This is a genomic window from Photobacterium sp. DNB22_13_2 (genome assembly GCF_052873915.1).
Map to the genome: position 1 here is coordinate 1 of NZ_JBNNXU010000004.1, position 57,671 is coordinate 57,671.

The following is a 57,671-nucleotide window of genomic DNA, read 5'->3' on the forward strand; positions in this document are numbered from 1 at the left end:
AGGGTCATCTGGTGATACAGATGGTTCACTCTTGTCGTGGTGAACAACGCTTCATACGACTTCAGGTCGCACGGACATAAATGAGCTAGAATGAATACTTAATTTAGTAAATGACGGATTATCTAGGGTATTTAAAAATGGAGGTTTGATAAGAGAGTATCAAGAAAAAATATAATGTTTAGAGCCCTCGGATCTGATGGTTACAAAAACAATGCACCTATTGTAGTTGCGACACCAGCCAGTTCTTTTATTTCTGGCAATATTGCAACTAGCCCATCCCAGTATGACTTAACGGTGGAATTATCACGCTCATCTTTCGACACCTCGTTTTGTAAATTGTCAAATATAATTCCCGCGGCTTTGTCTTTAGAGTTCTCTATATAACCACCTAATATTTTTAGGGCATTTGCAAGTTCTGGATCGTTTTTACTTACTTTATTGAACGAATCTATAATTGTTGAATTGATAATAACAGGAGCTTTATTCCCCTGAATAATTACATCTCCAGTCACGTGTGCTTCATTTATAAGTTTCACAATTTGGTGACTCCTTTTAAGTGCTTCCTTGCTGTTGAAATATATTTCACTCTGTATTTTGCGCTCCTTCACTTGTTCTGCAAGTTTTTCTTTTTCAATTTCTTTCTTTTTGTTGTAATTATTTACATTGTTAATAATTCCCAAAATCACAAATATGATGACTAAAACTACGACAGCCCCCCCAGTCCCAGATTCATCATTACTAGAGTTGAAACCAAGGACGTTAGTTGGTGTCAGTATTAGGAAAATAAAAATGAATGTAACTAATGCTGTTAGTTTTGATAGCTTAACTGATTTTTGATGCTTCTTAGAGTATTCTGTAATAGAAGCTTTATCGTTGAAGGAAGCCATAGATATCTTTCCAAAATTCTTAGTTACTAAAAAATGTCAAGATAGCGGTGCGATTGTTCTCTCGCTTCTATTAGCTGAGGCACGCTACCGCCCTAATGCAATATCTTTTGCACGCATTACTGTACAGTCCATCTTTATAATTTTAAGTTCTATTCAGGCTTATAATGTTATCAATAGGGAGCAAGCATTTGTTTTCCTGTATAATTGCTAGACACGTCACATAACCAACTGTTCATACACGCCGTTTTTCAAGATAGTTGTCATCATGTGCTTGCTTATTAAGCAGCTTCTCTTTCTGAATTGAGGTGAGCTTCATCAACTGACCAACCAGTCTCATCCGATGGCATGTTTGCCCTACGACCTTACCAAGCAAACTGTTCTAGAGAAGCATCTATTTACTGTTAGATAGTGAACTCACATCAACCATACCGTATACCTGGCATACATGTCGTAACGCAACATCTCACTATCAATGTTCAGAAATGTACCGAAGAAATCTGAATCTACCGGAAACCCGAATTCAGATAAAATCTGCCTTTGAAAATAAACACTTAATATTCAGTTCGCTAACTACTTCTTATCAGTCTCATTCACCCGGAAAGGGTTTCATGTGAGACTGGAAAGCACACATTACCATTCTATTACCCTGTACTTTTTCACATTACTGTCATAAACCCGTAATAAGATTAGCGCCAACCTTTTCTGGTGTACTTTGGAGAATTAAATGCTTACCAGAACAACTCTTTGCGCCCTTATTGTTAGCATGACCTTTTCGGTTCAAGCGAAAGAAAGGGTTACTGTCACCGGCTCAACATCCGCCAGCCATATTATTGAGGTACTGGCAGAAACGTATACAAGTGAGCACAACGAAACACAGATCGAAGTACAGGGCGTCGGTTCTTCTGCCGGTATCAGTGCCGTAAAGCAAAATGTTGCAGATTTAGGAATGAGCTCCCGCTACCTGAAGCCCGAGGAGATCAAGCCTGATATATCAACAGTGACCATCGCCCATGATGGTATTGCTCTGGTTGTACATAAAGAAAACCCTATCGTTAACCTTACCAAAGAGCAGGTCGAGAAAATCTACCACGGTGAAATCAACAACTGGAAAGAAGTTGGTGGACCAGATCTCAAAATTGCGGTTGTTAGCCGTGAAAACGCATCAGGGTCTCGTTTTTCTTTTGAAGACTTTATGGGTCTAACCCAGCAAATTAAAGGTCAAACCGTATCGGATATCAACCCTCAAGTACTTATCGTCAATACCAATGGTACCGTTAAGAGTTTAGTTTCTCGCAACAAACACGCACTAGGCTATGTCTCTCTGGGTTCTGTCGACAACTCTATCAAAGCACTCAACTTTGAAGGTGTATCGCCATCTCTAGAAAACCTTGAATCAGGCAAATACAAAATCTCTCGCCCTTTCTTGATGCTATATAAAGAAAAGCAGCTAAACGACGATGCACAGCGATTTGTCGACTATGTGATGTCAACATCGGGCCAAAGCCTTATTGAAGATCGTGGATATGTATCTGTCATCGACTAGCGTACAGTAATCGAATTATATATACGTTTGCAAAAGGCACAGTACAGTCGTACTGTGCCTTTATTATCAAAGACCAAATTACTAGGTATATCGTTAAACAACAGGATATTTATAGGTTGCGCCCCATTCAGTCCAAGACCCATCATATACTGTAAGCCTTTCCCGCCCAGACAGCTCAGCTGCCAATGCCAAAATACAAGCCGTAACACCAGAACCACAGCTTAAGACTAATCTTTGTTCAGAATCACTGACAGCATCAAACCGCTTTTTCAATTGATAAGGTGGTAAGAAATACCCGTCCTTGAGCAATTGACCAAAAGGGAGACTCTTAGCACTAGGCATATGACCACTTCTGACTCCTTCCCTCGGCTCTTTCTGGGTACCATAAAATCTCGCTGCCGCCCTTGCATCCAAAACTTGAACGTCCGGTCTATTAAGGTTTTCTAGCAAGCTATCACCATCAATTACCCACTGTGACTGGTAACGTGCGTTAAAGTCACCAACTGCAGGCATAACAGGCTCGCCTTTCTCAAGACGGTTTCCAGCAACCTCCCATGCAGGCAGTCCACCGTCGAGTACGGCAACATTGTCATGCCCCATTGCACGAAACATCCACCACACTCGTGGTGCCGAAAAAATACCTTGGCTATCATAAACCACAACTTGACTGTGATTTGAGATGCCCAATTTTTCAACCTCATCAACAAAATGCAATGGCTCAGGTAACATATGAGGAAATGAAGCCACTGGATCAGCAATTTTTGTATCAAAGTCAAAATAGCGTGCACCCGGTATACGTTTTTTTATCCATTCGGTTTTCGCATTTCTCTCTGAGCCAGGTAAAAACCAACTCGCATCAAGTACGATCACTTCAGGATGAGACAGGTTTTCTGCTAGCCAAGAAACCGATATTAATGGCGATGTAATTTTGAGCACTGACATTCACTTTCCTTATAAACCGGACATTCACAAAGATTTACGCTTATTCACTAAAAACACTAGCGATAAATCTCTTCCTTTCGATATGATGAAGACATCAATGGATAAGCATGTTGTATAAACAATGCCAGTTAGTTACTGTTTAATAAAAACTAAAATACGCCTAACGCATCCACTATTGAATCTCATCTTGCTTGTTGTACCAAAGGATTAGCAATGAAACAATTTTCACCCGTACTTTTCGCTTGTCTTTCTGCTCTCTCTCCCAATGCCTTCGCATATAACTCGGGGAGTGTTTCGTTTTCTATGGACAATGACGGAATCGTTGGCACAGATCAGAATTATACCAATGGCATATTCCTTGAGTACAACTCACCATATTCAGCAGATCTAGCAGAGACAGCCCCCACACCGATCCGTCAGATCAGTCAATATTTACCGCTGAAAGAAGGAACAAAGCAAGGCTGGGGGTTAACACTCGGGCAACAGATGTGGACACCAGAAGATATCGAGTCCATCGAACCACCAGAAGATGAACGCCCCTATGCAGGCTTACTATTCTTAGAATCCACTGCCTACCAATACACACCGACTTTTGTCGATAAGTTTAGTTTTATGCTGGGTATTGTTGGCCCCAATTCTTTCGCCGAGGAAGGACAAAAGTTCATTCACGATATTGTTGGGTCTGATGAACCTATGGGGTGGGATTACCAGATAGAGAATACGCTTGTTTTCAACCTAGGCTATCAAGGCCACCGCTTACTCACCCGTCAACAGGCTTATTTGATGGACGATTACGACTTAAGTGGTACGGGGCGAATCAATGTAGGTAACTATCAAAGCGAACTTGCTGTTGGTGGTGTTGCTCGTTGGGGTAACAATCTGGCAGATAATTTCGGTACAACCGGCTTCTCTCCAGGCAACTTTGTTGATATAGGTGTGCTGTCATCCAGTTCATCAGGTTACTTTCTGTTTACCGGCATCGAAGGACGATACCGTTTTAACGATATCACTATTGAGGGAAATCGACCGAGTGAAGTACCAAATACCAAAGTCGATCATTGGCAAGCTACCGCTGTTTTCGGAGGCGTGTTCTACCAGCCGAAATGGGGAGTCAGTTTGAGCTTTGCCACCAACACCGCAGAATTCAAAGAGGCTAAGCACCGCACAAACTCAAATGGTTCGCTGGAAGTTTTCTGGCGTCTGTAACGACAAAAGTAATACAGCTTAACAAGCTAATGAAAAAGCACTGTTTCCACAGTGCTTTTTGTTTCTTAAGCGACAGACTGAATCAAAGCGGAGATCCCCTGCTCTGCAAATGTCTGACATTCAGCCATCGCTGTAATATCTTCAGGGCTATACACTGAACCATCGTAAACGACTACCATACTGGTATCACCTGATTTCAAAAACGTTGTTTCCCCAAACTCGGTATAACGAGTGGCACCAATACTGATCACGGCCTGCGTTGGGTAACCTGCATTTTCCAGAAAATCGGCAATATTTTCTGTTGGGCCTACATCTTGCTGATTGTTCATGCGATCAACAATCCAGTTCAACAGCTTTTCATGAAAATAGCTGTAACCCACTACTGGGCTGTCTTCACCGTAGCGCGATACCGTCTCACCACGTTTATGGAAGCTTGCGATTCGGAAGTTATCCAATTTGCCCCCTTCCCGAAGGTGATCAACCGCAATAACCTGAGAAGAGATCCCTTTGGTACTCTCACCCCAGTTTTTCTTTTCACTGATTTTCTCTGCATTCGGCTTACGAATAGAGCAATCATTATATGCAGCGAAACCATGCGGTTTAATAGTAACGACCTTATTGTCTTGATATTCAATATCACAAATCAATGCCACTTCAGGTTCTATTTGCAAATTATCAGCATCGTTTGGGGGAATAATGGTATCTGATGACAATGGGTAAGTGGAAAGGAACCCAGCCTTCTCTGATGGCACATAGAAAGGAAAAATCGCTTTAGGCTGTACCGCTTCTTTAACTTCTACCGCTAAAAAATCTTTGTCTTCACCGGCTTGCTCTAAGTGGCCAGCAAAATTGCCCGCAACACCAAAGCCAATAACGTGCTTGTAAGTCATACTCTGCAACTCTTTGTTATTACTAAATATCAGGTTGCAGTATAACGTGCCACTAAAACAATCTCGATCAGAATATCTCTAGGATTTGCATTAGATCAATATTCAATCCCACCAATAAAAACCCAAGAGCCATCGATCGGATGAATAATTGGTAACCGTTGTCACACAAAGCAATTTTATGACTGGAAATATTACTGTTCACCTTTACCATAGTAGCCATAAAAACAATGTACATTTACTGATAGTAAGCATTGTTGGCCAATATTTTGACCATCTTTTGGTGGCCAACTTTATTATATAGCTTGAAGGAACCATAGAAGGACTTTATGAAAACAAAATATACCCCCATTGCCTTTGCGTTGGCTTGTCTTTCCGCTGCACCTAGTTTTGCTGTTGAATCCAACATTCAGACACGTGTACTTAACGGTGAAGAAGCAAGTAAACTATCATCTGATTTACTTTTACCGTGGCAGGTAGCATTCCTTACTGAACCACAATTAAATGATGGTACGTATATCACTTCCGGTTGTGGGGCTGTTGTTATCAGCGAATTTTGGGCTGTTACTGCTGCTCATTGTATAGAGCCGTTTATGAGTAACACTCTAATTGCAGGTGCAGATATCATTAAAAACAAGGGGGGCACTGCCGACCGTATCGATGACAAATATAAATTTGAGATCACCGACAAGATTGTTCACAGTGGTTTCTATTCCAGCCCGGTATTAGATCATGATATAGCACTACTCAAGGTCAATCGTTCGATGCTTGAAGTCGCTCAACCAATTAAAATAGCCACCCAACAAGAACAAGAAGACGCCAATAACCAATTTGCTAATACTTGGAATCCAACCGGTTACTCTAAGGCTAACCTCATCGCCTCAGGATGGGGTTACACCGAACCTAAATTTGACCAACCGAATGAATTAATGGTTGTTAAATTAGGCGGCATTCCAATAACTGATTGTAATGCTGACTATCCACTAAGTGAAGAATCTCACTTTGTTTGTGCTGACAGTAACACCCCCGAAATAAAGAAAGATGTATGTCGAGGTGATTCAGGTGGCCCGCTAGTTTGGCAAGTACCAAGTAAAACAAATGATAGTGATTTTGGACTTCGCGTTATTGGGGTTACGAGTAGTGGACCATACTGCCACCTAAAAGAAAACGGTGATGCTGCTGCGCAAAAGAACGGTCTTTATACCGAACTTGCACACTATTATGAATGGATTGAAGATCAAACGAAGTTAGACCTAGCATCGCAATCCACACCAGTCTTTAGTGAAGATCCCTTTACTAAAGTAAGTGACCCTGAAAATAAGACCGGAACAAGCCCAAGTGGCTCAGGTGGTGGCGGTGGTAGCTTGCCAATCTCAGGGTTATTCGGACTAACTGTACTCGGTATTCTACGTCGTCGACTACGCTAGTAAACAACCATAAAACGCTAGCCAATTGATTTTAATTTGATTTTTAAAGTAAAAATGATGAATAGAGCCCCCTCACTTCTTAGTGACAGGGGCTTTCTTTTACCAGCCCCATCTTACTCACCAATAAATACTTTCGAGCCCTTAACTATTGAATAAATTGATAGTTACGCTAAAACCATCAGGCAAAGCAATTTTTTGATTGGTTTTATAAAAGAAATCGATTAACATCCACCCAATAAAAACATCGTTCAATTATTTTTAAAACACAATAAAACAAGATGTTATTGCTAGATCATTACTCTACACAGCTGACAGTAAGAACCACACAACCATACAAGGACATTATGAAAACCCAATTTGCCCCAATCGTATTGGCCGTTGCCTGCACCGTTAGTTTTACGACACAAGCAAATGAGCCTAAGATCCAAACACGAGTTTTGAATGGTGAAGATGCTACCACCTTATCCAATAGCTTAATCGCCCCTTGGCAAGCTTCAATGTTAGCAGAGGCTGATAGCAGCGATTACTCAGCAGCAATGTCGGCTTGTGGTGCTGTTATTATCAGCGAATTTTGGGCTGTAACTGCCGCACACTGTGTCGTCAATAATGATCTTAGCCCTATTGCTTTTATTGGTAATACTTTGATTACTGGTACCAATACAATCAAAAATACGACTCAGAACGCAAAAAACATTGACCCAAAATTCAAGTTCGCCATTGTTGAAAAGATTTACCACGAAGGTTACGTGGGTAAAGTTGAGCCGATCTTTAAAGCTGATAATGATATCGCTTTATTGAGGGTTAATCGCTCATTTCTAGAAAATGGCTCAGCTAAACCTATCAAAATCGCAACTCCTGACGAGCAAGTTAATATTAATCAGGACTTTCAAAACACTTGGAATACTGGCGCCTACTCCAAAGCCAATCTTATAGCTTCTGGTTGGGGAAGCACAGAACCTGATTACGAATCTCCTAACAACTTAAGAATTGTCAAACTTGGTGGCATTCCGATCACTCAGTGCAATACAAAGTACGAATTCGACAAAGATGAATCCCACTTCGTCTGTGCTGATAGTAACAGCCCAGACATAAAGAAAGACGTATGTCGTGGTGACTCTGGTGGCCCATTAGTTTGGCAGAACCCAAGTTATTCTAGCGACTCTGATTTAGGTCTTCGTGTCATCGGTGTCACCAGTAATGGTCCTGGTTGTGAGTACAAGCAAGCAGGTCACACTGCAGCTCAATCGAATGGCTTATACACTGAACTTTCAAGCTATTACAACTGGATCGAAGCAAAGACGGGGTTGACTTTAAGTGAAGTTAAAACGTCAACGTTCAATGTCGATCCATTTGAAAGAGTTAAAGAAAACAAACCTGACAGTAAAGGTGGTAACGGCGGAACCAACAAAGGCGGTTCAGGTGGCGGTGGTAGCTTGCCAATCTCAGGGTTGATCAGTTTGGCAGCACTTGCCCTTCTCCGCCGTAAAACTTGCTAATCGGTTATTGACCAGACAGCTTAAATTGTCATAGTTGAACCATAAAAAAAGCTCCCATTGATGGGAGCTTTTAGTTTACGTTTCACTCAGTCTTCAACGAAAGTTATTCGTCATCCAATGGAATCAACTTAGTTGAACCACCGTGGAATTTCTCACGACGACGTTGTACCAATCCGAAGAAACCAGGGATCAGGAAGGTACCTGCCAACAACACACATAGCAGACCACCGGTTAGGGAGATACCCAATGAGTTCTGACTGATATGACCAGCACCGTTGGCAAAGATAAGAGGTAGAATACCCAAGATAAACGACCAAGAAGTCATGTTTACCGCACGGAAACGTAGCTTACCACCACGAACCGCCGCTTGTTCGATATCCAACTCATTATCTTCACGCTCAATCTTAGCAAATTCTACAATCAAGATGGCGTTCTTAGCCGCCAGTGCAATCAAGAGAACCAAACCGATCTGAGCGTACAGGTTCAACGGTGTCCCCGTCATAGCCAGTGCCAAGAATGAGCCTAGTGTTGCCACTGGAACAACCAGGATAATGGCCAGCGGAATACTCCAGCTCTCGTACTGTGCCACCATAAATAGGTAGATAAATACAAGTGCTAGGGCAAAAGCGTAAATAGCTTGGTTACCGGCTTTAACTTCTTGGTAAGCCATACCTGTCCACTCATACTGATAGCCTTGAGGTAGGACTTCAGCTGCTACACGCTCCATGGCGGCGATTGCATCACCACTTGAGTAACCCGGAGCTGGACTACCTTGGATAACCGCTGAACGATACATGTTGTAGCGCCACGCAACATCAGGTTCAAACACCTGCTCTACCGATGTAATCGTACTTAATGGGATCATTTGGCCTGACGATGAACGCACGTGGAATCGTTGAAGTGCGTCCAGACCATCACGGTAGTCACTATCAGCCTGCACGGTTACACGGAAGTTCTTACCGTATAGCGTGAAGTCATTCACATACATTGAACCAAGGTTACCCTGTAGCGTCTGGAAGATCTCCGTCAGCGGGATACCCAGTTGCTTCGCTTTCACTCGGTCAACATCAATGTAGTAGTGAGGCACATTGGCTCGGAATGTACTGAAAGTAAACTGGATTTCAGGCTGCTGATTCGCTGCCTGAATCATTTCACCCATGACATTTGCCAAATCGGTTCGGCTTCGGCCTAAGGTATCTTCAAGTACAAATTCAAAGCCATCTGCAGCCCCCATACCCGGTACTGCTGGGGCACCCATTGCAAAGACAATTGCTTCTGGTAGCTCCATTGCAGCGCGGCCGTTAACACGGTTCGAGATTGCAAAAGAGGAATGGTCACCCTCCATTGCATTACGCTCATCCCACTCTTTCAATTTAATGAATAGAGATGCACCGTTTGACGCCGCTGCACCCGTAAGGAACGCATAGCCGTTTGCAACAGTAATACCCTCGATACCAGGTTCTTCAGCAAGGATAGCCTGTAACTTTTCTGTTGTTTCTTCTGTACGAGATAAAGAAGCGGAGTCTGGCAGCTGAACGTTAACCAGCAAGATACCCTTATCTTCAGTCGGTACAAATGCTGTAGAGGTCGTTTTCGAAAGGAAAGTTACAGCGCCTACAGCCAAAACAAAGAAAGTAACAAGTAGCGCTGTTTTTCGAACCATGAAGCCAGCGATAGAACCGTACTTCAGCGTTACCTTATCAAGGCCACGGTTAAAGATTTCGAACCAGCGAGCTGTATTACCACCACCTTGTTTAAGCACTAGCGAACACAGAGCTGGTGAAAGTGTCAATGCGTTGATCGACGAGATCACTACCGAGATACAGATAGTCAGGGCAAACTGACGATACATAATACCGGTAATGCCCGGAAGCATGGCTACTGGAACGAATACCGCAAGCAATACCAAGGTTGATGTGACAATCGGACCGGTTACTTCCTTCATCGCTATAAGCGTTGCTTTAGCAGGAGTGAGGCTAGGATCCCGTTTCATGTTGGTATCGACCTGCTCGATAACCAGAATCGCATCATCCACCACAATACCGATTGCCAAAATCAGGCCGAATAAGGTTACCGTATTAATGGTAAACCCAGCAGCCAACATGATGGCGAAGGTACCGATAAGTGATACAGGAATAGCAACAACGGGGATCAACGTTGAGCGCACGCTGCCAAGGAACATATAAGTTACGGCAATTACCAGCAAGATCGCTTGGATAAGGGTAACAACTACGCCTTTAATCGACTCAGCAACAAACAAAGTTGTATCGTAACTGGTCTCGTATTCCATGCCCTCTGGGAAATCTTTACTCAGGTTTTCCAGTAGATCCATTACTGCCTTACCACTTTCCAATGCGTTAGCATCAGACTGAAGGTTTAGCGCAACGATAGAAGCAGGTTGCTCACGGAACATACCGTTACCGCTGTAGAACTTTTTACCAAGTTCGACGCGCGCAACATCCTTTAGGTACACCATAGAACCGTCATTGTTAGCTCGAAGTACTACATCCTCGAACTCTTCTACGGTTTGTAATCGACCTTTAGTAACCAGGTTAAATTGAACTTCCTGCGGGTTATTGTATGGCGCGGCACCAACTTGGCCAGCTGCTACCTGAACGTTCTGCTCAGAAAGAGCCGCATTGACATCAGAGGTAGTCAGATTCAGATTGGCCATTTTCTCGGGGTTTAGCCAAACACGCATAGCGTATTCACCACCACCGATTACGTTAACCTCACTGATACCCGTCACACGCGCCAGCTGATCTTTAACATTAAGGTTAATGTAGTTGATCAGGAATTGGTCGTCATATCGGCCTTCTGGTGAATAGAAGTTAAGGACCATCAACAAATCAGGAGAGCGCTTCTTAACCGTTACACCTACCATACGCACTTCGGCTGGTAGTTTTGACTCAATCTGAGACACACGGTTTTGAACGTTAACCTGAGCCATATCAGGATCGGTACCGATATCAAAAGTGACGTTCAGGCTGTACGAACCATCATTCGCACTTTTTGAAGACATGTAAATCATGTTTTCAACGCCGTTCACTGACGCTTCAATCGGGTCAGCAATCGCCTCTTCTACCGTTTCCGCACTTGCACCAGAATAGAAAGCCGTCACACCAACAGATGGTGGACTGATTTTAGGATATTCCGCCACAGGCAGGTTCAGGACCGCAATAGCCCCCGCCAGTGTTAGAATAATTGAAATGACCAGCGCAAACTTAGGGCGCTGGATAAAAAAGCGACTCAGCATGATTACTCTTGCGCCCCTGTTTCTTCAAGTCGTACTGTTACACCGTTACGTACACGCTGAAGACCTTTAGTCATAACAACATCTTCGCTATCAATGCCTTCGGCGATGATGATGCCATGTTCGGTCTGAGGCCCTAGAACCACATTGCGACGTTCGGCGACATTTTCTTCCGCCAGTACCATAACAAAGTCACCTTCCAAGTCACTTTGAACAGCACGACGAGGGATCACGATACGTTTTACAGGCTCTTTTTCACGCAGGAAAACTTGAACATGTTGACCAGGGAGCAAAGATTGCTCTGGGTTAGCAAAACTTGCACGCATAGCAATCGTACCAGTATTTAGATCTATTCGGTTGCCAATAAAATCAACCGTACCTAGCTCACTATACTCCTTGCCATTTGTTAAAGTTAGAACGACTTCAACATCACCCTGGCCTTCACCTGCACCGTCAAGGCTATCAATACCAAGGTTCAAACGCTCACGCTCGCTCACATTAAAAGAAGCTTGCATAGGGTCTAGGCTAACCAGCGTAGTCAGCACGCCAGAACTTGGTGAGACAAGATCACCGATACTGGCCTTACTATCACTGATACGGCCAGTAAATGGTGCGGTAATTTTTGTAAATGACAAATCAACTTGTGCTGATTTCAACTGAGCACCGGCCGCTTTAAGCTGCGCTTCAGCGCTCAGTTTTTCTGCTGTTAAGCGGTCATATTCAGATTGGCTAATACTGCCTTTCGGCAACAAGTTTTGACCACGTTTCCAGTCCAAGTCAGCACGTTTTAACGTAGCTTCAGCTTGAGCAATAGAGGCAGATGCACTTGCAACACGTGCTTCATAGGCCGCTGGTTCAATTTCAAAAAGTACCTGCCCTTTTTCAACAACCTCACCTTCATTGAAAGAACGCGCTTTAAGGTAGCCTGAAACTTGAGCTGTGATGGCCACATCTTCAATCGCTTCAGTTCTTCCTACAAACTGTTTCCCCTGTTGATAATCAATCACAGTTACTGGTTCTACTACAACTAGAGGAGCCATTCCCCCAGCAGGACCAGACAACTTATCGCCACAACCGACAAGCAGGCTTGAGCTTATCAGTGTCGCAATCATAAGTTTTTTATTCATATTGCCGACCATCTTAAATTTATGTAAAAAGTACGCTTAAAGTTTGTTATATTCAGTCACTATAGCTATTACTAGGCGAACAATCATTCCGCTTATATTTTAGTGACTTGAAGGTTATTTAAGGCTTCAAAAAAAACTATCATTATAGTTTGCATAAACTAGCATTATGCCTTTAATCCAAGCTGAACAGTCATAAGTAATGAAACATTTTCACCAAGCAAGTGTTTCAAATTGTTTCAAAGCTTGTAATTCTGTGTTTTCATAGTAACTAGAAAAAGATATAACTACAAGTCAGATACTTAGCAGCAACATATATACCTAAAAAGAATATCTAATATGGACTATTTCCCGATTTTTCTCTCTGTAAAACAGAAAAAAGTAACAGTAGTAGGCGGAGGTGAAGTCGCTTGCAGAAAAGTAGACCTACTGCGCAAAGCTGGCGCATCCATTCAGATTGTTTCCCCTAAGCTACACAATTACTTAGCAACGCTAGTGAACAGCGGACATATTAATTGGAAAGGCAAATGTTACGAAAAATGTGATCTCGAAGGCAGTTATCAAGTTTGGGCCACCACTAACAACCCATCACTGAATCATCAGGTACACCAAGATGCAACAGACCTTGGTATCTGGATTAATGTCGTCGATGATAAAGACTACTGTGACTTCATCACCCCATCCATAGTCGATAGAAGCCCGATTCAAGTTGCCGTTTCCAGCGGTGGAGCTTCCCCTGTTCTAGTCAGGTACCTACGGGAGAAGCTGGAAACCCAACTGCCACAAAATTTGTCTTTGCTAGCAAGTTATGCGGGTGAACAACGAGAGCGGATTAAGGAACATTTTGCGACTGTCGATGAAAGACGTAAATTCTGGGAGAGATTTTTCCGTCATCCTGAGGTTGAACAAGCGCAATCAAAAGATTGCCTAGAGCAAGTATTTGTACAATCAATTAATCAAACAGACACAATACAGGCTGCTCTATACCTGATAGAAACGGGAACTGACACCGAACTTCTCACCTTAAAAGCATTGCGTTTAATGCAGCAGGCGGAGTTTGTTTTCTATCCTAGTAAAACCGGCGCTGATGATGACTTTGTCGATTTATGTCGAAGGGACGCTGATCGTGAACCCTATGAAGACGGTAACCTAACGTCACAAGTACAAAGCAAGCTCAATGAAGGACTGCGTGTCTGTATCCTGGCCCCAAAAGATAAAGCCGCTGAAGTGTTGAAGCCCCTTGAGCAGCCTTTCTCTGGGCTCTATATTCCTTGTATTTAACACATACAAAAAAGCCGCAAATAATTGCGGCTTTTCTTCGATTCTATATCACTGTTTTACTCTGCAGGTGCAAGGGTTCCTGCGGATTTTGCCAACTTCTGTTGTAACCACAAACCCGAAGCTTTCATTGAATAACCAAAAATAATACCTAGAATCAGCGATGGAACGACAAGCTGCCAATCTCCACCAGCTGCAAATGTGGCACACGAGCCAATAAACGTACCCGGAATAAAGCTAAGCCATGCTTGTTTTGCTTGAAAGCACATAAAGAAAGCAACGACGGCCGTAATAACATAACCGATGATCTCAATGCCCACCTCGGAAGAAAGATGGATGATCACCATTGCCCAAAACACACCACTCATTGTAGTTGCCAAGCTAAGTAGCAAGCCCTTTACACCATCTTTCGGGGAAGCGAAATATGCGGTACAACCGAGAAAGCCAGCCCAGCTTAACAAGCCGAGGGATACAGCAACCCAGCCCCAAATACCCGATAAGATTCCGGTTGTAATAGCAATTGCGACCAAAGTTGACATCTTTCACTTTCCTAATTGGACAATTAAGGAAACAGTTTAAGTGACAACCCCTTGCATTAAAGTGCTCAATATCACACTTTAAGTGCAACAAAATATCGTTGCACAAAGCATATGCTCAACACTAATTATTTACCATTAAATATCAGCGACTTAAAAACACCTTATTCTAATTAAACACTTTAATGAAAACCATTACACAACAAAGTGTTTCCCTGGGTAAACAATATAGATCTACTTCCCTTGTCAAATAGCCTCACCTGATTGCCAACATTTGGTTAAATCTCTCTATAATTAAGCGTGTTCATTATGGTATTTCTGTAATATAAGGCATAATTATCTGGTTGTTATTATTAGATAAATTCCGTAAGGAGAATTCATGGGCCCTCTGATGCTTGATGTGGCTGGCTATGAGCTAGATGCAGAAGATCGCGAGATCATCCAACACCCAACAGTTGGCGGAATAATTTTTTTCGCACGAAACTATCATGATCGTGAGCAATTGCGCGCGCTGACCAAGGATATTCGCAATACCGCGAAGCGCCCTCTTCTTATTGCCGTTGATCAAGAAGGTGGACGTGTACAACGTTTCCGAGATGAATTCACATTGCTGCCACCTGCCCGAGCCTTTGCTGAATGCAACGAGGGCAAAGCCTTGGCTTATGATGGCGGTTGGCTAATGGCAGCTGAATTACTAGCGATGGATATCGACCTAAGCCTCGCTCCTGTATTAGATCTTGGATTTGACTGTAAAGCGATTGGTGATAGAGCTTTCTCTGATGATCCCCAACAGGTGATCCGCTATGCTTCTGAATTTATCAAGGGCATGAAATTGGCAGGAATGGCGGCAACAGGAAAACATTTTCCTGGCCATGGCGGAGTTATCGCTGACTCACACCTCGAAACCCCTATCGATTCACGAGATACGATAAAACAACATGACATGACGGTATTCCAGTCTTTAATCGATACCAACCTACTCGATGCCATGATGCCAGCCCATGTCGTCTTTGATCACTATCATTCATCACCTGCGAGCGGCTCTAGCTATTGGTTAAAACAAGTTCTACGTGAAGATATGGGCTTCAAAGGCGTTGTTTTTTCAGATGATCTAAATATGAAAGGTGCCGATGTCCTTGGCAGCTATAGTGAACGAGCAATTGCGGCGCAACAAGCGGGCTGCGATATGGTAATGCTCTGCAACAATCGTCAAGGTGCAATCGAAGCTCTAGAAGGCCTTCCTCAAACGCAAGTACCGTTATTAGAATCCCTTTGCAAAAAGCCTACGGGTGAATATCGTGACTTGATTAAGACATCAAAATGGCAAGAAACGGAAAAGCGCATTACTCGTCTACGTAATGAGTGGCTGGAAAAACAAGCTTAATTAACGGTTTATTCAAAACAAAAATCGCCCATAATATTCTCTCAAAAAGAGGCGCTGAATATTAAAAGGGCGATTTTCATGTTCGTTGCCAATCACTAAAATAGTAATAGTGCTGGTACCACTGAATAACTAGCAGATCACTCTAAAAAAGTAGTAATTACAAAGAGTCACGAGAGTAATCAACGTCTTTGGTACATTTCTTCTTTTCTTTACAGATAATGTAGAAAGCACCAATGATGAAGGCGATAACCAGTAATGTTTCCATAATCGCATAAACCTATGATTTATCTAAATGTATGGGTACAGTAAGCATCGAAATGCTGCCTGAAAGTCTAAAGATTACCACTAACACTAGAAGCAATTTTTAGACTGTGGACAAGATACCCCAACAGAACAAAAAATGCACTAAAAAGTTTGCATAATATTCGTGCTAGTTGCATTGAAAGCCATACTTAATTGACCAATACTGACAACATAGTTGATGTAAAAACAGAAACTTAGGTTACTTCAAAATGATACCATTCGTATTCTGTTCATAATTCACTACCATTTGCACGGATTCGTGAATATTTTGCGGGGAATAACTAAAAATAACCAGACTATTTTTAACTATAATTATTCCCACTTCAGATTAGATATAGTTATAGCCAAGTAACTTGGTTAAATAACTATGATCATAATTTGAAATATTAATTTTGGAAGAAAAAAAAGGGCAAATCATGCCCTTTCCTAGCTAAATATTCTGAGTTGTGTCTATCAGAGCCATCTTGCCTGCCCCGTAAAGCTAACAGATAACCATGTATCACCGAGTTCATCTGATAGTGCTTCCCACAAAATCAACCTGATTTGATCTTGCCGCTTGGTCGTCCAATACGTATCGTCTTTAACGAGGATGTTCACTTCGAGATCATACTGCCGACCCGTTTTGGCAAAGTGATGTGTGTAATCATCAAAATGATATTGCTTTGATAGCTTGGCAATAACACGATCTACATTGTCTTGTACATCATCCTGAGGAGCAAGCAGTAGCACCTCTCTTAAGTTACGACGTAATACCGTGATTGGCAGTACCACTGCTGCAAGTGATAAAGCTGATACCAAGATAGGATCGACATACCGATTCCACTGTGAGTACCCATAATGATCAAGAATCATCACCGCAATAAAGCCCACCAGAATCGACGCACTTAAAATCCCATCGATAAGCCACTCCTGAGAGTCTACTTTGACCAACTCAGATTGCTCGGCTTTAGCAATATAAGTTTCAGTAAAATATATAGAAAAGCAGCAAATGGTCGAAAGAACAGCATAGATAATTGCATGCTCTAAGACTATCTCATGACCGCCGTTGACAATGGTTTGCACACCACCAATAAAAGCAAAAATACAAGTGAGTAAGATGAGCAAGCCATTGACGACGTTGATTAACGGCTCAATATGCGCATAGCCAAATTGGAAATACTTATCATCAGGCTTAGAAACGAGGTAAGCGGTATACAGACTTAAACCTGTCATACCCATGCTGAGTAATGAGAACATACCGTCGAGAAGGATGGCATTGGATCCAACATACAACCCATAGCCAATACCTAGCGAAGACAATACTACAGTACCCGCTAGGGATAACTTCAGTGCTAAACGCTCCTTACTAATTTTACGGCTAGTCGCCATAAAATCCTCCTTATACAGTTAGTTATATTGCGTTGATTGAAATCACAAACAAACGGTTTCCAAAATATTCCGTTTGTTTGCCTGTTTTGAATTAACTTTGTATGACTATACCTTTACCACAGTTACGCTTTTGTGATCAAATTGATAATGACTCTGACAACCACTTTAAAAGTTCATTCTTTCGTAAGGCGGTGTTTAAAACAGCTTGCTGCCGCCCCTTCTTAAAGGCGATAGTGGTCGGTACCCCACGCAAACGGTACTTTGATGATAATGCCATGTTTTTACTTAAATTAACAAAGACCACGCGAAGCTTACCTGCACGCTCTTTAGCAACTTTGGTAACGATAGGCTTGAAGGTTTTACATGGAGTACAGTTGTCGTTCCAAAATACAACAATCACGGGAAGTGGGGAAAAAATTATTTTTTCCAACGACTTACTATCCGCATCTACCGGTTGACCATCTAAAATATGTTTACTGCAGTGAGGACACTTCACCGTATTCGATAGCGATTGTGGCATTAGACTCGCGTTTTGACGGCAATGAGGACATTGAATAGAAAAGGCTGCCATTTTACATTCTTCTTAACCTATAAAACGGCGGATACTAGCAAAGATTAAAGCCAGATACATCCAGCGAGCAAGGCAATGAGTTAGCAAATATCTTTTGATTCTTGCCTAAGGGGACTGCTGCAACTCTAGCCGTTCTATATCACTATAAAAGTTGATAATTTTTGCTCGGCTCACACTGTACTCGAAATCTGTTCCATCGCAAAAGTCATTTTTACTCTGTAGTTCAGGGGTTTTAATTTTGATAAATTCGCAAGTTGCATGCTGTTCACAAGCAAGATTACGTTCAGTTTGTAACTGATCCCAGTATGTGACGAAATGATTCAGTGCATAATCAAGCTGCTCGTAGTTTTCGTTACTCAATGATTCACGAAGTACACCCAGCTCTTTCTGTCGGGCAGACATGAAGACCTTGAAGGCATCATTGAGTGAGCTGCCTTCGTTAACATAACACTCGTCTTCGATATATTGCGTCTTTTTCTGGGCTATATCGCTGACATTGGCCTGTGATGAACAGGCTGACACTACTACCATCGCGGCCAAGCTGCTATACCATTTCATAATACGCCCTTGCAAATGACGGATACCTAACATTCACACACAATGACGGAATGTACATAGTGTGCAGCGGGTTCTACATTCTCCAACACTGCTAAGTATGTGCGATAGCCTACACAATGTGAGAGTAACGAGTCTGGGTCTTAACACTAAAACAACGGTCTCGATTTCGCCTTACTGACAATTCAATCAAGTGTACCGATAAGTTTACTCCGTCCCGAAACCCGACCAACAGCGAATGTTAACAATTTGATTACACTTAATACTATCGAACGCTGCCCAACAAACTAACGATACTTTCCATCATTCTCTCACTGGCACGTTCTTCAATTTGCTGTCCGCCTCTTTTGAGGCAGCACCAGAAGGAGCTAACGATGAATGTTCTGGCTATGCCGATGCATCGTTTCATCGATCATCGCGGTAAGTTGGTTAATCCGCTTCCTGAATGGGCTGATCTTACAACCCTGAAAGGCTTCTATTGCGACATGGTATTAACCCGTGTGTACGACAACAAAGCTGTCGCTCTTCAACGAACAGGGAAACTGGGTACCTACCCTTCTCACCTTGGATCAGAGGCAATTGGTATTGCTATTGGACGGGCTTTGCAAAAGTCTGATGTCTTCATCCCCTACTACCGTGACCTTCCTGCCTTGTGGGCCCGTGGTATAGGTATGGAAAAGAATCTTCAATATTGGGGAGGTGATGAACGTGGTAGCGACTTCTCACCTGACGATCACCATTGTCGAGACCTTCCGTTTTGCGTTCCTATTGCCACTCAATGTACCCATGCTGTCGGTGTAGCTGCTGCACTCAAAATTCAAGGTAATCACCAAGTCGCACTCGTAACTTGTGGCGATGGTGCAACCTCAAAAGGAGACTTCCTAGAATCACTTAACTGTGCTGGAGCTTGGAACATCCCACTGGTATTTGTCATCAATAACAATCAATGGGCAATATCTGTCCCGCGCTCCATTCAGTGCGGTGCTGAACTGCTTTCTGACAAAGCCAAAGGGGCAGGAATTGATGGCGTCACTGTTGATGGCAATGATGTTGTCGCTATGTTTGATATTGTCTTACAGTCATTAAATCACGCCCGCAAAGGCAAAGGGGCAACGCTGATTGAAGCTGTGAGCTACCGGCTTAGCGATCACACAACTGCCGATGATGCTTCTCGATATCGCAGTGAAGATGAGCTACAACAAGCTTGGCAATATGAGCCCATAAAACGCCTAAAAGCTTTCCTAATCGATCAAGGAGCTTGGTCTGAACAAGATGAGACGAATTGGCAAACCCATTGCAAAGAAGTGATAGAGAAAGTCGTTGATAAATACCAGAACATAACACCACAAGCCCCTGAATCTGCATTCGATTATCTCTATGAGCAGCTCAATGAGGACTTGCTAAGCCAGCGAGATCAGATCATCAATAAGGCAATGCGCATGCAAGGAGGTCATCATGGCTGAGTCTACCCTCCTAGACGCTGTTAACATGGCACTACATTACGAGATGGCCCATGACCCTGATGTGGTGGTTTTAGGTGAAGATGTCGGTGATAACGGTGGCGTATTTCGGGCAACCGTGGGGTTAAAAGAAAAATATGGCTGTAAACGTGTTATTGATTCTCCATTGGCTGAAGCACTTATCGGTGGGATCACTGTGGGTATGGCCACACAAGGTCTACGTCCAGTCGCTGAGTTTCAGTTTCAGGGCTTTGTCTTTCCTGCCATGGAGCATCTGATTTGTCATGCAGCTAGAATTCGTAACCGCACACGCGGCCGATTAACCTGCCCTGCTGTTTTCCGTGCTCCGTTCGGTGGCGGGATCCATGCACCAGAACATCACTCAGAAAGTGTAGAAGCACTATTTGCCCATATCCCGGGCATTAGTGTTGTGATCCCTTCCTCCCCTCAACGTGCTTATGGCCTGCTACTGGCAGCGATAAGAAGTAATGACCCCGTCATGTTTTTTGAACCAAAGCGAATTTACCGTACGGTTAAATCGACGGTTGTCGATAATGGTGAAGCCCTCCCCCTCAATACTTGTTTTACCCTAAGAAAGGGGCGAGATCTCACCTTAGTCACATGGGGTGCATGCGTTGTCGAGTCACTGCAAGCCGCGCACAAACTGTCTAAAATGGGAATCGAGGCTGAAGTTATCGACTTGGCCACCATCAAGCCTATTGATATGGCTTCTATCATCAAGTCTCTTGAAAAAACAGGGCGACTACTTGTTGTGCATGAAGCTTGCAAGACGTGCGGTGTCGGTGCAGAAATTATTGCCCGAGTCTCTGAGCACGCTATGTGCTTGCTAAAAGCCCCACCGAAAAGAGTAACAGGGTCAGATACCATTATGCCCTATTACCGAAATGAAGATTATTTCATGATCCAGGAAGCTGACATAACTGATGCCGCGAAAACACTGGTGGAGGGGTGGAAATGAAGACATTTAACTTGCCCGACTTAGGTGAAGGATTAGCCGAATCAGAAATTGTTCAATGGCATATCAATATTGGGGATTACGTAGAAGTAGACCAAGTTGTTTTAACGGTAGAAACAGCAAAAGCCACGGTAGAAGTCCCCGCACCGTATAGCGGGAAAATCATTAACCGTTATGGAGAAGCCGGTGATGTCATCGGCATTGGCAGTTTATTACTGGAGATAGAGGAATCCTCCGCATCAACAACGAAAACAGAAAAAATCCCTTCACAGCAAACGAATGCCGCCACCGTTGTAGGTACAGTCGCCCAGGAAAGCCATGATGTTAATGTCGATGAATTCTGGGTTGGAAGCTCTCAACAAAATAGCTCAGACCAGCCACTTAGTGCCATGCCATCGGCACGTCTACTTGCGCAAAAGCTGGGAGTAGACCTGAGTGTAGTTGAAGGCAGCGGTCCAGACGGCGTCATCCTAGATCGTGATGTCTACAATGCCTGCGACAAACAATTACCAGGAACCGAAGTTCTAAAAGGCGCTCGCCGAAGTATGGTGAGTGCAATGTCAGAATCTCACCATACTATTGCAGCTGTTACGATAACCGAAGAAGCCAGCTTAGCTGCATGGTTACCTGAACAGGACATCACCTGCCGACTTGTTCAAGCAATCGTTGAAGCATGCCAACAGGAACCGGCTCTCAATGCTTGGTTCGATGCGGAAACCATGACTCGTTGTCTACATCACACTGTGAATATTGGTATTGCTGTTGATAGCAAACACGGTCTATACGTGCCTGTTTTACGTCATGCCGATGAATTCAGCGCTAAAGGGATACGGCAATGGGTAGACAAAACGGTTGCCGGTATTCGTGATAGGAAAATTGGCCGAGAACAACTCCAACACGCGACGATCACTTTATCCAATTTCGGTGCTATTGCCGGAATATTTGCCACACCCGTTGTGACCCCACCACAGGTTGCCATTGTGGGTGCGGGACGCATCATTGAAAAGGTCGTTATTGAGCAAGGAGAAGTGAAATCAATAAAAACCCTTCCACTCTCGATGACATTTGATCATCGGGCATGCACCGGTGGTGAAGCCGCCAGGTTCATGAAAGTGTTAGTGAGGCATCTTCAACGTCCTGAACTGTAAATTGGTTCTACTTTAAGCATGCAACAGATATAAAAATGCCAGTCAGTTGACTGGCATTTTTTATTAACATTCAACAACACTATTAGTCTTCAGAAGAAGGGCTAACAGGCTTTTTCTTCTTAGGGATAAAGACACTGTCACCAACAGCCACATTGTCATAGAAACGCTTATCAACCTTCTTCTTGGCCTTAGGCTTAGCTTGCTTCTTCGCTGCAGGCTTATCAGAAGTCGGCTTCTTCTTAACAAATTTCTTCTTCGGTGCCGGTTTCAAGCCTTTGAACTTACCTTCAAGACCTTCATAAGTCGTAAAGCTAATAGTCTGTTGAAGGAAAGCTTCTACATTTTTGAAGCTCTTCCAGTCTTTAGGACCAACAAGGGAAATCGCATCGCCTTTGTTACCGGCACGGCCAGTACGACCAATACGGTGAACGTACTCTTCAGCATGTTTTGGCATATCAAAGTTAATCACGTGCGAGACTTTTTCGATATCCAAACCACGTGATGCAACATCGGTTGTAACAAGAATCTTGTGACAGTCACGCTCGAACTGACTCATGATCGCATTACGTTGGGTCTGATTCATATCACCACTCAACGCAACGGCTTTCAATTTACGCTCGTTCAACTCTTTGGTTAGACGGTCGGTGTCCGCACGCGTTGCCGTGAAGATAATTAGCTGGTTATAGTTTTCAGTTTCCAGCACCTTATCTAGCAAAGCTTGCTTGTGATCAAGATGGTCACAAAGGAAGAAACGCTGAGTAATATCAGTGTGCTCTTCTGCTGAGTGGCCGATCGAGAGGCGTTTTGGTGCATTAAGCATGTCAGCAGCAATACCGACAACATCAGTATGGTCTAGCGTTGCTGAGAACATTAGTGTCTGACGACGACGGTGGTTAGCCGCTTCATGAATACGACGCAATTGAGGTTCAAAACCCAAATCAAGCATACGGTCTGCTTCATCAAGGATAAGCATTTCAAGGCCATCAAGGTGCGTACTGCGGTGCTCAAGGTGGTCAGCTAAACGTCCTGGCGTTGCAATCACAAACATTGGATCATTTTTCAATGCTTTTACTTGATCATTAAAGTTTTCGCCACCAACAATCAATGTACCATCATAAGGCGTGCCCGCATTTAACGTACGAAGCTGAGCGAAAACCTGTTTCGCCAGTTCACGCGTTGGTGTTAATACCAAAACGCGTGGGTCACGGCGAGTAAATGGCTTGCTACGATACATGCGCTGCATAGCTGGCAACAAAAAGGCCAGTGTTTTACCAGAACCTGTTTTGGATGAGGCCAAGATATCTTTGCCTAGAATGCCAACAGGAATTGCTGCTTTTTGAATTTCAGTTGGTTTATCAAACGCCAAGTGGTTGAGTCTTTTAAGTAGGCGCTGGTCTAATCCAAGATCGTTAAATTGCAAAGTGATGCTCCGGTAATTGCCCAACTATGAGCAAGAATAATACAGTACGAGCCTATGTGATAGTAATCACACAGCTCTAAATTTGGTTAGCTGGGCATTATACCACATTTCAATTTGCTAGCACCTAATTGATGCAGATTTAATGACTTTTCATGAAGATAGCATTCCTATTGATTAGCTACTGGTGAGCTTAGCATTCACACCACCGCGACTTGTCGTAAAATGACCTGCACTTATCTGACACGAAGTTGTATAAATTTATCAAAGAGCTAACTACTTCAGTCAACAATATAAATGATAGACATCTACTCTGTAGCAATAGACCCAGACTCTCCAATAGGGTATTGACCACATTGGTTCTCCCCCTTCGATCAACCTGCATATCGCAAGGGGGCTTTTTCTAACCATTGTCGCAAAATGACCTCCCAAACTCTCCATGGATAACGTATTTTTCTTCACAAACAGACCAACATAGCTTTATGAAAATGATACCGACGAAGCCAGAAGCGAAATGGACTAAGTTTCGCCTAGAGAAAATCCTTGAACCTGCTGAAAAAAATAAGCGTATTAAAACAAGAGCGAACAGAGCATTTACTCAACGGCGTCTACTTACAGCTAAATCTCGATTTGGAGAACTCGCCCATAAACACCGCTTCCTCGTACTCGAAAGTGGCAAACCGGATGTCCAGTTCAAAACCTCGCCCAAAATCCGTGGAATGAAAGAGATCACCTTATATTACGAGGACTGTATCGAACGCCTAGAAGCCGAGTTATCAATCCACACAAAGAACAAGTAACCCAACCGATAGTTAACTTGCCATCTCCTTTTACTTGATTAGAGGCATTAAAAGAAAACGAAAGGGATATTCAGTAAAAAAACATCTTTCTTGTGCTAACCTTCAGGCATAGAAAAGTATGTAGGATCTTGAATTGATGAAACAAATTCGTAGCCATACTATCCCTGTTACGGCCTTTATCGTTGTTACCTTGATTATCGTTTGGTCAGGGCTTGATCCTGTTTTCCCTGATGTATGGTTAGCCGAAATTATTCCAGTCGTCTTAATTTTGGCCCCTTTGCTCATTACCTACCGGTTTTTCCAATTTTCTAACACCGCTTATATCCTTATTGCTATCTGGATGTTACTCCACACTATCGGCGCACACTACACATTCGCCAACGTTCCTTTTGACTGGTTTAACGAGTTAATAGGGTCACAACGCAACAATTTCGATCGTGTCGCGCATTTTTCTATCGGCTTGTACGCCTTTCCAATAGCAGAATTCATGGTTCGCAAAGGACATTGCAAGCCCGTAGTGGCCACTCTCTTCGCACTCGCAACAATTATGGCCATTGCTGCGGGTTATGAAATAGTCGAATGGTGGTATGCAACTTCAGCAGGCGGGGATGCCGGTATTGAGTTCCTTGGTAGCCAAGGCGATATTTGGGATGCTCAAAAAGATATGCTCGCAGATACATTAGGCGCAATGACCAGTTTGGTGCTTTTTCACATCATCAAGCCATATCAGCAAGAGATTGAGTCTTGAAGCTATCCTGGCTATAACTTGCTGAAATATTTTAATAAACAGGTAAATAAACACTTTGAATTGCTCAAAAAAAGCCCGCGCAATAGCGGGCTAATTCATACCTGAAGTAAATTCAGAGTACGATTACAAGTCTGGGTAACCCGTCGGGTTAGCAGACTGCCAACGCCACGTATCTGAAGTCATATCATCGATCGTGCGCGTCGCTTCCCAATGCAATTCAGTTTTTGCCTTGGCAGGGTCAGCCCAACACTCAGCAATGTCACCAGCACGACGAGGTGCAATTTTATAGGCAACCTCAACTCCGGCAGACTTAGCGAAAGCATTCACCATTTGCAATACACTAAAGCCGTTGCCTGTACCTAGGTTGTAGATATGCAGACCCGCCTCTTTACCCTTGTAATTTAGCGCAGCCAAATGGCCATCAGCCAAATCAAGCACGTGGATATAATCGCGAACCCCAGTGCCATCCACTGTTGGGTAGTCATCACCAAATACAGATAGGAATTCACGACGTCCCACAGCAACCTGTGAGATAAATGGCATCAAATTATTCGGGATCCCTTGAGGATCTTCACCCATCTCACCACTTTGGTGTGAGCCAACAGGGTTAAAGTAACGCAGTAGCGTGATGCTCATTTCTGGGTGGGCTTTTTGAATGTCGGTCAGACACTCTTCAACCATCAATTTACTACGGCCATAAGGGTTAGTTGCGCTGGTTGGGAAGTTCTCGGTAATTGGCACACTTGCCGGATCGCCGTAAACCGTTGCAGATGAACTGAAAATAAGGCTGTTGACACCCGCGGCACGCATCGCTTCAACCAACACTAAGGTACCGTGAACGTTGTTGTCATAGTACTCAAGCGGCTTTTCTACTGACTCACCCACAGCTTTAAGGCCAGCAAAGTGAATCACTGATTCGATCTCATTTTCCGCTAACACCTTGTCGAGGAATGCACGGTCACGAATATCGCCCTGATAAAATACAGGCTTAACACCCGTCAGTTTTTCAATTCTTGCTAACACTGATTTCTTACTGTTGTATAGGTTATCAACAATAATTGGTGTCATACCCGCTTCAATCATCTGAACACAAGTGTGACTGCCAATGTAACCCATACCACCAGTAACGAGAACTCGCATGCTTATCTCCCTTTGAGTGAGGAATTACTCAAATAATCTTAGTTAATCTGGCCATAAAGTAACATAACTCACTGGAAAATAAAGTAACGATCACATTAAACGTGCAAATTACGAGCAATAATCTGTCTACTGCCAACGAAAATAAAACAGTGTATAATATGGATGTTTTTATTTCTGGGAATGGAGAAATTCTCATGCGCTATCTGTTAAGCCGCCAACTAACTAAATTCATTGCCTTATTCATCTCCCTGCTTGTACTAAATGGGTGTGAAATAGTGCAATGGAAAGAAAAACATGATAATGACCAGCTGAATGCCCAAGGTTACCAGGAGCATATCCTGCCCCTCAAAGAAGGTGGCCAACTTAAATACTGGGTCGGCGGAACAGGTGAACCTTTATTGCTGATCCATGGTTTTGGTGGAACTGCAGTCGCAACCTGGAAAGAGGAAATGCTTGAGCTCAGCAAGCATTATCAAGTCATCGCACCCGATTTAGCTTGGTTCGGTGAGTCTTACAGTATGGGTCCCCCGAACCTAACAACACAAACCGAAACAATGTGGCAACTGCTTGATGCCCTTGAGATTGATAAAGTCAACGTTGCTGGCATCTCTTACGGCGGCTTCATTACCTATAACATGATGATGAAGCCTGACCGAGTAGAGAAAAGCGTCATCATTGCCAGCCCGGGGCCGCTCTTTAGCGACGATGATCTTGCAGAATTGTGCCTTCGCGCCGGTGTTGAAAAGCCAGAACAACTGTTCGTACCTACGAATAGCGATGGCGTAAAGCGACTGTTTGACAATGTGTTCTATGAACCGAAAAGCATGCCTGATTTTGTCGCAAAACAAATATACAGCGGCTATTTTTCACCATTTAAAAAAGAAAAAGAACTTCTAATACAATCACTTATTGTAGACAGGGAGCATATATCACAGGCAAACACAGCTATTTTCCCACCAACCATGCTTATTTGGGGGGATAGCGATAAAATATTCCCGTTGAAAAATGGTATTGCACTAAGCGAACACCTCAACTCGGCCATTGTAGTGTTACCTGAAACGGCACATGGGGTAACTAATGAACGACCAGATACCGTAACTAAGCTATTGAAAATATTCATTAGTTAAGTTATCAAGAAATGACTATCGCAGATCAACTAATTACATTTTTTTCGCAAGAAAATTAGACAAGATTCTCACCTTGAATTAAGCTACCCCAGTCAATGCGCAAGGTTGCGTATTGACTGGATTTTCGCTTTTCAGGGATAACCTTTTACCATGAATATGGTTTTTAAGAGCCACCAGCTACAATCAGATAATCACGCCTATATTGAACTTAGCAAAGAAACGCTGAAAAAGCAGTTGTCCATTCTCTTTCCCGTTGCCGGAATCATTTTTCTCATCATTGCCTTTTCTTATTTCGTAGCAACAAATTCACTTTGGCTTACTAGCCAGGCTCTGCTTGGCGCTCTATTATGTCAACTATTAGCATCGGTCAATAAACGTACGGAAAGCCCACAAATTCTTATTTGGATTTTTATTGCGTACACCACCACGAATTGCATTCACGGGTTTTACACCGACGGGCCAAATTTATTGAATAACACCATTGCTCTCACCATACCTTTACTGTGCTTTTTCACCCTAAGACATCAGTATGCATACTGGTATAGCCTGCTCTTTGGGTTGTATTACGTCGCAATGAGCGCCGATGAATATATACAAAAGCACCTTCAAATCAACGAAGCCCTGCAAAATATCAGCGCCTATGCCATGGTTTTAGTAATGGCCTACTTATTGGCGCAACACCGTAATGAAGCGATCAACCGAGTAAAAATAACCGCCAAGAAAGATTTTCTCACCGGGCTACTTAACCGTAAGGCCCTAGAAGAACAATACCTCCACCAAACGTACCGGTGTAACCGTTATTTGAAAGATCTTTCGTTAGTTCTGATTGATATTGATGGCCTGAAAGACATCAATGACAGATATGGGTTAGAAATTGGCGATAAGATGCTGATTATGGTATCTCAACACTTGAATCATCACCTACGCGTCGGCGACAGTTTGGCCCGCATGGGAAGTGGTGAATTTTGTTTGCTCTTACCCGATACCTCACAGGCCGATGCTGAACTCACCGCCTTGAATATTATACAAGACATCAAAAAATGGCAGCTAGAATTGGAGTGCGGTAAGCACCTTTCAGTCACCGTCAGTATTGGCCTAACATTAGTTGAATACCAGAACTTCAGCCTAGATTACATTAAAGCTGACAGTGCCCTACTTCGTGCCAAGAATTGGGGCAAAGATCAAATTGCGATTGGATAGAAATGATGACAACAAAAACCCTTTGCCAATGGAAATGTTTCTCTGTTGAGCAGTCGCAGCACACTCTTCCCGATGGAAGAGAGATTGAGTTTACAACCGTCAAACATCCCGGGGCAGTGATTATCGTCCCTATCGACGAGGCGGGTAATCTAGTAATGATTAACCAATACAGACCAGCCATCAAAGATTGGATATTGGAATTTCCAGCAGGCACTCTAGAAATCAATGAAGATATTCTTGGCTGCGCCCAACGAGAGTTAGCAGAAGAAACTCAGTTGAGTGCTCGTCATTGGCATAACCTGGGGGAACTATTCCCAGTTCCAGGTTTCTGTGACGAGGTACAGTATCTTTTCCTCGCCACAGATCTTAAGCCTTACCAAGCCCAATGTGATGAAGATGAAGTGATTGAAGTCGTAACACTCACAGCATCAGACTTTCTTAACAAGGTGGCGCAGAACGAGATCAAAGATGCCAAAACGCTTGCCGCATTTCTTAAACTGCAAGCTAAAGGGATGCTACAGCCGAGCTAATTGTAATGAAACATTAAGAAGCCAAGCGCTCTGTCGCATTTTACTGCTAACTGTGGCATCTTGCTGCCAAACTCATTTAAGTGACGCTATCAGCCATGGATAAACTATTTTCTTTTCTTAATAAATTCGCATCTATCGTTGCAATGCTTATGTTCGTCACTGGCGGTGGCATGGCTTTATTTGTGTTCTTTTACGGTAATTAAGCAACTAGGTAACTGCCGTGAGAAAGCTGCAGAACGGTTGGTATGTGTTACATACGCATACCGCCATCGACCTCAAGTACACGCCCAGTATAATAATCGTTTTCGAAGATATACTTTACCGCATGGGCAATCTCGCTAGCATCTCCAATTCTGCCAACAGGGATCATTGACTTCAGTCTTTCTATCGCTTCAGGTTTGAGTTGCTTAGCCATTGCCGTTTCTACTACACCTGGGGCAATCGCGGCGGCTCTGATCCCATGACGGGCAAGCTCTTTGGCCCAACATACCGCCATCGTTGCAACTGCAGCCTTGGATGCAGCATAATTAGTCTGTCCGATGTTCCCCGCCCGGGCCACACTCGAAATATTAATAATCGCGCCATGATTTCCAGCAGAAACCATATTTGCAGCGGCTTCTCTGCCACACAAAAATGTCCCGGTGACGTTCACGTCCATCACTGTCGAAAATTGTTCCAGTGTCATTTTCTCTACAGTGTCATCTTTTGCCTTAACCAAAAGGCCATCCCGGAGTACACCCGCATTATTGATTAAACCGTTTAGCTGGCCGAAATCTTCCATTATGTTTTCAAATACCGCCACAACTTGTTGCTCATGAGTCACATCTGCTAAATAGGTTAACGTTTTGGCACTCAACATTTGGCACTGTTGTTTGGTTTCGTGTAGGCCTTCTTCGTTCAAATCGATCAATGCCAACTCTGCACCCGCCTGAGCGAGACCGATCGCCATCATTTGCCCAAGCCCCTGTCCAGCCCCAGTAATGGCAATGACACTTTGTTTTAAATCCATAAATCCCCCAACAATAGTCGCTACAATAGAGATCACTTAGATTGCTTACGGTAAAACTCAAACAAACTTGAGAAATCCCGGAGTTCATTCCCTTCAGCGTTATGGAAGGCATATAAGTTTCGAGCAAGCGTTCCCATCGGAATTGGTGACTGGCTATTCGTTGCCGCTTCCAATCCAAGCCCTAAGTCTTTCAACATCAATTTGGCCATAAAGCCAGGTTGATATTGGTTCGAGGCTGGTGCTTTTTCCATAATCCCCGGGCATGGGTTATAGAGTTCTAACGCCCAGTTACGTCCTGAGCTTTGCAGCATGATTTCTGACAACACTTTAGGATCCAAACCATTGTCTATACCCAAGCTCAGCGCCTCGCAAGTGCCCGACATGATAATCCCCAGCATTAGGTTATTGCAGATCTTCGCCATTTGACCATCACCGGCGTTACCGGCATGAAAAATATTCTTACCCACATGTTGCAAAACCACTTGAGCTTGTTTGAAACCAGCATCAGAACCACCAACAATAAATGTCAGCGTGCCAGCCTGCGCACCAGCCACGCCACCAGACACTGGAGCATCCACAAATTCAAAACCTTGCGAGTGTGCTTCCTGTGCAACGAGTTTTGCTGAAGCAGGATCGATAGTTGATGAATCAATTAAGAAAGTGCCAGCATCAATCATTTTGAGCAAGCCCACACCACCTTGATGATCACCAAGATAGACCGCTCTAACATGCTCCCCTGCTGGTAACATTGTCATTACCGTTTCGGCACCTTTTACGCACTCCTCCATTGAACTCGCAACCGTTGCCCCCTCTGATTTCAAGGCGTGTGTAGCCGCTGCATTGATATCGTAAACCGAGACATGACAACCGGCTTTAAGTAAATTCAGCACCATAGGGTGGCCCATGTTACCGAGACCAATAAAAGCAATGTTCATCACTCATCTCCTTCGTGAACATCATTAAGCCCCAACGCCTGTAATGGATGCTCATTGTCTGCCCAAAGTGGGGTAAATAAAGTATCTATCACAGCGTGATCAACACTGGCGATATCTGAAAATAACCACTTTGGCTGGTTGGTTTTCTCTATCAGCCGCGCCTTTACCCCTTCATAAAACTCGCCAAGTTCGCCACAACGAACTGACAGGGTTAGCTCTAGACGAAAACAATCGGCTAACGATTCGTAGTGGAATTGGGTTAACTGGCGATAGCAGATATGAGCTGTGATCGGACTTCCTTCTCTTAATGTCTGCTTAGCCCTTCGTAGCCATTTACCTTCGCTTGCATCTACCGGCTCTGCCATGGCTTGGATTTGCTCATAAATTTCTTGCAACGAGCCATATTGGCAAGCGGTTTGAATCGCTTGTAAATGAGGTATCAACGCATTTTGTGGGTGGGTATATTTCGCTTCATTTCCCAAGCCGTCTAGTAGCTCAGTAACGCCTTGATATGGTTCGACATCATCCCAATTGACTTGCTGAAGCTTCTCTAACAGCATCCCCTTTTGATGTGGAAGCAAGATATGCTCAGTCATTGAAAGTGCTAAAGCATCTGTTGCATTGACAGTCGCGCCAGTTAAACCGAGAAAAAGGCCAACACCTTGTGGCAAATGATTGAGAAACCATGTGCCACCAACATCAGGATATAGACCAATACTGATTTCCGGCATTGCCAACTTCGATGTTGGCGTTGTAATACGGTGACTTGCACCAATATACAACCCTATGCCACCGCCCATTACTATACCCTGCCCCCACACAATCACTGGCTTGGAATAGGTATGAATGAGGTAATCGGTTTTATATTCAATGGTAAAATAGTCGGTTAAATATCCGATCGCGTGGCAAGAACTATCAGGGGAATCAGCGGATTTTGTCTCATGCATAACCCGATACATTGCCCTAACGTCCCCTCCGGCGCAGAAGGCTTTATCCCCAGTACCGTGGATTAATACGCCGACAATATTATGATCATCTTGCCAATGCTTTAGGGCCTCATGTAGCACTACCAACATTTCGAAGGTCAATGCATTTAAAGAGTCAGTATTGTTTAATTCCGCAACACCAAATTTCAATCCTCCGCCACATTCTAGTTCACTGATATTGACCAAACCTGACATCATATTCCCCCCTGAATTTAGCTATTACGATCAGCCTCAAGCTCTTTAGCGATTTTTCCACTCTGGTCGACGCTTATCTAAAAAAGCTTTAACTCCTTCGGTTTGATCCTCGGTATCAAACAATTTCATAAATAGCTCACGTTCTCGGATCAGGCCATGACTTAAAGGAGAAAAACGACAGTTTTGTATCAAAGCTTTGCACGCTGCAACGGAGGAAGGTGATTGATTGGCAACATCACTTGCCATTGTTTTTGCACTCTCCAACGATTGCCCTGAAGCAACAACATGTTCAACAAGACCAATATCCAACGCTTGTGACGCCGTCACTCTTTCACCACATAATATTATCCGTTTTGCCCATCCTTCTCCTACCAACCAGGTCAGATTCTGGGTACCACCAGCGCAAGGTAATAACCCAACTTTGGCTTCAGGTAATGCCAAACTCGCATGCGCTTCAGCGATACGAATATCACACGCCAAGGCAACTTCTAAACCGCCACCCATTGCGTACCCGTTAATGGCAGCAATCGATACACCTCGAAATTGACTTAGCGTCTCAAAGGCTTCACCAAATGCTTGTGCCATGCTAAGAGCAACCGCTTTGTCGCCATCGGCGAACAAATTCAGATCGGCACCAGCAGAGAAGAATTTTTCTCCCTGCCCAGTGATTACTAACGCATAGATATTTTTATCTTCATTGAGTTTTAATACGGTATCGCGAAGAAGTTTTAAACTGTTTTCAGTCCAGGTATTGGCCGGAGGGTTATTCATGGTCAACACGGCTGTGTGACCATCCAAAACGATTTCTATGGCATTTGTTTGTGACATGAGGTTCCCCTCTAGTATATTGGGTTATAGCAAGCGACTACCTTCACTGAGCACCCGCCTGGCAATAATCAACCGCATAATTTCATTAGTGCCCTCTAGAATTTGATGTACTCTGACATCGCGAAAATAACGCTCTAACGGATACTCTTTGATATAACCGTAGCCACCATATAGCTGTAGCGCTTGATCACAGACTCTAAATCCCACGTCGGTTGCAAATCGCTTAGCCATGGCACAATATGCCGTTGCCTCTGGTGCTTGTTGATCCAATTGAAATGCGGCATATCGTACTAACTGCCTTGCTGCGATCAATTCGGTGGTCATATCTGCGAGCTTGAACTGGACGGATTGGAAGTCTGCCAGTTTTTTTCCAAATTGCTTACGTTCATTAACGTACTGACTAGCCATTTCCAACGCTTGTTGCGCAGTACCTAGCGAGCATGTTGCAATATTTATCCGTCCGCCATCCAACCCTTTCATGGCAAACTTAAACCCATCTCCTTCACTACCCAGTAAGTACCTCGAAGGAATGTGCACATCATCAAAGGTTACTGCTCTGGTCGGCTGGCTATTCCAACCCATTTTTGGCTCTTTTCGTCCATAACTGATCCCATTCGTATCAGCAGGTACCACAAAGGCTGATATACCCGATGCCCCCTTTGAAGTCGTATCCGTTCTTGCCATCACGACCAGTACATCGGTATCACCAGCACCAGAGATAAACGCTTTAGCCCCGTTAATAATGTATTCATTAGCTTGTTTTTTTGCGGTCGTCGTTAAGGAAGCAGCGTCAGATCCGGCGTTCGCTTCAGTTAAACAATAAGAGCCAAGGCTCCCTCCGCTAACTAACAAAGGGCAAAACTGATCTTTAACGTCATCTGCGGCAAAGTTGGTTATCATCCAAGCGACCATATTATGGATGGTCATATATGCGGTTGTTGACGTGCACCCCATAGCCAATTGTTCAAAGATAATAGAGGCATCAAGCCTTGTGAGTCCCAATCCACCTTGTTGTTCTGGAACATATAGGCTCAGAAAGCCCATTTCACCGGCTTCTTTCAATACATCTTTAGGAAATATTTGGTTTTCATCCCATTGTGCAGCGTTTGGCGCAAGCCTGTCTTTTGCAAATTGGGTCGCAGCATCCGCAAAGGCGCGTTGGTCTTCAGTCAAAGAGAAATCCATACCAGCTCCTTATGAAAGGTCTATCGAGTATTTAGCGCAGATGTATGGTCATATTCGGCCCATCAGGAATGTCTTCATCAAACCAACGAGCCGTAACGGTTTTGGTTTCGGTATAAAACCTCACCGCTTGCTTACCATATGCATGTAAGTCGCCATAAAAGCTGCCACGCCATCCAGTAAACGAGAAAAACGGTAGCGGGACAGGTATTGGCACATTCACGCCGACTTGCCCAACTTGAATACGATGTTGGAATTTTCTCGCTGCGGCTCCGCACGCTGTGAAAATAGATGTACCATTGCCGTATGGGTTGTTATTGATAAGGGTGATCGCTTCATCAAGCGTATCAACGGCAATACACACCAATACCGGACCAAAGATTTCCTGTTGATATATCGCCATTTCAGTAGTCGCACCACTAAACAATGTCGGTCCTAACCAATTGCCATCCGGATAATTTTCGACGGTACAATTTGAGCCGTCTACTTCACATATCGCACCTTGTTGTTTACCTTGCTCAATAAGCTGCAATACTCGCTGTTTAGCGGCTGGGCTTATTAGTGGCCCATAGGCTGCATTGCTGTCATCGGAAGGTCCCGGTTTGACTTTTTCCATAGCGGCTTTTAAATCAGACACAATATCACTGGCATTCCCTACCAGCACCGCCACTGATATCGCCATACATCGCTGGCCTGCCGCACCAACCGATGAGCCCACAAGGTGATTCACAACTTGCCCCATATTGGCATCAGGCATGACCACCATATGGTTCTTTGCCCCTGCAAACGCTTGAACACGCTTTAAATTATGGGTGCCTGTTTGGTATATATACTTTGCAACCGGTACAGAGCCGACAAAAGAAATGGTTCGGATATCATGGTGGGCTAACAGGTAATCCACCTGCTCTTTGCCACCATGAACTATCTGAAGTACCCCTCGAGGGGCGCCTGCTTGTTCAAACAACTCAGCCAACCGCATTGCGGTCAACGGTACTTGCTCGGAAGGTTTAAGAACAAAAGTGTTGCCGGCAGCAATCGCCATTGGAAACATCCACAAAGGGATCATGGCTGGAAAGTTAAAAGGCGTTATACCGCAACATACGCCAAGTGGTTGAATCAAAGAATAACTGTCAATGTCACTGGCGACATTCTCTACTGTCTCTCCCATCATCAAACTCGCAATATTCGCGGCTTGCTCGACCACCTCGATACCACGCCACACATCTCCTTTGGCATCAGCAAAGTTCTTCCCTGTTTCGCTGGAAAGTATTTGAGCCAACTCATCATGATGATCTTTGAGTATTTGTTGGTACGAGAGCATTAAACGAGCACGCTCTGGAATCGGGACCTCTCGCCAATGTTCAAACGTAACAACTGCACTGGCAATTGCTGCTTCCATTTCGAGTTCAGTCGCACAGGGAACACTGGCAATGACCGCATTGGTCGCAGGATTTGTCACTTCAACCCATTGCTTAGCGGATGAACCTTTGAATTCTCCATCAATATATAGCGGAACAGGAGAAATAGGATTTGTGTCATTCATATCAGCTCCTCACTTATTCAGTGTTACCCACTTCAATGGCGATGGCTGTGGCTTCCCCCCCACCAATACAGCAAGCTGCAATACCGCGAACAGGGCGACCGATACTTTTATGAAGCCGATTAAGGCGGTGAATAAGTGTCACGATAATTCTTGTCCCACTGGCACCAATAGGGTGTCCTAGCGCACATGCGCCTCCGTCAGGATTTACACGCTCAGGATCTATTCCTAATTCTTTGGTCGCCATTTGCGTAACAACAGCAAAGGCTTCATTAATTTCCCAGCTGTCTACCTGCTCTGGCGACCACGAAAGTTTGTCCAAGAGTTGGCGAATGGCGTAAACCGGGGCGACAGTAAATTCTGCGGGTTGACGTGCATGACTGGAATGCGCTGATATAACCGCTAATGGCTTGTGACCTTGCTGCCTGGCAAGACGTCCTTCCATTAATATAACTGCAGCAGCCCCATCAGAAATAGAACTGGAATTCCCAGCGGTTACTGTACCTCCCTCAACAAAGGCAGGTCGAAGGACTGGTAGCTTAGCCAAGTTGATTTCGTTCGGGTGTTCATCACGGCTAACGACAACATCACCTTTAGGGTTAGCCACATTGACCGGTATAATTTCACTATCAAACCAGCCTTGTTCTTGCGCAATCAACGCGCGCTCTACTGATTTAACCGCCCACTTATCCATGCTTTGGCGGGTATAATGGCGTTCGTCGGCAATTTTTTGGGCATAGACCCCCATTAAATCACCTTCATATGCATCTTGTAGGCCATCAAGAAACATATGATCGTGCAAAGTACTGTGGCCTAATCGAAGGCCCGAACGAATTTTACTTTGCAGGTATGGCGCATTACTCATGCTTTCCATCCCACCGGCCACCACTGTCTGGTTAGTACCAACCAAAATTGCATCATGACCCAGCATTACACTCTTCATGCCTGAGCCACACACTTTATTGATGGTGGTGCAGCCAATATTGTCTGGAATACCTGCTTTTAATGCAGCTTGTCTTGCCGGTGCTTGACCGCACCCCGCAAGTAAAACGTGCCCCATTAAAACTTCATCAATCATTTCTGCCGAAAGACCGGAATGCCGTAATGCGCCTTTAATGGCGACACTACCCAGCTCGGAAGCACTTAGTGACGATAGCTCTCCTTGAAAACTACCGATAGGTGTTCGGTTTGCCGCGATGACCCACACTTCCTTACTCATAACAAAGCCCTCTTGATGTGCTCTATCTCTGCAGGCGATTTCTTGACGTTTACGTAAGCATAGCACTAACATTTACGTAAACGTTAAGAAACAAATCCAAGACACATTGCAGTAGTGAAGCCATGACCTAACCATTGTTGTGCGGTCACATTGGGGGGCAAAGCAAGGTGGAAACGTTCAAAATAAGCGAAATAGCCAGAGAATTTGACATCACCACCCGAAGCATCCGTTTCTATGAGGATGTAGGGTTATTGCAGCCCAAAAGAAAAGGGAACACCCGTGTTTACCACCGTCGAGATAAGATCAGGCTCAAGCTAATCTTACGTGGTAAAAGGCTCGGCTTTTCATTGGCCGAAATCCGTGAGCTGTTCGATCTGTACGACACGAATCAAAGCTCATCGCAACTCAATAAGATGCTGATCATTATTGATACCAAACAAGCCGTACTCAAACGCCAGCTTGAAGATATCAATGTCGTCATGACCGAACTGCAAATCGCCAAAGATAAATGCCATCAAGCTTTAAATATTCAGGCATCAGATAATCAACAAGAACCTTAATCTCACTTTCATTATGTTTGATGGAGCGCTTATGAAAGACAGCTTCACCCCTTTAAATTATGGCCTAGGAGAGACCATTGATATGCTCCGTGAGCAAGTTAATGGTTTTGCTGAACAAGCTATCCTCCCCCTAGCAGCGGACATTGATAAAAGTAATCAATTTCCCAACCACTTATGGCCATTGATGGGAGAGATGGGTTTGCTGGGAGTCACCGTCAGCGAAGAATATGGCGGTGCTGATATGGGCTACCTCGCCCATGTTGTCGCCATGGAAGAAATCAGCCGGGCATCGGCTTCTGTCGGCCTGAGCTATGGCGCTCATTCCAACCTCTGCGTTAATCAAATTTATCGCCATGGTACTGATAAACAGAAAGCCAAGTATCTTCCCAAACTGGTTAGTGGCGAGCATATTGGTGCGCTAGCTATGAGTGAACCCAATGCGGGATCAGACGTTATCAGCATGCAACTCAAGGCGCAAAACCAAGGCGATCATTATCTGCTTAACGGCAGCAAAATGTGGATCACCAATGGTCCAGATGCTGACACCATAATTGTCTACGCCAAGACGGCCCCCGATGAAGGTTCACATGGCATCTCCGCGTTTATTATCGAAAAGCAGTTCCCCGGTTTTAGTCATGCACAAAAACTGGACAAGCTCGGTATGCGTGGTTCCAATACCTGTGAGCTTGTATTCAATGACTGTGTTGTGCCATCAGCGAACCTACTGGGAGAACTAAACAAGGGTGTACAAGTACTCATGAGTGGCCTGGACTATGAGCGGGTTGTTCTGGCTGCTGGGCCATTGGGGATCATGAGAGCCTGTATAGATCTCGTTGTACCCTACGTTCACGACAGGAAGCAATTTGGCCGCTCTATTGGCGAGTTCCAACTCGTCCAAGCCAAAGTTGCAGACATGTATACCCGAACCAATGCTGCGCGTGCCTATGTCTATACCGTCGCCAAGGCCTGTGACCGTGGTGAAGCGACCCGCAAAGATGCCGCTGGTGTCATTTTATATGCAGCGGAAATCGCAACCCAATTGGCGTTAGACACCATACAACTGTTGGGTGGAAACGGCTACATCAACGAATTTCCTGCCGGTCGTTTATTACGTGATGCCAAACTCTATGAAATCGGCGCAGGAACATCAGAAATACGCAGGATGTTAATTGGGCGTGAGCTTTTTGAAGAATCCAAGTAGGGACAGACGATGACGATACTCAAGTCTACAGTCAATCGAGACGATAATTTTTACGCTAAGAACTTCCAAAATATGGCCGCTATTGTCGACCAACTGCAGACTTATGTTGAAACCATCAAGCTCGGTGGTGGAACCAACTCGATAAAAAAACAACAAGAAAAAGGTAAGCAGCCGGTAAGAACCAGAATCCAAGCCCTACTCGACCCTGACAGTGAATTTCTAGAAATAGGCCAATTCGCAGCTTGGAACGTTTACATTGAATCTATCCCCTGCGCGGGTGTTATAGCAGGTATCGGGCGGGTTCAAGGTATTGAATGCATGGTCGTTGCCAACGACCCTTCCGTTAAAGGCGGCACCTACTACCCACTTACTGTAAAAAAACACCTTCGAGCACAAGAGATCGCAGAGCGCTGCCATTTACCTTGTATTTATCTTGTCGATTCTGGTGGAGCCAACCTTCCCCATCAAGCTGATGTTTTTCCAGACCGTGATCATTTCGGTCGCATTTTTTATAACCAAGCGCGAATGTCTGCTAAAGGGATCCCCCAAGTTGCTGTTGTTATGGGCTCCTGCACGGCTGGTGGTGCTTACGTACCGGCAATGGCAGATGTCTCTATTATTATCAAAGAACAAGGGACCATTTTTTTGGCCGGTCCTCCTCTTGTTAAAGCAGCCACAGGTGAGATAGTAACAGCTGAAGAATTGGGCGGGGCCTATGTCCATTGCAAAACATCAGGTGTTGCCGACTATTTTGCCAATGATGAACAGCATGCTATTGAATTAGCAAGACAAGCCATAGACAGTTGCGCCCTTCCTCCTTTTGCACCACTAAGCCATAACTCACCAGCACCTCGATATCCAGCCGATGAGTTGTTTGGGATTGTTGGCACCGATTTGCGGACGCCGTTCAACATTCGAGAAGTCATTGCCCGGGTTGTAGATAACTCTGAGTTTGATGAATTTAAAGCGCTTTATGGGACTACACTGGTATGTGGCTTTGCCAAAGTTTACGGTCAACAGGTAGGCATTGTCGCCAACAATGGCATTTTGTTTTCCGAGTCTGCGCAAAAAGGCGCACACTTTATCGAATTATGCTGCAAACGTAACATTCCTCTTTTGTTTCTGCAGAACATCACTGGCTTTATGGTAGGTAAAAAATGCGAGTCGGAAGGGATAGCCAAACACGGCGCTAAAATGGTTATGGCCGTTGCTTGCGCCGATGTACCGAAGTTTACCGTCATTATTGGTGGCTCTTATGGTGCGGGAAATTACGGAATGTGTGGCCGCGCGTACAGCCCAACCATGATGTGGATGTGGCCTAACGCTCGCATATCGGTAATGGGTGGGGAGCAAGCCGCTGGCGTCTTAGCCCAAGTAAACCGTGATAACAAAAAACGGCAAGGTGAACAGTGGACAGCCGAAGAGGAAGAAGCCTTCAAACAACCCATTCGAGATTTGTACGAAGAGCAAGGCTCGCCCTACTATGCCAGCGCACGGCTTTGGGATGATGGCATCATCGACCCGCGTGACACACGACATGTAGTCGGAACAGCCTTGCATGCTTGCCAAAGAGCACCGAAAACTGAAAGTACGTTTGGTATATTTCGGATGTGAGGCATTACATGGACAGTGAGGTAGCAGCATGAGTCGGAACACCACGGAGCATGAAAGCAGTACCCTGCACATTGAAGACGATGAAGTACTATTTCATCTCGATGACAAAGGTATCGGGACGATTACGCTAAATCGTCCCAATAAAAAAAATGCCTTCGACAACCGCTGCATTTCGATTCTGCTCAGTATTCTTCTTCATGTTCGAGACGATTCTAATGTGAGAGCTTTGGTTTTACGTGCTAACGGCAGTCATTTTAGTGCAGGGGCAGATCTTAATTGGATGAAATCTCTCGCTGACTACACCGTTGAAGAAAACATAGAGGATGCCGAAAAACTTGCCGAGTTACTCCATCAACTAGACACCTTTCCCGCCCCCACCATCGCCATGGTTCAGGGAGCCGCTTTCGGCGGTGCGCTCGGCTTAATTTGTTGCTGTGATATCGCTATCGCCACTCAAGATTGCCTATTTTGCTTAAGTGAAGTAAAACTTGGGCTAGCACCTGCAACTATAAGCCCTTATGTTTGCCGAGCTATGGGACAACGGCAAGCAAGGCGCTATATGCTCACGGCAGAGCTTATCAATGCAGAGCAAGCGAAAGAACTGAATCTTATCCATGAGCTCGCACCAACCATTTATTCATTAGATGAACACCTTAAACATTTTCTTCATCATATAGTAAAGACCAGCCCTAATGCCGTTCGAGAAGCTAAGGCCCTTTGCCATCTGTGCGAGTCAGAAACCAATAATTCATCATTAAGAAAAAAAACCAGCGAGAGCATTGCTAAATTGCGTGTATCCCCTGAAGGGCAAGAAGGTTTGAGCGCATTTTTAGAGAAGCGCACTCCTAACTGGATGACAGAACATGATTAGACGACCAGATAATTCCAGTGATTTTCCGACCTCAGTGACCCTCTATGAAGTGGGTGCACGTGATGGCTTGCAGAACGAAGCCACCCTACCTACGCAAAATAAAGTCGATTTCATCAATCTACTGTCACAAACGGGGCTTAGCCATATTGAAATGGGGTCATTTGTCTCAGCCAAGCGTGTTCCACAAATGGCTGACTCGTTAAATGTCATGCGGGCTCTCGAACGAAATAACACTATCACCTATTCTGCACTTACTCCCAATATTCAAGGTTTCGAAATGGCATTAAGTGCAGAAGTCGATGAAGTTGCTATATTTGGCTCGGCCTCTGAAGGTTTTAGCCAACACAACATCAATTGTTCTATCAGCGAAAGCCTTAAACGTTTTGAACCGGTTATGGCTTTGGCTTTACTACACAATATACCGGTAAGAGGCTATCTCTCTTGTGTTATTGATTGCCCCTATGACGGCGCCACAGACGTAAACCAAGTGATGCACGTTGCTGAAACGTTGATTGATATGGGTTGTTATCAAGTTTCTCTAGGAGATACAATCGGTACTGGCACACCGTTGAAAGTTGCAAATCTGTTAGACACGGTTATAAACCACATTCCTCGTCATCAAATAGCCGTGCATTTCCATAACACATGGGGTCAGGCATTGCCCAATATCTACCAAGCTTTATCTATGGGAATTAACACCATTGATGCCAGTGTTGCAGGTTTAGGAGGATGCCCTTATGCACCCGGTGCGAGTGGTAATGTCGCCACTGAAGATGTTGTCTATCTCTGTCACCAGTTGGGCATTGAAACCGGTATTAACCTGAACTCGTTAGCTGAAGCTGGCTGGATGATTTGTCGATCGCTCGATATTACACCGCGTTCCAATGTATCCCTTGCGATGAAAGCTAAACAACTTCAATAAAAACCTTTCTTAATCAACATAAAAAAAGTGGTAACTACCTTAACAAAGGTAATTACCACTAACTCACCATGAACTCCATCCTATCCTCATCGCTCATTTAGCAGCACCGCTGCCAATTTACTGAGTCGCAACATCTGTTAATAACTTTCTGATCTCAAGAACCGCTGCTCTGCTTCAAGTTCATTAACCGCTCGCCACAATTTTTGCTCTCGTTCTTGTAACTTTGTGTGCATTACACTGCCAGGCTTCACGTGAAGTATCTCTGAGGGCCCGATAAATTGATCGGCTTCATTATTGAAAAGCAGCCTAAATTCTTCCAACGTCGGCAAGCAATTGTTTTCCTCCTCAAATGATTCAAAAATATCGATCACTTTGTGTGAAACGTCCCTTTTGATCCCTTCTAAATCAACACTATCCATTAGTTTCTCCAAATATTTAACCACGAGTGTTAATCAATCTAGACATGATAAGTGTAGTTGATGAAGAAAATATTTTTCATATTAAGGAATTTCATGTGTAACAAATTATTCCATGTAATAAACTTCTGTTTTAGTTGAGTAAAACCAAAATTGAACAGCGTACACACAATAATTTCGGCTTTATTTGTTTTAATTTTTTAGAAATAGATCTCATTTTCATAAATATACCCACTTTGTATGTATTCAGTGGTTACTCGTCTATACTTGTCAATATATCAATGAGTTAGTTTACTTTTATTGTCGTGGGAGAAGCAAGATGTGGCGTTATTTAACTCCCTTTGATTACAGACTCAAAGCGGTATCAGTTAGATTCGCTGTTGCGGTTCCATTACTTTTACCCTTCTTTGGTATGACAACCGAAATAAAAGAAGATGCTTATGACATCTATTATGATCGGTTGTACTCTGACATCAACGATGAAGACAGTATTCAAGATTGGATTGATGAAACGCAAGATGAAATCTCTGACACCATCCATGATTACAGTAGTTCAATTGACCATTTCATGGCTAAAAAAGATGAAGAGTTACCCATCACAAATCGCAGCTACCTACGTTTAAAATTCAAGGGGCGATATACACACCGTGACTATCTAGACTTGGATGCAAGCGTAAAATTAAAACTCGACCTTCCCCATACAGAAAAGAACTGGAAACTTATCCTCGACACCGATCCTGATGACTTTGACAGACTAGAAGATAAACAACGTGGCATTTCAAATAACTCTGACAACGGTTTATCTGGTGCCGTGGGTGGAGTACAGCTACAAGGTCAGCAATGGGGAAAATGGCGAACAAACTTGGACCTTGGTTTAAAAATAAAACTTCCACTTGATCCCTTTGCCCGGGCAGACCTTCGTCGAATTGATAGACTAAGTCACACTTGGACAAGCCGTATAAAACAAGAAGTGTTTTATTATGACTCCAAAGGACCTGGCGCCTTAACCTCGTTAAATTTCTATTTTGCTTCGCAAGAAGACCTGAGTACTATACTCAAACTCAGTTCCTCTGCACAGTATTTGGACAATGATGATAATTGGGAGTTTGTACAACAGGCTGAAATATTTGACAGAATAGGTCAAGATAACTTACTGCAATATTCAATTGGTGTTAGTGCTGATTCTCAACCGAATTATTCAATTACCAACTCCTGGATATCACTGGCATGGAAGCACCGACTGTATAGTGATTGGCTTTATATGACTGTCACACCCGAACTAGACTTTCAGGATGAGTTTCAATATAAAGTCAACCCGGGAATTATGCTTGAATTCGAGTTGTTCTTCACGGCAGAAGGCGGTATAGACAGATTAGCCAGAAAAATCCCTTATCCAACGAATTAAAAAACTCAGCAAACCTAAATCGACTTACTGAGTTCTAATAATGACTAGTTATTAACTTGCGTCGTAAACTTATAAGTTAATTTCCCAGCGTGAAAGAGGCTTAGCAGTATTAATTCCTTCCCTGCCCCAGCGGTCAATACTGTCGATGATCAGCACACGATCAGGATTAGGCAATTGAGCTTGCATCTTGTTGCTCAACTTACGTGATGTCAAAATCCACACGCTTGGGTCATCTTTTAGCGTTTCAAACAAGTGACGCTTTTCATCTTCCGTCCAATCGAATTCTGGTTTGGTATAACGCCCGACAACAAACAATTGATTTCCCGAAGCAAAATCTTCAAGCTCTTGAGAAAGCAGTATTACTGAATCCACCTCAGCATCAAACAAACGTGTTTGTTGGCTATTGATGAGTTTACGAATACTAATCATAAGCTGCTGCTGGTTAAGCGAGATAGTTTCTGCCTGTTCAGGCCAAAGGCGTTGCAAGTCTTGACTCACAATCGCAGCCATCCGCGTTAGGTTCGCTGGGTTAAGCCATAAATAGGGTGAAATAAGCCCATCGTCTAACCGGAGGGCTGCCACTCCCTGTGCCCTTGGCGAGATAGATTGTGAGGCATCAATTTCAACAATGTGGATATTACCTTGGCGTGCATGCACATATGTCGGGTCTTGTGGCCAAACAGCACCAATGGTAATGACTGTAGTAGCACTTTTCGCCGCCTCTATTGTAGTTTCAGCCCCTTTACTACTAAACCAATTCGGTAAACGCATCATGCCATATCGCTTGGGCGGCAAGTATTGGGTTTCTAACCCAGTATTTTTGGTTAACTCTGACGCCAGCATATAGGTCACCGGCGTTGCAGTAAGAATATCTTTGGCCTGAGTGACCGTGGGGAGTAACAGCACCGAGCAAAGCCCGACTAACCGAACGATCTGCTTCGCTTGTTTGTTCATATTAATACTCATTTGTTCTAACCCCTACGAACAATGCGGTAGCAAGTAGCTACAAGGAAGAAGAAAGCGGAAACAATGATAATCGCAGCACCCGAAGGTACCGGCATCTCTAATTCCATCGGTAAAATCGTACCAACTAAACAACTGACCGTCGCAAGAAAAGCAGATACGAGGACAAAGTCACCCATATTCTTAGTCATCAAGCGTGCAGTTGCACCTGGTATTAGCAACAATGCCCCCACAAGCACGGCACCAATTATTTTCACCGATGCAATCGTGACCAAGGTGATCATCATGACAAAGAGGTAATCGTAAAAATGGGTTGCATGACCACGAACTCTTGCAATATCAGGGCTAATACAAGTCAGTAGAATACGATTAAAGGTTGGGATCAATACCAATATAATCAGTAAGCAGCTAAGCCCAAGGATCAGGATATCTTGATCGGTTACCGTTAAAATAGAACCGAACAGAACATTCTCCAACATGTGGATATTTATCTTACGCGCGACATACATCAGCAATGCAGCACCCACCGCGAGAGCCAACGCCAAGAAAACACCCACTAAGGTATCGTAAGGGACATTGGTGCGGTTTCTGACAAAATGCAGTAATAACGCGAACACCATACAGAAACAGAACAATCCGATGATCGGGTTTTCCGGTGGCTCCCCCAACAATACACCTAGGGCAATACCGGTTAATGCCGCATGACCGACCGCCTCGGAGAAAAAGGCTAATCGCTTAGCAATAACCAGCGTCCCCAAACCACCAAGCAAAGGGCCTACCAGCAAAGCTGCCACTACCGCATTAACGAGAAAAGCATAAGAGAAGCTCTCGCTTAGCCAACCCGCTTCAACACCTTGCAATGCCAACTGGCGAATTGAATCCATCATGCCGCTTTACCTTGTTTGAACATGTCATAACTGGGTTGTGTTGAGTAATGATTAAAAAGCCTTTCTACTTTTTCTGGGGTCAAAACATCTTCCACCGTACCGCTATCAATCAATTGGCGATTAACAACATGAACCTTTGCCCCCAAGCGTCGTACCGCTGAGACATCATGATGCACGGCCAATAACGTTTTTCCTTCTGTAACCAGCTCTAAAATAAGTGATTCCAGATAACGAACCCCTTGTTCATCCATACCGGTTGTTGGCTCATCCAACACCAATAAATCTGGGCTATCTAACAAGGCCTGGGCAAACAGCACCCGCTGTTGCTCACCACCTGACAACTGTCCCATACGACGGTCTGCCCGCTCAGCCATGCCCACACGGTCCAGCTGCTCAAGCGCAAAGCCTCTTTGTTTTGAGAGATTGCGCCAGCGAGACCAAAACAACGGTGTGCGACTTTGGTTTAGCAGAATAAAATCCATAACGGTAAGCGGTAGACTTGATTCAAACACCGCTTTTTGCGGGACATAGCCCACTTTGCCATTTTTATCAGCCCAATGAATATTGATATCACCAGTAAAAGGTGTCAGGCCAAGAATTGAACGTAACAATGACGTCTTGCCGCCACCATTAGGCCCCATAACGACATGACACTGACCTGCAGCAAACTCATGGTTGATAGCATGAAGTATTTGATTTTCACCGTACTGCAAATTAACGTTTTGCAGTGAAATGCTTGGCCCAACCATTAGCTCACCTTTTTCTTCGCAACGAACTGCATGGCTTCGATCAAGGTATCGAGATTTTCTTTCATTTCCTTCTCTACCTTGCCTGCCTCATAAGGCCCATGCGTCATGTGTGAAAAGCGATATAGCTGAACACCTGTCGCTTTCTCAATGGTATCGACATAGCGATTAGGCATATTCAGCTCATAAAACAGCACGTCGATATCTGACTGACGGATCTTCGCGATCGTTTCCTGTAATTGGCTGGCGCTTGGCTCAACACCGTGGGCTGGCTCAATCACGGCGACGACATCAACACCAAAATCTTGTAACAGGTACCCGTAAGCGTTGTGAGTTGTCGCAACAACCATACCGCTGGTATCCAAGTCACCCAATTGAACCATTGCTTCATGCTTTAGCTTCCTAAAGGCAATAGAATATTTACGAGCATTGGCGCGATAAAAACGGGCATTTTCAGGGTCCAGTTTCGACAACTCATTCGCAATGGTATAAACCTTCTGGATCGTCGTTGAAAGTCCAACAAAGGTGTGAGGGTTCACCGCACCGTCACCCACTGATTGGCCCATTGCCGGCAGCAAAGGGACATCTTTATTCGCTTCTATCACAACCAAATCGCTACGGTTTGCAGCCGCAATGACTTTAAGCGCAAAGTCATCATGACCAATACCATTAACCACAATCACATCCATTTGCTTTAAACGGCGCAAGTCATTGGGTTGAGGTTGGTAATTATGCGGATTAAATCCAGCATCCACCAAAGGAACGATATTGGCCTTTTCGCCAACCACGGCTTTGACATAGCTGTAGTAAGGCTGCAGCGTGATACCAATATTTAATTTTTCTGTCGCAAAGGCATAAGTCGATGCTGTCAGCATCACGGCAGCGGTTAACAGCCCGTTGAGGGTATATTTTATTGTTTTCATTTTATTTCCAAATAGTCTGTCGGTATTAATGCGCATGATTCTTAATGCAAATGGTTCTGTGCTTTATCACCGAAAGAAACTTGAATCCAACCAGCGTCAGTCAGAGCCGAAGAAGAGAGAGTTGCCGGTTTCTCAAAAGTACTATTGTCAGATGCCAGGTAAAACCAAATCTCGGGTTCAACATGTTGGCTGATAAGGATCACGGGCTTAGACGTGTCTAGATGTAGTGGCACACCTAAGTACGCGCCAGTGGAAACATACTGCCAATGGTGGCGACCTTTATGTTCCCAGCTCTTGTCTTTAACAAAAGGGGGTAACCACAGTGATTCTACCGCCTCTATCGATGGCCAAAATTGGTCACCTGTTTGCTGAGAGGCTTGTTGAGATGACGCATCAAAACTGTCTTGATTATCTTGAAATAAGTTGCGAATTTCCTCATGGGCAAGACGCAGATCCGCAACCATCGCCAAATCTTCAGAAGACAAGTCCTTGACCGAGATCTGATGAGCAGCTAATTCCAACTTGGTACCGCCAGACTGGTGATGGGGCAATGCTAAGAAAGCCACGGCCAAGATCACAGCAATAGCCAGTGCCACCCATTTACCTTCCGTGCCACCGTCATCTGATTTTACTGCCTCAGTGATCATTTCTCTTCAATCTCAACAACATCAACTTCTACAGGACTTTCATGACCAGCATCAAACACCAAATAGAAGTCATCTTCAGGCATTGAGAACTCGACAATTGAGCGCTTATCTGTCATTACTCGCTCCATCAAATTGTCATCGTAATCAAACATCTCCACTGCATAATCAACCGCTTCGCTGCCATCGCTGTAACCCGCCTGACAAATCACTTTGTCGGCCTCCAGCCAACAACTCATCAATGGGAAATGAGCATGTGCTGTACTCGCATTAATGAATCCAGCCACTGCTACAGCACCCAGGAAAACGGATCTCGAGAAATTTTTCATTACAACCTCATCTCTAGAAACTGGCCTGCTTTATTTACAGGCCATCAATACTTGTCACAGCCTGTTTATTGCAAAACCGCTTCAAATGTCAGATGCACATTTACACTTGCACGATCAGCCAGTGCATTGTTTTCAAGATCACCTTTGTAGTTGGCCTTCATCAGCCAGCGACCAGCATGCTCAGGGACAAAGCTCACCATGCCTTGATCATCACTGACGACGTCTATTTGCTCTTGGTGGTTACGGTAAAGTGTGCCTTCACGTGTAATTTCAGCCGTCACACCCTGTTGTGGCTCACCATTAAAGAAAAACTGGAATGTCACCTCTTCACCTTCAACGATATCTGCAGGATGCGTTACCGGTACCAGCTCAAGGTACTTACCTTCTATTTCAAAGGCTCTTTTCGTTGGCTTACCCACTGTCACGTAGGTTTCAGCGCGGGTATAACTGATCTGGGTGATCACATCGCGTGATTTCTTAGGCAGTACTTCGTCACGTTCGGCTTTATGTGCTTTGACCCACTTCACCGTATCGCGACGACCGGCTTTATATTGGGTGTAGTAAGAAGGAACGTTATTCACACGTACCTTGTGCGTACCTTCTTCTTCAAAATAGAAGTCAAACACCGAGCGGCGCTTACCCTTGGTCACATACGAAGGGTACTGAATACGACCATCAGGCATCACGATCTGGCCCGTTTCACTGCCAGCCGGTTTGTCGAAAACGAATGTGCCGTGTGACGCTGTCACATCAAAAGTCAGCCAATCGCCACCTTCTTTAGAAACCGTAAAGTGTGAAGGTAAAATCCAACGAGGATGAGCATTAGCCGTAGCGCTTACAGCCATTCCAGCCAACAGCGCACAAGCCACTGTCGCCGCTTTAAATTGCGAACATTTAATCATTTTTTAATTCTCTGATAGCGTTTAATCTGATAGCGAAAAGTCGGTTATTTCACTGAGTACTGCAGGCGGATATCCCCGGTTTCTTCAGTCGGCTTTATGTGATGAATAAAGCTGGTGTCTGCCAATGTGATTTTTTGGCGTAAATAGTTGCGGCCACCATGCTCGCGAACAACCTCGACATAGAAGGTGTATTCACCCTGCTCTACTCGGTTGCCCGCATCATCCAGCCCGTCCCATACAAAACGGTATTCACCAGCAGGCCTTGTCGCCGACGTCACTGCATCAACCAATTCACGATCATAGCGGCCGACCTTACGCCACCAGCTTCGTAAATCCTTTAACCATTCATCTTTACCCACCCACAACTGCATAGTACGAACCGGCTTACGGCGACTATCTTCAATCCATACCGCAACATACGGACGCGCATACATCGCGGTGTCAATCTTAGGGAGTTGAAATTCAACATCCATTGATGCCGATTCAGGGATAGGTTTGGCGATAGCCGTAAATGCAATCGGTAACGCCAGAGTGAGACCGGCTAACGATTTAGCAAAAGCATTCATGGGTGTTCCTTGTCATAAAGCCTGTTAAGGCACAGCAAAAATAAAAATGAAAAGCGTGATAAAAGAGCCCAGAGCCATCCATTTCATTGATGTATTCAAAGTTTTCTTTTTTGGAAGCAATAAGCAAACACCAGTCAGTACAAAAAAGACCATCAATAAAGCAGTGATATCGATAAACCATTTCCAGACTTCACCACTGTTTCTGCCTTTGTGAAGATCATTTAAAACAGCAATCACGCCATAATGATTTTTTTCGATCTCCGCTTCTTTATTCAGCAGATCGATAAAGACTGTTGCGTTATAACCCGGTCCTTTATAATCAAGTGCAATTTCGCCTTCGATTAACTCGCCATCTTCAACCTCGGTAAAGACTTCCATCGCAGATGGTGTCCCGGACATATCTACCCTCGCCTTCAAGTAAGCCAATAAGTCAGCCTCAACGGGAACAAATGCCTCAGGGCTTTTAAACAGCGAATCGGGTAACGATAAGGTAAGCGTCTCTACGCTCGGCTGACTTTTCACAAACAACTCAGGGCGATTGAGCGTGATGCCTGTTATCGAGAAAAAGAGCACAACAAGCAACAGAGCCATAGACACATAGATATGTAATCGCCGAGCCCAAAGTTGAACCGCTTTACTTTTGAGTAGCATGATCAATTCAATGTATAGTGACTATCTTATGCCGCATAACATAATTGATAATCGTTTTCATTGGCATTAAATTTACATTGTTTACGAATGTAAGGATGGAGTGGAACGTACTGTTGAGGCTAGGAACCCATAAAGGCGGAATTTATGTGTTATAGAAGGGTAAACAAAGGCCTGTTTAGTAGCCCGCGGCCTAAGTTTCTGGAGTAGAAATAAGAAGCTAACTTAGAGTGTGAAAATCGAATTTACAGTAATAACTGTCAGCATATTACTGGACATATGCGTTTTTGCTAATTTATCAATCGATGAATTACCTGAGATATGGAAACTAGCCTATCTTTGTATAGAGGAGCCCAACTGATTTAATTGTATTAACTTAACGTTACAACTACGCTGATACCAATCCCCCTCAACGAATATCTAGACAATGACCGCCCAAAAGAATCAAGTTCTCGCCCTTTCATCTGCCATTTTACTCGCTACGGGGTGTTCACCAGAACCGGACATGCCATCTAGTAGTAACATCATTGATTACCGTGGTTCAGCAAGCATTACTCAAGGCATTGCTAAAACTGTAGAGACGAATCTTTTTGAGTGTGAAAATGGACGTAGCCGAGTTGCTGGTATTGGTGAAATTACAGATATAGAAGGAAAGGTTTGGACTGTTCCTGCTAAAAACAACTTTGCTACTGCACCGAAAGCCGTCGACTTATATGAGGAGTGTGCAAACATCACTCCCCAAAGTCTTGGTGATGTAAATGAGGACTCTGTACCTGTCGTCGTTATAGATCCTGACGGTGAAGAAATCACGGGCTATATTTTTGCTGACAATTACTTTGAGCTATACATCAATGGTACCCTTGTAGCCGTAGATACCGTACCGTTTACACCATTTAATTCTAGTATCGTGAAGTTTAAAGTTAAGAAGCCTTATACTATTGCAGTAAAAGCGATTGATTGGGAAGAGAACTTAGGCTTGGGTACTGAAGATAATCGTGGAAAGGCTTATCACCCAGGAGACGGTGGTTTTATTGCTAGCTTTAGTGATGGGACAGTCACAAACTCAGACTGGCAAGCTCAAGTGTTCTATACCTCACCAATTTATGATCTGACTTGTCTTAGTGAAAATGAAGGGCGGCGTCTATCTGAAACTTGTACCACTGAAGGTACTGATGATGGCCAGAATGCTTACGCTGCTCATTGGGAAACCCCAAGCAATTGGATGGGACAAAAGTTTGATTCTACATCTTGGCCTCAAGCAACGTTATACTCAGAAGATGAGATTGGCGTAGAAAATAAAAATGCCTACATGAACTTCATTGAAAAATTCAGTGGCGCGGGCGCGAGTTTTATTTGGTCATCAAATGTCGTATTAGATAACAAAGTTCTACTGAGGTACGAGGTTAAATAAACCTCTTGTGTTGTTCTATCTACCTTTAATTTAACGCAGTCATGCTTTCTAAATCTAGAAGGCATGACTAGGTTGCCTGATACCAAGCTTTGGGCACAAACGGTTTAGCCGGTAGAGATTAGTACCATTATTTGCCATTTTTCTTCTTATCTTTCTTTTTCATCCCAGGAGATTTCCTTTCGAGCCACGTCAAAATACGTTTTGAATACAACGTAAAGATTCCGGCGCCCAGAATAACCAAAGGCAAGATCACGTTATCCCATGACAATGTCGAAACCTGCTCTGCAGCCAAGATTGCAGATGTAACACCACCACTCATATTGCCTCCATGAAAAAGTAAATATTTACTCAGAGTGTACTCGGTAAAAAATAAGTTCAAAGATAAATAAGATGTGGTACTGAAACATGTTTAGGGGAAAACCTTTTATAGTTACAGTGTTGAGTGATGATATTTATCCCAAAGAATAAGCGGCATTTGCCTTTGAGAGTCTGGCTATTCCCCCCCCTAGTCTCACTGGCTGAGTTAAAGATCCGTCAATCCATTAGATCGTGAAAACTTGGTTCTGCTTAAACTGTCCCCAGATTTTGTTGATAACAGCTAAGAACCCACGTGTTGCAAGTCGGTATAACTTTCAAACTTTGACCTGAATGTGGATAACAGTTATTGCTTTGATAAGCTATGTTTGACTGAAGAAAGGGGTGATAACTTATGATTTATCGAATATTGGCAGATCTTGTCGTAATACTTCACCTTTTATTTATCATCTTCGCGTTGTTCGGAGGCTCGCTGGCTCTATGGCGTGGCTATATGGTGATTGTCCATATTCCTGCAGCGCTATGGGTAGCGGTGATCAGTTTCAAAGGCTGGATCTGCCCTTTAACGCCATTGGAAAACCAACTGAGGCTAGCGGCAGGTGGTGAAGGTTATCCGGGAGGATTTGTCGAGCACTATATCATTCCTGTTATTTATCCTGTTGGTTTACGCTTTGATATCCAGGTTTTACTGGGTATTGCGGCTATGGGAATCAATTTAGTTATTTATGCACTCGTCTATTATTGGAGTAAACGCAGGCAAGACAGGTAGCGAACATGAACAGTATATTGGTTACCTTCGTGGTGATATATGCCCTTTTTGCGCTTACTTTTTGTTCCCTACAACGCCAGTTTCTGTACTTTCCCCAGCCTGCCAGTGATGTTTACGGCGAGATGAATACCAGCTTCGCTGTTGATGGTGCCCAGCTTTTTGGTTGGGTGCTCAATGAAGGACAACCTAAGGCGTTAATCTACTATGGCGGGAACGCAGAAAGTATCGAAGCCAATATTCCATTCTTCAAGTCAGTAATCCCGAATTATACCGTCTATCTTATCCCTTACCGAGGTTATGGTAATAATGTAGGTACACCTACCGAGATGGTTTTATATAGCGATGCTGTACAGATATTTCAGTCGGTTAAAACTAAACATGATTCATTATCCTTGATGGGCAGAAGCCTTGGCTCTGGTATTGCCACATACGTTGCGGCTAATCAGCAAGTGGACAAACTTATCTTAGTGACGCCATTTGATAGCATTGAAAATGTCGCTAAAGATATCTATTGGATGTTCCCCGTTTCCTGGATGATCAAAGACAGATTCCGATCTTCGGATAGAGTAAAAGATATTTCGGCTCAAACCTATATCTTCATAGCAGAAGAAGATCGCGTGATCCCACGAGAAAGAACCGACCAACTAATCGCTGAATTTGGCGATCAGCTGATAGAGGTATTTGTCATTACCGGTGCCGACCACAATACTATTTCGCAATTTCCTTCCTATGTATCAGGGCTAAAACGTGTATTGGATTAACTCTTGATGCAGGCTTTATTGATTAAGTCATTTTTCCTTTTTTGTTTATAAAGCGATCCCCATACCAAGTTAATACATTACCTAAACAAAGCAATTGACCCAAACCCATTCAAATGCAAAATAACGCCATCAATCCCGATTGAAAAATCTCTAATAATGATTCTATTAATCAGATGGTTAGTAGAATAGTTGTCATTAACTAGAAGAAAAATACGATGAAGAAATTACTCCTTACTTTGCTATTGCCGATGGTGGCATACGCTTCAGAACCACCCACACCCGAATCCATTACTTTAGCCCAAGTCAGCAATATTCAGGCTAACCAAACTTATACTTACGTTCGCTGCTGGTACCGCCCTCATTATAATCATGACGACCCTGCCACTACCTGGGAGTGGGCGCTAGATAAAAACGGTGACTACTTCACCCTTGACGGATACTGGTGGTCATCGGTTTCATTTAAAAACATGTTCTATACCGATACTAGCCAGGAGAAAATCACCGAGCGCTGTAAGGCGACGCTGGGCGTGGAACATGAAACGGCCGATATGAGCTACTATGCGGCAGATAACCGCGCGTCTTTTAACCACTCTATTTGGACCAACGATTCAGTTTTCCAGCCGGATACTATCAATAAAATGGTTGCCTTTGGTGATAGCCTCTCTGATACCGGCAACATGTTTAACGCTTCACAATGGCTGTTCCCTAACCGCAACTCGTGGTTTTTAGGCCGTTTCTCCAATGGACTGGTATGGACAGAATACTTGGCACGTGACAAAAATATCCCTCTTTATAACTGGGCAGTAGGTGGCGCTGCAGGTACTAATCAATACGTGGCCCTGACTGGTGTGACTGAGCAGGTAACCTCTTACCTGACCTATATGAAAATGGCTAAAAACTATCGGCCAGAGCGTACCCTGTTTACTCTAGAGTTTGGCCTGAATGACTTTATGAACTATGACCGTGAAGTCTCAGAGGTGAAGGCAGACTTTAGCAGCGCACTTATTCGGCTGACAGATGCTGGCGCGCAAAATATCATGCTATTTACCCTACCGGATGCGACCAAGGCACCACAATTTAAGTACTCAACCCAAGATGAGATTGAGAAAGTCCGCGCAAAGATTGAACTATTTAATGTCTATATCCGCGAGCAAGCTCAGTACTATCAGGATACAGGGATCAATATCGCCCTTGTGGATGCCGCGCAGATGTTTAATGACCTGACCACAGAACCCAAAGCACATGGATTTGAAAACGCCAAAGACGCGTGCCTGAACATCAATCGCAGTAACGCGATGGATTATCTTTACAGCCATAGCCTAACCAATGACTGTGCCTATCACAGTTCTGACAAGTATGTATTCTGGGGCGTCACCCATCCAACGACTGCGACGCATAAGTATATCGCTGACAAGATCCTGGCTGGAGTGATGAATCAGTACGACTTCTAGCCTTACGATACCCGGCCGAGACCGGGTATATTGTCCATAGTTACTCTTCGCTTGATGGAAATCACTTGCAGAGAATAGAGAGTGATGTAATTTGTCTTACTTGACTCAAATCTTTTGCCAACAACACGGTCAACTATGCCAAGTAAAGATATCAAATTTATTGCCGTCGATATGGACGGTACTCTGCTCGATCACAATAGCCAACTACCAGAAGACTTCTATTCGGTTTACCAGCAATTAGAGCAGCGCGATATCATTTTCGCCGCCGCATCGGGTCGTCAGTATTACAGCTTAATGGAGACATTCGCACCGATTCGTGATCGTATGATGTTTATCGCCGAAAATGGCACCATGGTGATGCACCAAGGCAAAGAATTGTATCGTTGTGAAATCGACTCTCCCTCTATTGAAGCGATTATTAAGCAGGCACGAGCAATCGACGGGGCAAGTATCGTCTTGTGTGGTACGCAGTCGGCTTACATTGAAACCCAAGACCCACTGGCGCTGAAAGAGTTCGCTAAATACTACCATCGTTGCCAATATGTCGACGACCTATTAGCTGTCGAAGATGAGTTTATTAAAGTCGCCATTTGTCATTTTGATGGCACAGAGGCGCATGTGTTCCCGAGTTTCGATCGTGAGTTTGGTGAAAGCCATCAAGTGGTAGTAAGCGCTAAAATCTGGCTTGATGTGATGAATGCCCAAGCTTCTAAGGGGGCGGCAATTGAACACTTGCAGAACACTCTTGGATTTAGCCATGAGCAGACGATGAGTTTTGGTGATTACCTCAATGATTTGGAAATGCTCAAAGCGAGCTATCACTCATACGCCATGGACAACGCCCACCCTAAGGTTAAACAAACCGCGCGTTTTTCAGCGCCTAGTCATCGTGATGCTGGCGTAATGACAGTGATCAAACGTGAGTTACTCGATTAAGCCTGATAAAGCCGAGCGGTAAGCTGGCAGGATCTTGAAGTGAGATCCCGGCGCTATGACTGAAAGCTTAATGAGATTTAAACGCTCCCAAATTGGGGGCGTTTTACCTAGAACTGTCCAGACTTTAATTGAAAACTTAGCAAAACACCCTCTAGATTCTCCATCCAACTCAATCACCTTCTGTGACTTATCTCTCACATCTGTTTTTTGTTCAATATATCTGTATAATCCGCCAGCTATTAATTCGTGCTTTCATTTCTGTTGATTTGGCATATCTGACTAAGCAATTAGTTCATCTTATACCTAGGAATACTTCTTTGATCTCAACCGCTAACATCACCATGCAATTCGGCGCCGAGCCTTTATTTGAAAACATTTCTGCTAAGTTCGGTAACGGTAACCGTTACGGCTTAATCGGAGCCAATGGATGTGGTAAATCAACGTTCATGAAAATACTGAGTGGCGCACTAACACCAAGCTCTGGCAATGTCTCTATTACACCGGGACTAAAACTTGGCGTACTGAGCCAGGACCAGTTTGCTTTCGAACAGCACAACGTTATCGACGTAGTTATTATGGGTGACCGTAAGCTATGGGAGATTAAAAAAGAACGCGACCGTATTTACTCACTACCAGAGGTGAGTGAAGAAGATGGCATGAAAGTCGCTGAACTTGAAAGTGAATTCGCAGAAATGGACGGCTATACAGCAGAAAGCCGTGCTGGCGACATTTTGCTTCAAGCGGGTATCGAAGAAGAATTCCATTTCGGCCTCATGCAGCAAGTCGCTCCAGGTTGGAAGCTTCGTGTGTTACTTGCACAAGCACTTTTTGCCAATCCTGATATCTTGTTGTTAGATGAGCCAACCAACAACTTGGATATTCATACGATCAACTGGCTTGCTGAAGAGCTAAATCAACGTAAGTGTACAATGATCATCATTTCGCATGACCGACACTTCTTGAACTCAGTATGTACCCACATGGCAGACATCGACTACGGTGAATTGCGTATTTACCCTGGTAACTACGAATACTTCCTTGAGGCCTCAGGTTTGATCCGCGAACAATTGCTTGCAGGAAATGCTAAAAAGGCGGCTGAGATTAGCGAACTTCAAGATTTCGTTAACCGCTTTGGTGCCAATGCATCTAAAGCTAAACAAGCAAGTTCTCGTGCGAAGAAGCTGGATAAAATCAAGCTAGATGAAGTTAAATCGTCAAGCCGTATTAGCCC

55 protein-coding genes (1 of these 55 running past the window's edge) are annotated in these 57,671 nt (G+C 44.0%); 26 read left to right on the forward strand and 29 right to left on the reverse strand.

Translation table 11 applies throughout. From position 1 onward, the window contains the following. Window positions 1-200: 200 nt before the first annotated feature. The gene (locus ACVA58_RS07460; protein ID WP_446509813.1) at window positions 201-887 is read right to left on the reverse strand and encodes a hypothetical protein; all 687 of its coding nucleotides are present in this window, start codon (window positions 885-887) and stop codon (window positions 201-203) included. Between the two features lie 724 nt (window positions 888-1,611). Here ACVA58_RS07460 and ACVA58_RS07465 point away from each other — a divergent pair. After that, the gene (locus ACVA58_RS07465) at window positions 1,612-2,430 is read left to right on the forward strand and encodes a phosphate ABC transporter substrate-binding protein (protein WP_446509814.1); all 819 of its coding nucleotides are present in this window, start codon (window positions 1,612-1,614) and stop codon (window positions 2,428-2,430) included. A 93-nt stretch (window positions 2,431-2,523) separates the two neighbouring features. On the opposite strand, the gene ACVA58_RS07470 is transcribed toward ACVA58_RS07465, so the two are convergent. After that, window positions 2,524-3,372: a sulfurtransferase gene (locus ACVA58_RS07470; RefSeq protein ID WP_446509815.1), complete on the reverse strand. Its 849-nt coding sequence runs from the start codon at window positions 3,370-3,372 to the stop codon at window positions 2,524-2,526. A 213-nt stretch (window positions 3,373-3,585) separates the two neighbouring features. Between ACVA58_RS07470 and ACVA58_RS07475 the strand changes: the two genes are divergently transcribed. Further along, complete coding sequence (locus ACVA58_RS07475; RefSeq protein WP_446509816.1) at window positions 3,586-4,578, forward strand: lipid A deacylase LpxR family protein; 993 nt, start codon at window positions 3,586-3,588, stop codon at window positions 4,576-4,578. A gap of 65 nt (window positions 4,579-4,643) precedes the next feature. On the opposite strand, the gene ACVA58_RS07480 is transcribed toward ACVA58_RS07475, so the two are convergent. After that, on the reverse strand, window positions 4,644-5,468 hold the full coding sequence (locus ACVA58_RS07480) for a DUF5718 family protein (RefSeq protein ID WP_446509817.1): 825 nt from the start codon (window positions 5,466-5,468) through the stop codon (window positions 4,644-4,646). A gap of 326 nt (window positions 5,469-5,794) precedes the next feature. On the opposite strand from ACVA58_RS07480, the gene ACVA58_RS07485 reads away from it, so the two are divergent. Both ACVA58_RS07485 and ACVA58_RS07490 read left to right on the forward strand, forming a co-directional pair. After that, complete coding sequence (locus ACVA58_RS07485; RefSeq protein WP_446509818.1) at window positions 5,795-6,892, forward strand: S1 family peptidase; 1,098 nt, start codon at window positions 5,795-5,797, stop codon at window positions 6,890-6,892. 344 nt (window positions 6,893-7,236) lie between these two features. Then, window positions 7,237-8,388: a S1 family peptidase gene (locus tag ACVA58_RS07490; RefSeq protein WP_446509819.1), complete on the forward strand. Its 1,152-nt coding sequence runs from the start codon at window positions 7,237-7,239 to the stop codon at window positions 8,386-8,388. Window positions 8,389-8,491: 103 nt separating this feature from the next. Here the strand turns inward: ACVA58_RS07490 and ACVA58_RS07495 are convergent, their stop codons facing one another. Further along, window positions 8,492-11,644, reverse strand: a complete 3,153-nt coding sequence (locus tag ACVA58_RS07495) for an efflux RND transporter permease subunit (RefSeq protein WP_446509820.1) — start codon at window positions 11,642-11,644, stop codon at window positions 8,492-8,494. Window positions 11,645-11,646: 2 nt separating this feature from the next. Then, window positions 11,647-12,768: an efflux RND transporter periplasmic adaptor subunit gene (locus ACVA58_RS07500; protein WP_446509821.1), complete on the reverse strand. Its 1,122-nt coding sequence runs from the start codon at window positions 12,766-12,768 to the stop codon at window positions 11,647-11,649. Between the two features lie 336 nt (window positions 12,769-13,104). Between ACVA58_RS07500 and ACVA58_RS07505 the strand changes: the two genes are divergently transcribed. After that, window positions 13,105-14,046 (forward strand): NAD(P)-dependent oxidoreductase, encoded by a 942-nt coding sequence (locus tag ACVA58_RS07505; RefSeq protein ID WP_446509822.1) that lies wholly within the window; start codon window positions 13,105-13,107, stop codon window positions 14,044-14,046. A 56-nt stretch (window positions 14,047-14,102) separates the two neighbouring features. Here the strand turns inward: ACVA58_RS07505 and ACVA58_RS07510 are convergent, their stop codons facing one another. Further along, complete coding sequence (locus ACVA58_RS07510) at window positions 14,103-14,582, reverse strand: DUF1097 domain-containing protein (protein ID WP_446509823.1); 480 nt, start codon at window positions 14,580-14,582, stop codon at window positions 14,103-14,105. Window positions 14,583-14,958: 376 nt separating this feature from the next. On the opposite strand from ACVA58_RS07510, the gene nagZ reads away from it, so the two are divergent. After that, a complete protein-coding gene (gene nagZ / locus ACVA58_RS07515; RefSeq protein WP_446509824.1) occupies window positions 14,959-15,963 on the forward strand; it encodes a beta-N-acetylhexosaminidase in 1,005 nt (334 codons plus the stop codon). 756 nt (window positions 15,964-16,719) lie between these two features. Here the strand turns inward: nagZ and ACVA58_RS07520 are convergent. The 3 genes from ACVA58_RS07520 to ACVA58_RS07530 all read right to left on the reverse strand — a co-directional run bounded on the left by ACVA58_RS07520 (window position 16,720) and on the right by ACVA58_RS07530 (window position 18,763). Further along, window positions 16,720-17,634, reverse strand: a complete 915-nt coding sequence (locus tag ACVA58_RS07520) for a cation diffusion facilitator family transporter (protein WP_446509825.1) — start codon at window positions 17,632-17,634, stop codon at window positions 16,720-16,722. Window positions 17,635-17,770: 136 nt separating this feature from the next. After that, on the reverse strand, window positions 17,771-18,205 hold the full coding sequence (locus tag ACVA58_RS07525; protein WP_446509826.1) for a thioredoxin domain-containing protein: 435 nt from the start codon (window positions 18,203-18,205) through the stop codon (window positions 17,771-17,773). Window positions 18,206-18,310: 105 nt separating this feature from the next. Next, the gene (locus ACVA58_RS07530; protein ID WP_446509827.1) at window positions 18,311-18,763 is read right to left on the reverse strand and encodes a hypothetical protein; all 453 of its coding nucleotides are present in this window, start codon (window positions 18,761-18,763) and stop codon (window positions 18,311-18,313) included. A 371-nt stretch (window positions 18,764-19,134) separates the two neighbouring features. On the opposite strand from ACVA58_RS07530, the gene pdhA reads away from it, so the two are divergent. Genes pdhA through ACVA58_RS07545 form a run of 3 tightly spaced genes read left to right on the forward strand, consistent with a single transcriptional unit; the run spans window position 19,135 to window position 22,344 of the window. Next, a complete protein-coding gene (gene pdhA, locus ACVA58_RS07535) occupies window positions 19,135-20,223 on the forward strand; it encodes a pyruvate dehydrogenase (acetyl-transferring) E1 component subunit alpha (protein WP_446509828.1) in 1,089 nt (362 codons plus the stop codon). Continuing rightward, complete coding sequence (locus ACVA58_RS07540) at window positions 20,216-21,199, forward strand: alpha-ketoacid dehydrogenase subunit beta (RefSeq protein ID WP_446509829.1); 984 nt, start codon at window positions 20,216-20,218, stop codon at window positions 21,197-21,199. The genes pdhA and ACVA58_RS07540 overlap by 8 nt, the downstream gene beginning before the upstream one ends. Beyond that, a complete protein-coding gene (locus ACVA58_RS07545) occupies window positions 21,196-22,344 on the forward strand; it encodes a dihydrolipoamide acetyltransferase family protein (RefSeq protein WP_446509830.1) in 1,149 nt (382 codons plus the stop codon). The genes ACVA58_RS07540 and ACVA58_RS07545 overlap by 4 nt, the downstream gene beginning before the upstream one ends. 82 nt (window positions 22,345-22,426) lie before the next feature. Here the strand turns inward: ACVA58_RS07545 and ACVA58_RS07550 are convergent, their stop codons facing one another. Beyond that, window positions 22,427-23,764 (reverse strand): DEAD/DEAH box helicase, encoded by a 1,338-nt coding sequence (locus tag ACVA58_RS07550; protein ID WP_446509831.1) that lies wholly within the window; start codon window positions 23,762-23,764, stop codon window positions 22,427-22,429. Window positions 23,765-24,243: 479 nt separating this feature from the next. Between ACVA58_RS07550 and ACVA58_RS07555 the strand changes: the two genes are divergently transcribed. Both ACVA58_RS07555 and ACVA58_RS07560 read left to right on the forward strand, forming a co-directional pair. Further along, complete coding sequence (locus tag ACVA58_RS07555; RefSeq protein WP_446509832.1) at window positions 24,244-24,561, forward strand: hypothetical protein; 318 nt, start codon at window positions 24,244-24,246, stop codon at window positions 24,559-24,561. A 136-nt stretch (window positions 24,562-24,697) separates the two neighbouring features. Then, a complete protein-coding gene (locus ACVA58_RS07560; RefSeq protein WP_446509833.1) occupies window positions 24,698-25,309 on the forward strand; it encodes a DUF2238 domain-containing protein in 612 nt (203 codons plus the stop codon). Window positions 25,310-25,432: 123 nt separating this feature from the next. Here the strand turns inward: ACVA58_RS07560 and galE are convergent, their stop codons facing one another. After that, window positions 25,433-26,449 (reverse strand): UDP-glucose 4-epimerase GalE, encoded by a 1,017-nt coding sequence (galE, locus tag ACVA58_RS07565; RefSeq protein ID WP_446509834.1) that lies wholly within the window; start codon window positions 26,447-26,449, stop codon window positions 25,433-25,435. Between the two features lie 158 nt (window positions 26,450-26,607). Here galE and ACVA58_RS07570 point away from each other — a divergent pair, with 158 nt between their 5' ends. The 3 genes from ACVA58_RS07570 to ACVA58_RS07580 all read left to right on the forward strand — a co-directional run bounded on the left by ACVA58_RS07570 (window position 26,608) and on the right by ACVA58_RS07580 (window position 29,306). Beyond that, window positions 26,608-27,576, forward strand: coding sequence for an alpha/beta fold hydrolase (locus tag ACVA58_RS07570; RefSeq protein ID WP_446509835.1), 969 nt, complete (start codon window positions 26,608-26,610; stop codon window positions 27,574-27,576). Between the two features lie 150 nt (window positions 27,577-27,726). After that, window positions 27,727-28,776 (forward strand): GGDEF domain-containing protein, encoded by a 1,050-nt coding sequence (locus ACVA58_RS07575; RefSeq protein WP_446509836.1) that lies wholly within the window; start codon window positions 27,727-27,729, stop codon window positions 28,774-28,776. Window positions 28,777-28,781: 5 nt separating this feature from the next. Further along, window positions 28,782-29,306, forward strand: a complete 525-nt coding sequence (locus ACVA58_RS07580) for an NUDIX hydrolase (protein ID WP_446510140.1) — start codon at window positions 28,782-28,784, stop codon at window positions 29,304-29,306. A 250-nt stretch (window positions 29,307-29,556) separates the two neighbouring features. On the opposite strand, the gene ACVA58_RS07585 is transcribed toward ACVA58_RS07580, so the two are convergent. From ACVA58_RS07585 to ACVA58_RS07615, 7 genes are read right to left on the reverse strand one after another with little or no spacing between them, the layout of a single operon-like run. Continuing rightward, window positions 29,557-30,315, reverse strand: a complete 759-nt coding sequence (locus ACVA58_RS07585) for an SDR family oxidoreductase (protein WP_446509837.1) — start codon at window positions 30,313-30,315, stop codon at window positions 29,557-29,559. Between the two features lie 32 nt (window positions 30,316-30,347). Beyond that, on the reverse strand, window positions 30,348-31,253 hold the full coding sequence (gene mmsB, locus ACVA58_RS07590; RefSeq protein WP_446509838.1) for a 3-hydroxyisobutyrate dehydrogenase: 906 nt from the start codon (window positions 31,251-31,253) through the stop codon (window positions 30,348-30,350). Continuing rightward, entirely contained in the window at window positions 31,250-32,431 is a 1,182-nt protein-coding gene (locus ACVA58_RS07595; protein ID WP_446510141.1) for an enoyl-CoA hydratase/isomerase family protein, read from the reverse strand. Before ACVA58_RS07595 ends, mmsB begins: the two co-directional genes overlap by 4 nt. A 45-nt stretch (window positions 32,432-32,476) precedes the next feature. Beyond that, the gene (locus ACVA58_RS07600) at window positions 32,477-33,259 is read right to left on the reverse strand and encodes an enoyl-CoA hydratase (protein ID WP_446509839.1); all 783 of its coding nucleotides are present in this window, start codon (window positions 33,257-33,259) and stop codon (window positions 32,477-32,479) included. Between the two features lie 24 nt (window positions 33,260-33,283). Then, window positions 33,284-34,444, reverse strand: a complete 1,161-nt coding sequence (locus ACVA58_RS07605) for an acyl-CoA dehydrogenase family protein (RefSeq protein WP_446509840.1) — start codon at window positions 34,442-34,444, stop codon at window positions 33,284-33,286. Window positions 34,445-34,475: 31 nt separating this feature from the next. Next, a complete protein-coding gene (locus ACVA58_RS07610; RefSeq protein WP_446509841.1) occupies window positions 34,476-35,984 on the reverse strand; it encodes a CoA-acylating methylmalonate-semialdehyde dehydrogenase in 1,509 nt (502 codons plus the stop codon). A gap of 13 nt (window positions 35,985-35,997) precedes the next feature. After that, the gene (locus ACVA58_RS07615) at window positions 35,998-37,200 is read right to left on the reverse strand and encodes a thiolase family protein (protein WP_446509842.1); all 1,203 of its coding nucleotides are present in this window, start codon (window positions 37,198-37,200) and stop codon (window positions 35,998-36,000) included. 167 nt (window positions 37,201-37,367) lie between these two features. Between ACVA58_RS07615 and ACVA58_RS07620 the strand changes: the two genes are divergently transcribed. Genes ACVA58_RS07620 through ACVA58_RS07640 form a run of 5 tightly spaced genes read left to right on the forward strand, consistent with a single transcriptional unit; the run spans window position 37,368 to window position 42,368 of the window. Next, window positions 37,368-37,760, forward strand: a complete 393-nt coding sequence (locus ACVA58_RS07620; RefSeq protein WP_446509843.1) for a MerR family transcriptional regulator — start codon at window positions 37,368-37,370, stop codon at window positions 37,758-37,760. Between the two features lie 31 nt (window positions 37,761-37,791). Next, window positions 37,792-38,961: an isovaleryl-CoA dehydrogenase gene (locus ACVA58_RS07625; RefSeq protein WP_446509844.1), complete on the forward strand. Its 1,170-nt coding sequence runs from the start codon at window positions 37,792-37,794 to the stop codon at window positions 38,959-38,961. A 9-nt stretch (window positions 38,962-38,970) separates the two neighbouring features. Next, entirely contained in the window at window positions 38,971-40,575 is a 1,605-nt protein-coding gene (locus ACVA58_RS07630; protein ID WP_446509845.1) for a carboxyl transferase domain-containing protein, read from the forward strand. A 28-nt stretch (window positions 40,576-40,603) separates the two neighbouring features. Next, a complete protein-coding gene (locus ACVA58_RS07635; RefSeq protein ID WP_446509846.1) occupies window positions 40,604-41,446 on the forward strand; it encodes an enoyl-CoA hydratase-related protein in 843 nt (280 codons plus the stop codon). Continuing rightward, window positions 41,439-42,368 carry a hydroxymethylglutaryl-CoA lyase gene (locus ACVA58_RS07640; protein WP_446509847.1) on the forward strand — a complete coding sequence of 310 codons (930 nt, stop codon included), beginning with the start codon at window positions 41,439-41,441 and terminating at the stop codon, window positions 42,366-42,368. The genes ACVA58_RS07635 and ACVA58_RS07640 overlap by 8 nt, the downstream gene beginning before the upstream one ends. A gap of 137 nt (window positions 42,369-42,505) precedes the next feature. Here ACVA58_RS07640 and ACVA58_RS07645 read toward each other — a convergent pair whose 3' ends face one another. Then, window positions 42,506-42,787 (reverse strand): hypothetical protein, encoded by a 282-nt coding sequence (locus ACVA58_RS07645; RefSeq protein ID WP_446509848.1) that lies wholly within the window; start codon window positions 42,785-42,787, stop codon window positions 42,506-42,508. A gap of 316 nt (window positions 42,788-43,103) precedes the next feature. Between ACVA58_RS07645 and ACVA58_RS07650 the strand changes: the two genes are divergently transcribed. Then, window positions 43,104-44,189, forward strand: coding sequence for a hypothetical protein (locus tag ACVA58_RS07650; protein WP_446509849.1), 1,086 nt, complete (start codon window positions 43,104-43,106; stop codon window positions 44,187-44,189). 69 nt (window positions 44,190-44,258) lie between these two features. Here ACVA58_RS07650 and ACVA58_RS07655 read toward each other — a convergent pair whose 3' ends face one another. The 9 genes from ACVA58_RS07655 to ACVA58_RS07695 all read right to left on the reverse strand — a co-directional run bounded on the left by ACVA58_RS07655 (window position 44,259) and on the right by ACVA58_RS07695 (window position 50,800). Next, a complete protein-coding gene (locus ACVA58_RS07655; protein ID WP_446509850.1) occupies window positions 44,259-45,143 on the reverse strand; it encodes an ABC transporter substrate-binding protein in 885 nt (294 codons plus the stop codon). Between the two features lie 17 nt (window positions 45,144-45,160). Beyond that, on the reverse strand, window positions 45,161-46,036 hold the full coding sequence (locus ACVA58_RS07660) for a metal ABC transporter permease (RefSeq protein WP_428651689.1): 876 nt from the start codon (window positions 46,034-46,036) through the stop codon (window positions 45,161-45,163). Continuing rightward, window positions 46,036-46,788, reverse strand: a complete 753-nt coding sequence (locus ACVA58_RS07665) for a metal ABC transporter ATP-binding protein (RefSeq protein ID WP_446509851.1) — start codon at window positions 46,786-46,788, stop codon at window positions 46,036-46,038. The genes ACVA58_RS07660 and ACVA58_RS07665 overlap by 1 nt, the downstream gene beginning before the upstream one ends. Further along, a complete protein-coding gene (locus ACVA58_RS07670; protein ID WP_446509852.1) occupies window positions 46,788-47,708 on the reverse strand; it encodes a metal ABC transporter solute-binding protein, Zn/Mn family in 921 nt (306 codons plus the stop codon). The genes ACVA58_RS07665 and ACVA58_RS07670 overlap by 1 nt, the downstream gene beginning before the upstream one ends. Before the next feature lie 41 nt (window positions 47,709-47,749). Next, window positions 47,750-48,355 carry a DUF6162 family protein gene (locus ACVA58_RS07675; protein ID WP_446509853.1) on the reverse strand — a complete coding sequence of 202 codons (606 nt, stop codon included), beginning with the start codon at window positions 48,353-48,355 and terminating at the stop codon, window positions 47,750-47,752. Further along, entirely contained in the window at window positions 48,352-48,681 is a 330-nt protein-coding gene (locus tag ACVA58_RS07680; protein WP_428647546.1) for a hypothetical protein, read from the reverse strand. The genes ACVA58_RS07675 and ACVA58_RS07680 overlap by 4 nt, the downstream gene beginning before the upstream one ends. Before the next feature lie 65 nt (window positions 48,682-48,746). Further along, window positions 48,747-49,583 carry a DUF4198 domain-containing protein gene (locus ACVA58_RS07685; RefSeq protein ID WP_446509854.1) on the reverse strand — a complete coding sequence of 279 codons (837 nt, stop codon included), beginning with the start codon at window positions 49,581-49,583 and terminating at the stop codon, window positions 48,747-48,749. 44 nt (window positions 49,584-49,627) lie between these two features. Then, window positions 49,628-50,149, reverse strand: coding sequence for a DUF2271 domain-containing protein (locus ACVA58_RS07690; protein WP_446509855.1), 522 nt, complete (start codon window positions 50,147-50,149; stop codon window positions 49,628-49,630). Window positions 50,150-50,173: 24 nt separating this feature from the next. Further along, window positions 50,174-50,800, reverse strand: a complete 627-nt coding sequence (locus tag ACVA58_RS07695) for a PepSY-associated TM helix domain-containing protein (RefSeq protein WP_446509856.1) — start codon at window positions 50,798-50,800, stop codon at window positions 50,174-50,176. A 424-nt stretch (window positions 50,801-51,224) separates the two neighbouring features. On the opposite strand from ACVA58_RS07695, the gene ACVA58_RS07700 reads away from it, so the two are divergent. Continuing rightward, on the forward strand, window positions 51,225-52,208 hold the full coding sequence (locus tag ACVA58_RS07700; protein WP_446509857.1) for a hypothetical protein: 984 nt from the start codon (window positions 51,225-51,227) through the stop codon (window positions 52,206-52,208). 127 nt (window positions 52,209-52,335) lie between these two features. Here the strand turns inward: ACVA58_RS07700 and ACVA58_RS07705 are convergent, their stop codons facing one another. Next, a complete protein-coding gene (locus ACVA58_RS07705; RefSeq protein WP_446509858.1) occupies window positions 52,336-52,527 on the reverse strand; it encodes a hypothetical protein in 192 nt (63 codons plus the stop codon). A 390-nt stretch (window positions 52,528-52,917) separates the two neighbouring features. Between ACVA58_RS07705 and ACVA58_RS07710 the strand changes: the two genes are divergently transcribed. The 5 genes from ACVA58_RS07710 to ACVA58_RS07730 form a co-directional block, all read left to right on the forward strand. Continuing rightward, entirely contained in the window at window positions 52,918-53,292 is a 375-nt protein-coding gene (locus tag ACVA58_RS07710; RefSeq protein ID WP_446509859.1) for a DUF2784 domain-containing protein, read from the forward strand. 5 nt (window positions 53,293-53,297) lie between these two features. Then, on the forward strand, window positions 53,298-54,053 hold the full coding sequence (locus ACVA58_RS07715; protein ID WP_446509860.1) for an alpha/beta hydrolase: 756 nt from the start codon (window positions 53,298-53,300) through the stop codon (window positions 54,051-54,053). A 215-nt stretch (window positions 54,054-54,268) separates the two neighbouring features. Beyond that, on the forward strand, window positions 54,269-55,504 hold the full coding sequence (locus ACVA58_RS07720; RefSeq protein WP_446509861.1) for an SGNH/GDSL hydrolase family protein: 1,236 nt from the start codon (window positions 54,269-54,271) through the stop codon (window positions 55,502-55,504). Window positions 55,505-55,639: 135 nt separating this feature from the next. Further along, a complete protein-coding gene (locus ACVA58_RS07725; protein WP_446509862.1) occupies window positions 55,640-56,440 on the forward strand; it encodes a Cof-type HAD-IIB family hydrolase in 801 nt (266 codons plus the stop codon). 317 nt (window positions 56,441-56,757) lie between these two features. Continuing rightward, window positions 56,758-57,671: the 5' portion of an ABC-F family ATPase gene (locus ACVA58_RS07730; RefSeq protein WP_446509863.1), read on the forward strand. 691 nt of this gene lie beyond the right edge of the window; only the first 914 of its 1,605 coding nucleotides appear in the window; it begins with the start codon at window positions 56,758-56,760; its stop codon lies beyond the right edge, outside the window.

What these genes read in the sequence shown, in the direction of transcription:
- ACVA58_RS07460 (WP_446509813.1), bottom strand. Translation starts at nt 887, where the DNA reads ATGGCTTCCTTCAACGATAAAGCTTCTATTACAGAATACTCTAAGAAG.
- ACVA58_RS07465 (WP_446509814.1), top strand. Translation starts at nt 1,612, where the DNA reads ATGCTTACCAGAACAACTCTTTGCGCCCTTATTGTTAGCATGACCTTT.
- ACVA58_RS07470 (WP_446509815.1), bottom strand. Translation starts at nt 3,372, where the DNA reads ATGTCAGTGCTCAAAATTACATCGCCATTAATATCGGTTTCTTGGCTA.
- ACVA58_RS07475 (WP_446509816.1), top strand. Translation starts at nt 3,586, where the DNA reads ATGAAACAATTTTCACCCGTACTTTTCGCTTGTCTTTCTGCTCTCTCT.
- ACVA58_RS07480 (WP_446509817.1), bottom strand. Translation starts at nt 5,468, where the DNA reads ATGACTTACAAGCACGTTATTGGCTTTGGTGTTGCGGGCAATTTTGCT.
- ACVA58_RS07485 (WP_446509818.1), top strand. Translation starts at nt 5,795, where the DNA reads ATGAAAACAAAATATACCCCCATTGCCTTTGCGTTGGCTTGTCTTTCC.
- ACVA58_RS07490 (WP_446509819.1), top strand. Translation starts at nt 7,237, where the DNA reads ATGAAAACCCAATTTGCCCCAATCGTATTGGCCGTTGCCTGCACCGTT.
- ACVA58_RS07495 (WP_446509820.1), bottom strand. Translation starts at nt 11,644, where the DNA reads ATGCTGAGTCGCTTTTTTATCCAGCGCCCTAAGTTTGCGCTGGTCATT.
- ACVA58_RS07500 (WP_446509821.1), bottom strand. Translation starts at nt 12,768, where the DNA reads ATGAATAAAAAACTTATGATTGCGACACTGATAAGCTCAAGCCTGCTT.
- ACVA58_RS07505 (WP_446509822.1), top strand. Translation starts at nt 13,105, where the DNA reads ATGGACTATTTCCCGATTTTTCTCTCTGTAAAACAGAAAAAAGTAACA.
- ACVA58_RS07510 (WP_446509823.1), bottom strand. Translation starts at nt 14,582, where the DNA reads ATGTCAACTTTGGTCGCAATTGCTATTACAACCGGAATCTTATCGGGT.
- nagZ (WP_446509824.1), top strand. Translation starts at nt 14,959, where the DNA reads ATGGGCCCTCTGATGCTTGATGTGGCTGGCTATGAGCTAGATGCAGAA.
- ACVA58_RS07520 (WP_446509825.1), bottom strand. Translation starts at nt 17,634, where the DNA reads ATGGCGACTAGCCGTAAAATTAGTAAGGAGCGTTTAGCACTGAAGTTA.
- ACVA58_RS07525 (WP_446509826.1), bottom strand. Translation starts at nt 18,205, where the DNA reads ATGGCAGCCTTTTCTATTCAATGTCCTCATTGCCGTCAAAACGCGAGT.
- ACVA58_RS07530 (WP_446509827.1), bottom strand. Translation starts at nt 18,763, where the DNA reads ATGAAATGGTATAGCAGCTTGGCCGCGATGGTAGTAGTGTCAGCCTGT.
- pdhA (WP_446509828.1), top strand. Translation starts at nt 19,135, where the DNA reads ATGAATGTTCTGGCTATGCCGATGCATCGTTTCATCGATCATCGCGGT.
- ACVA58_RS07540 (WP_446509829.1), top strand. Translation starts at nt 20,216, where the DNA reads ATGGCTGAGTCTACCCTCCTAGACGCTGTTAACATGGCACTACATTAC.
- ACVA58_RS07545 (WP_446509830.1), top strand. Translation starts at nt 21,196, where the DNA reads ATGAAGACATTTAACTTGCCCGACTTAGGTGAAGGATTAGCCGAATCA.
- ACVA58_RS07555 (WP_446509832.1), top strand. Translation starts at nt 24,244, where the DNA reads ATGAAAATGATACCGACGAAGCCAGAAGCGAAATGGACTAAGTTTCGC.
- ACVA58_RS07560 (WP_446509833.1), top strand. Translation starts at nt 24,698, where the DNA reads ATGAAACAAATTCGTAGCCATACTATCCCTGTTACGGCCTTTATCGTT.
- galE (WP_446509834.1), bottom strand. Translation starts at nt 26,449, where the DNA reads ATGCGAGTTCTCGTTACTGGTGGTATGGGTTACATTGGCAGTCACACT.
- ACVA58_RS07570 (WP_446509835.1), top strand. Translation starts at nt 26,608, where the DNA reads ATGGATGTTTTTATTTCTGGGAATGGAGAAATTCTCATGCGCTATCTG.
- ACVA58_RS07575 (WP_446509836.1), top strand. Translation starts at nt 27,727, where the DNA reads ATGAATATGGTTTTTAAGAGCCACCAGCTACAATCAGATAATCACGCC.
- ACVA58_RS07580 (WP_446510140.1), top strand. Translation starts at nt 28,782, where the DNA reads ATGACAACAAAAACCCTTTGCCAATGGAAATGTTTCTCTGTTGAGCAG.
- ACVA58_RS07585 (WP_446509837.1), bottom strand. Translation starts at nt 30,315, where the DNA reads ATGGATTTAAAACAAAGTGTCATTGCCATTACTGGGGCTGGACAGGGG.
- ACVA58_RS07595 (WP_446510141.1), bottom strand. Translation starts at nt 32,431, where the DNA reads ATGTCAGGTTTGGTCAATATCAGTGAACTAGAATGTGGCGGAGGATTG.
- ACVA58_RS07600 (WP_446509839.1), bottom strand. Translation starts at nt 33,259, where the DNA reads ATGTCACAAACAAATGCCATAGAAATCGTTTTGGATGGTCACACAGCC.
- ACVA58_RS07605 (WP_446509840.1), bottom strand. Translation starts at nt 34,444, where the DNA reads ATGGATTTCTCTTTGACTGAAGACCAACGCGCCTTTGCGGATGCTGCG.
- ACVA58_RS07610 (WP_446509841.1), bottom strand. Translation starts at nt 35,984, where the DNA reads ATGAATGACACAAATCCTATTTCTCCTGTTCCGCTATATATTGATGGA.
- ACVA58_RS07615 (WP_446509842.1), bottom strand. Translation starts at nt 37,200, where the DNA reads ATGAGTAAGGAAGTGTGGGTCATCGCGGCAAACCGAACACCTATCGGT.
- ACVA58_RS07625 (WP_446509844.1), top strand. Translation starts at nt 37,792, where the DNA reads ATGAAAGACAGCTTCACCCCTTTAAATTATGGCCTAGGAGAGACCATT.
- ACVA58_RS07630 (WP_446509845.1), top strand. Translation starts at nt 38,971, where the DNA reads ATGACGATACTCAAGTCTACAGTCAATCGAGACGATAATTTTTACGCT.
- ACVA58_RS07635 (WP_446509846.1), top strand. Translation starts at nt 40,604, where the DNA reads ATGAGTCGGAACACCACGGAGCATGAAAGCAGTACCCTGCACATTGAA.
- ACVA58_RS07640 (WP_446509847.1), top strand. Translation starts at nt 41,439, where the DNA reads ATGATTAGACGACCAGATAATTCCAGTGATTTTCCGACCTCAGTGACC.
- ACVA58_RS07645 (WP_446509848.1), bottom strand. Translation starts at nt 42,787, where the DNA reads ATGGATAGTGTTGATTTAGAAGGGATCAAAAGGGACGTTTCACACAAA.
- ACVA58_RS07650 (WP_446509849.1), top strand. Translation starts at nt 43,104, where the DNA reads ATGTGGCGTTATTTAACTCCCTTTGATTACAGACTCAAAGCGGTATCA.
- ACVA58_RS07655 (WP_446509850.1), bottom strand. Translation starts at nt 45,143, where the DNA reads ATGAACAAACAAGCGAAGCAGATCGTTCGGTTAGTCGGGCTTTGCTCG.
- ACVA58_RS07660 (WP_428651689.1), bottom strand. Translation starts at nt 46,036, where the DNA reads ATGGATTCAATTCGCCAGTTGGCATTGCAAGGTGTTGAAGCGGGTTGG.
- ACVA58_RS07665 (WP_446509851.1), bottom strand. Translation starts at nt 46,788, where the DNA reads ATGGTTGGGCCAAGCATTTCACTGCAAAACGTTAATTTGCAGTACGGT.
- ACVA58_RS07670 (WP_446509852.1), bottom strand. Translation starts at nt 47,708, where the DNA reads ATGAAAACAATAAAATATACCCTCAACGGGCTGTTAACCGCTGCCGTG.
- ACVA58_RS07675 (WP_446509853.1), bottom strand. Translation starts at nt 48,355, where the DNA reads ATGATCACTGAGGCAGTAAAATCAGATGACGGTGGCACGGAAGGTAAA.
- ACVA58_RS07680 (WP_428647546.1), bottom strand. Translation starts at nt 48,681, where the DNA reads ATGAAAAATTTCTCGAGATCCGTTTTCCTGGGTGCTGTAGCAGTGGCT.
- ACVA58_RS07685 (WP_446509854.1), bottom strand. Translation starts at nt 49,583, where the DNA reads ATGATTAAATGTTCGCAATTTAAAGCGGCGACAGTGGCTTGTGCGCTG.
- ACVA58_RS07690 (WP_446509855.1), bottom strand. Translation starts at nt 50,149, where the DNA reads ATGAATGCTTTTGCTAAATCGTTAGCCGGTCTCACTCTGGCGTTACCG.
- ACVA58_RS07695 (WP_446509856.1), bottom strand. Translation starts at nt 50,800, where the DNA reads ATGCTACTCAAAAGTAAAGCGGTTCAACTTTGGGCTCGGCGATTACAT.
- ACVA58_RS07700 (WP_446509857.1), top strand. Translation starts at nt 51,225, where the DNA reads ATGACCGCCCAAAAGAATCAAGTTCTCGCCCTTTCATCTGCCATTTTA.
- ACVA58_RS07705 (WP_446509858.1), bottom strand. Translation starts at nt 52,527, where the DNA reads ATGAGTGGTGGTGTTACATCTGCAATCTTGGCTGCAGAGCAGGTTTCG.
- ACVA58_RS07710 (WP_446509859.1), top strand. Translation starts at nt 52,918, where the DNA reads ATGATTTATCGAATATTGGCAGATCTTGTCGTAATACTTCACCTTTTA.
- ACVA58_RS07715 (WP_446509860.1), top strand. Translation starts at nt 53,298, where the DNA reads ATGAACAGTATATTGGTTACCTTCGTGGTGATATATGCCCTTTTTGCG.
- ACVA58_RS07720 (WP_446509861.1), top strand. Translation starts at nt 54,269, where the DNA reads ATGAAGAAATTACTCCTTACTTTGCTATTGCCGATGGTGGCATACGCT.
- ACVA58_RS07725 (WP_446509862.1), top strand. Translation starts at nt 55,640, where the DNA reads ATGCCAAGTAAAGATATCAAATTTATTGCCGTCGATATGGACGGTACT.